The 56,164-nt window shown below is 67.8% G+C and carries 45 protein-coding genes, 1 tRNA gene, 1 pseudogene and 1 riboswitch; of the genes and pseudogenes, 17 read left to right on the forward strand and 30 right to left on the reverse strand.

Annotation, left to right across the window (positions count from 1 at the left end; all coding sequences use genetic code 11):
• The 10 genes and pseudogenes from AC1DXX_RS21270 to AC1DXX_RS21315 form a co-directional block, all read right to left on the reverse strand.
• Nucleotides 1–102, reverse strand: a pseudogene (locus AC1DXX_RS21270) (cob(I)yrinic acid a,c-diamide adenosyltransferase); the annotation flags it as partial.
• 361 nt (nt 103–463) lie between these two features.
• On the reverse strand, nt 464–1,261 hold the full coding sequence (locus tag AC1DXX_RS21275) for an ABC transporter ATP-binding protein (RefSeq protein ID WP_478136199.1): 798 nt from the start codon (nt 1,259–1,261) through the stop codon (nt 464–466).
• The gene (locus AC1DXX_RS21280; RefSeq protein WP_478136240.1) at nt 1,258–2,268 is read right to left on the reverse strand and encodes a FecCD family ABC transporter permease; all 1,011 of its coding nucleotides are present in this window, start codon (nt 2,266–2,268) and stop codon (nt 1,258–1,260) included. Before AC1DXX_RS21280 ends, AC1DXX_RS21275 begins: the two co-directional genes overlap by 4 nt.
• Nucleotides 2,269–2,279: 11 nt before the next feature.
• Nucleotides 2,280–3,149: an ABC transporter substrate-binding protein gene (locus AC1DXX_RS21285; RefSeq protein WP_478136200.1), complete on the reverse strand. Its 870-nt coding sequence runs from the start codon at nt 3,147–3,149 to the stop codon at nt 2,280–2,282.
• On the reverse strand, nt 3,146–3,724 hold the full coding sequence (locus tag AC1DXX_RS21290) for a bifunctional adenosylcobinamide kinase/adenosylcobinamide-phosphate guanylyltransferase (RefSeq protein ID WP_478136201.1): 579 nt from the start codon (nt 3,722–3,724) through the stop codon (nt 3,146–3,148). The genes AC1DXX_RS21285 and AC1DXX_RS21290 overlap by 4 nt, the downstream gene beginning before the upstream one ends.
• Nucleotides 3,714–5,138 (reverse strand): cobyrinate a,c-diamide synthase, encoded by a 1,425-nt coding sequence (locus AC1DXX_RS21295; RefSeq protein WP_478136202.1) that lies wholly within the window; start codon nt 5,136–5,138, stop codon nt 3,714–3,716. Before AC1DXX_RS21295 ends, AC1DXX_RS21290 begins: the two co-directional genes overlap by 11 nt.
• Nucleotides 5,123–7,063: a TonB-dependent receptor domain-containing protein gene (locus tag AC1DXX_RS21300; RefSeq protein WP_478136203.1), complete on the reverse strand. Its 1,941-nt coding sequence runs from the start codon at nt 7,061–7,063 to the stop codon at nt 5,123–5,125. Before AC1DXX_RS21300 ends, AC1DXX_RS21295 begins: the two co-directional genes overlap by 16 nt.
• 100 nt (nt 7,064–7,163) lie before the next feature.
• Nucleotides 7,164–7,426, reverse strand: a riboswitch (cobalamin riboswitch).
• A 55-nt stretch (nt 7,427–7,481) separates the two neighbouring features.
• Nucleotides 7,482–8,003: a RidA family protein gene (locus AC1DXX_RS21305; protein WP_478136204.1), complete on the reverse strand. Its 522-nt coding sequence runs from the start codon at nt 8,001–8,003 to the stop codon at nt 7,482–7,484.
• 55 nt (nt 8,004–8,058) lie between these two features.
• Nucleotides 8,059–8,487 (reverse strand): c-type cytochrome, encoded by a 429-nt coding sequence (locus tag AC1DXX_RS21310; RefSeq protein ID WP_478136205.1) that lies wholly within the window; start codon nt 8,485–8,487, stop codon nt 8,059–8,061.
• A gap of 25 nt (nt 8,488–8,512) precedes the next feature.
• Nucleotides 8,513–10,108: a flavin monoamine oxidase family protein gene (locus tag AC1DXX_RS21315; RefSeq protein ID WP_478136206.1), complete on the reverse strand. Its 1,596-nt coding sequence runs from the start codon at nt 10,106–10,108 to the stop codon at nt 8,513–8,515.
• A 124-nt stretch (nt 10,109–10,232) separates the two neighbouring features.
• Between AC1DXX_RS21315 and AC1DXX_RS21320 the strand changes: the two genes are divergently transcribed.
• From AC1DXX_RS21320 to AC1DXX_RS21335, 4 genes are all read left to right on the forward strand, one after another.
• On the forward strand, nt 10,233–10,457 hold the full coding sequence (locus AC1DXX_RS21320; protein WP_042581495.1) for a hypothetical protein: 225 nt from the start codon (nt 10,233–10,235) through the stop codon (nt 10,455–10,457).
• Nucleotides 10,454–10,789: a cell division protein ZapA gene (locus AC1DXX_RS21325; RefSeq protein ID WP_478136207.1), complete on the forward strand. Its 336-nt coding sequence runs from the start codon at nt 10,454–10,456 to the stop codon at nt 10,787–10,789. Before AC1DXX_RS21320 ends, AC1DXX_RS21325 begins: the two co-directional genes overlap by 4 nt.
• 282 nt (nt 10,790–11,071) lie before the next feature.
• A complete protein-coding gene (locus AC1DXX_RS21330) occupies nt 11,072–11,893 on the forward strand; it encodes a sulfite exporter TauE/SafE family protein (protein ID WP_478136208.1) in 822 nt (273 codons plus the stop codon).
• A 127-nt stretch (nt 11,894–12,020) separates the two neighbouring features.
• Nucleotides 12,021–12,446, forward strand: a complete 426-nt coding sequence (locus AC1DXX_RS21335; protein ID WP_478136209.1) for a universal stress protein — start codon at nt 12,021–12,023, stop codon at nt 12,444–12,446.
• 6 nt (nt 12,447–12,452) lie between these two features.
• Here AC1DXX_RS21335 and AC1DXX_RS21340 read toward each other — a convergent pair whose 3' ends face one another.
• Complete coding sequence (locus AC1DXX_RS21340; protein WP_478136210.1) at nt 12,453–13,415, reverse strand: AraC-like ligand-binding domain-containing protein; 963 nt, start codon at nt 13,413–13,415, stop codon at nt 12,453–12,455.
• A 166-nt stretch (nt 13,416–13,581) separates the two neighbouring features.
• On the opposite strand from AC1DXX_RS21340, the gene AC1DXX_RS21345 reads away from it, so the two are divergent.
• The 3 genes from AC1DXX_RS21345 (at nt 13,582) to AC1DXX_RS21355 (ending at nt 17,469) form a co-directional block, all read left to right on the forward strand.
• Entirely contained in the window at nt 13,582–14,619 is a 1,038-nt protein-coding gene (locus AC1DXX_RS21345; protein ID WP_478136211.1) for a carbon-nitrogen hydrolase family protein, read from the forward strand.
• 17 nt (nt 14,620–14,636) lie between these two features.
• Nucleotides 14,637–15,698 (forward strand): phenylacetaldoxime dehydratase family protein, encoded by a 1,062-nt coding sequence (locus tag AC1DXX_RS21350; protein WP_478136212.1) that lies wholly within the window; start codon nt 14,637–14,639, stop codon nt 15,696–15,698.
• 67 nt (nt 15,699–15,765) lie between these two features.
• Nucleotides 15,766–17,469: a serine hydrolase gene (locus AC1DXX_RS21355; protein WP_478136213.1), complete on the forward strand. Its 1,704-nt coding sequence runs from the start codon at nt 15,766–15,768 to the stop codon at nt 17,467–17,469.
• Here the strand turns inward: AC1DXX_RS21355 and AC1DXX_RS21360 are convergent.
• From AC1DXX_RS21360 to AC1DXX_RS21395, 8 genes are all read right to left on the reverse strand, one after another.
• On the reverse strand, nt 17,466–19,001 hold the full coding sequence (locus AC1DXX_RS21360; RefSeq protein ID WP_478136214.1) for a malonate--CoA ligase: 1,536 nt from the start codon (nt 18,999–19,001) through the stop codon (nt 17,466–17,468). The two genes, AC1DXX_RS21355 and AC1DXX_RS21360, sit on opposite strands and share 4 nt — an antisense overlap.
• A gap of 12 nt (nt 19,002–19,013) precedes the next feature.
• On the reverse strand, nt 19,014–19,796 hold the full coding sequence (locus tag AC1DXX_RS21365; RefSeq protein WP_478136215.1) for an enoyl-CoA hydratase/isomerase family protein: 783 nt from the start codon (nt 19,794–19,796) through the stop codon (nt 19,014–19,016).
• Nucleotides 19,793–20,776 carry a Bug family tripartite tricarboxylate transporter substrate binding protein gene (locus AC1DXX_RS21370; RefSeq protein WP_478136216.1) on the reverse strand — a complete coding sequence of 328 codons (984 nt, stop codon included), beginning with the start codon at nt 20,774–20,776 and terminating at the stop codon, nt 19,793–19,795. The genes AC1DXX_RS21365 and AC1DXX_RS21370 overlap by 4 nt, the downstream gene beginning before the upstream one ends.
• A gap of 78 nt (nt 20,777–20,854) precedes the next feature.
• Entirely contained in the window at nt 20,855–22,321 is a 1,467-nt protein-coding gene (locus AC1DXX_RS21375) for a malonyl-CoA decarboxylase (RefSeq protein ID WP_478136217.1), read from the reverse strand.
• 46 nt (nt 22,322–22,367) lie between these two features.
• Nucleotides 22,368–23,036, reverse strand: a complete 669-nt coding sequence (locus AC1DXX_RS21380) for a GntR family transcriptional regulator (protein ID WP_478136218.1) — start codon at nt 23,034–23,036, stop codon at nt 22,368–22,370.
• A gap of 134 nt (nt 23,037–23,170) precedes the next feature.
• On the reverse strand, nt 23,171–23,995 hold the full coding sequence (gene lgt / locus AC1DXX_RS21385) for a prolipoprotein diacylglyceryl transferase (RefSeq protein ID WP_478136219.1): 825 nt from the start codon (nt 23,993–23,995) through the stop codon (nt 23,171–23,173).
• 57 nt (nt 23,996–24,052) lie between these two features.
• On the reverse strand, nt 24,053–24,322 hold the full coding sequence (locus AC1DXX_RS21390; protein WP_478136220.1) for a hypothetical protein: 270 nt from the start codon (nt 24,320–24,322) through the stop codon (nt 24,053–24,055).
• Nucleotides 24,323–24,354: 32 nt separating this feature from the next.
• Nucleotides 24,355–25,347: a LysR family transcriptional regulator gene (locus tag AC1DXX_RS21395; protein ID WP_478136221.1), complete on the reverse strand. Its 993-nt coding sequence runs from the start codon at nt 25,345–25,347 to the stop codon at nt 24,355–24,357.
• Between the two features lie 108 nt (nt 25,348–25,455).
• On the opposite strand from AC1DXX_RS21395, the gene ilvD reads away from it, so the two are divergent.
• Nucleotides 25,456–27,150: a dihydroxy-acid dehydratase gene (ilvD, locus tag AC1DXX_RS21400; protein WP_478136222.1), complete on the forward strand. Its 1,695-nt coding sequence runs from the start codon at nt 25,456–25,458 to the stop codon at nt 27,148–27,150.
• 10 nt (nt 27,151–27,160) lie between these two features.
• Here the strand turns inward: ilvD and AC1DXX_RS21405 are convergent, their stop codons facing one another.
• Both AC1DXX_RS21405 and AC1DXX_RS21410 read right to left on the reverse strand, forming a co-directional pair.
• A complete protein-coding gene (locus tag AC1DXX_RS21405; RefSeq protein ID WP_478136223.1) occupies nt 27,161–27,982 on the reverse strand; it encodes a DUF3592 domain-containing protein in 822 nt (273 codons plus the stop codon).
• A gap of 50 nt (nt 27,983–28,032) precedes the next feature.
• Nucleotides 28,033–28,287, reverse strand: coding sequence for a TIGR04438 family Trp-rich protein (locus tag AC1DXX_RS21410; protein ID WP_354353927.1), 255 nt, complete (start codon nt 28,285–28,287; stop codon nt 28,033–28,035).
• A 110-nt stretch (nt 28,288–28,397) separates the two neighbouring features.
• On the opposite strand from AC1DXX_RS21410, the gene AC1DXX_RS21415 reads away from it, so the two are divergent.
• Complete coding sequence (locus AC1DXX_RS21415) at nt 28,398–28,706, forward strand: c-type cytochrome (RefSeq protein WP_478136224.1); 309 nt, start codon at nt 28,398–28,400, stop codon at nt 28,704–28,706.
• 9 nt (nt 28,707–28,715) lie between these two features.
• On the opposite strand, the gene AC1DXX_RS21420 is transcribed toward AC1DXX_RS21415, so the two are convergent.
• Nucleotides 28,716–29,216, reverse strand: a complete 501-nt coding sequence (locus tag AC1DXX_RS21420; RefSeq protein WP_478136225.1) for a LapA family protein — start codon at nt 29,214–29,216, stop codon at nt 28,716–28,718.
• 130 nt (nt 29,217–29,346) lie between these two features.
• Nucleotides 29,347–31,344, reverse strand: coding sequence for an acetate--CoA ligase (gene acs, locus AC1DXX_RS21425; RefSeq protein ID WP_478136226.1), 1,998 nt, complete (start codon nt 31,342–31,344; stop codon nt 29,347–29,349).
• Nucleotides 31,345–31,489: 145 nt separating this feature from the next.
• On the opposite strand from acs, the gene AC1DXX_RS21430 reads away from it, so the two are divergent.
• The gene (locus AC1DXX_RS21430; RefSeq protein WP_478136227.1) at nt 31,490–32,128 is read left to right on the forward strand and encodes a YqhA family protein; all 639 of its coding nucleotides are present in this window, start codon (nt 31,490–31,492) and stop codon (nt 32,126–32,128) included.
• A 19-nt stretch (nt 32,129–32,147) separates the two neighbouring features.
• On the opposite strand, the gene AC1DXX_RS21435 is transcribed toward AC1DXX_RS21430, so the two are convergent.
• The gene (locus tag AC1DXX_RS21435; RefSeq protein ID WP_478136228.1) at nt 32,148–33,065 is read right to left on the reverse strand and encodes a LysR family transcriptional regulator; all 918 of its coding nucleotides are present in this window, start codon (nt 33,063–33,065) and stop codon (nt 32,148–32,150) included.
• A 101-nt stretch (nt 33,066–33,166) separates the two neighbouring features.
• Here AC1DXX_RS21435 and AC1DXX_RS21440 point away from each other — a divergent pair, with 101 nt between their 5' ends.
• Nucleotides 33,167–33,784: an NAD(P)-dependent oxidoreductase gene (locus AC1DXX_RS21440; protein WP_478136229.1), complete on the forward strand. Its 618-nt coding sequence runs from the start codon at nt 33,167–33,169 to the stop codon at nt 33,782–33,784.
• A gap of 53 nt (nt 33,785–33,837) precedes the next feature.
• On the opposite strand, the gene fumC is transcribed toward AC1DXX_RS21440, so the two are convergent.
• Nucleotides 33,838–35,235 carry a class II fumarate hydratase gene (gene fumC, locus AC1DXX_RS21445; protein ID WP_478136230.1) on the reverse strand — a complete coding sequence of 466 codons (1,398 nt, stop codon included), beginning with the start codon at nt 35,233–35,235 and terminating at the stop codon, nt 33,838–33,840.
• A gap of 499 nt (nt 35,236–35,734) precedes the next feature.
• On the opposite strand from fumC, the gene proV reads away from it, so the two are divergent.
• The 6 genes from proV (at nt 35,735) to AC1DXX_RS21475 (ending at nt 42,435) form a co-directional block, all read left to right on the forward strand.
• Nucleotides 35,735–36,988, forward strand: coding sequence for a glycine betaine/L-proline ABC transporter ATP-binding protein ProV (gene proV, locus AC1DXX_RS21450; protein ID WP_478136231.1), 1,254 nt, complete (start codon nt 35,735–35,737; stop codon nt 36,986–36,988).
• A 21-nt stretch (nt 36,989–37,009) separates the two neighbouring features.
• Complete coding sequence (gene proW, locus AC1DXX_RS21455; protein ID WP_478136232.1) at nt 37,010–38,182, forward strand: glycine betaine/L-proline ABC transporter permease ProW; 1,173 nt, start codon at nt 37,010–37,012, stop codon at nt 38,180–38,182.
• Between the two features lie 23 nt (nt 38,183–38,205).
• A complete protein-coding gene (proX, locus tag AC1DXX_RS21460; RefSeq protein ID WP_478136233.1) occupies nt 38,206–39,210 on the forward strand; it encodes a glycine betaine/L-proline ABC transporter substrate-binding protein ProX in 1,005 nt (334 codons plus the stop codon).
• Between the two features lie 68 nt (nt 39,211–39,278).
• Nucleotides 39,279–40,832, forward strand: a complete 1,554-nt coding sequence (locus AC1DXX_RS21465) for a fumarate hydratase (protein WP_478136234.1) — start codon at nt 39,279–39,281, stop codon at nt 40,830–40,832.
• On the forward strand, nt 40,829–41,638 hold the full coding sequence (murI, locus tag AC1DXX_RS21470; RefSeq protein ID WP_478136235.1) for a glutamate racemase: 810 nt from the start codon (nt 40,829–40,831) through the stop codon (nt 41,636–41,638). The genes AC1DXX_RS21465 and murI overlap by 4 nt, the downstream gene beginning before the upstream one ends.
• Nucleotides 41,639–41,655: 17 nt before the next feature.
• Nucleotides 41,656–42,435, forward strand: a complete 780-nt coding sequence (locus AC1DXX_RS21475) for a PA3715 family protein (protein ID WP_478136236.1) — start codon at nt 41,656–41,658, stop codon at nt 42,433–42,435.
• Here the strand turns inward: AC1DXX_RS21475 and AC1DXX_RS21480 are convergent, their stop codons facing one another.
• The 5 genes from AC1DXX_RS21480 to AC1DXX_RS21500 all read right to left on the reverse strand — a co-directional run bounded on the left by AC1DXX_RS21480 (nt 42,436) and on the right by AC1DXX_RS21500 (nt 56,160).
• Nucleotides 42,436–43,737 carry an MFS transporter gene (locus AC1DXX_RS21480; protein ID WP_478136237.1) on the reverse strand — a complete coding sequence of 434 codons (1,302 nt, stop codon included), beginning with the start codon at nt 43,735–43,737 and terminating at the stop codon, nt 42,436–42,438.
• A gap of 31 nt (nt 43,738–43,768) precedes the next feature.
• Nucleotides 43,769–44,410, reverse strand: a complete 642-nt coding sequence (locus AC1DXX_RS21485) for a DUF6806 family protein (RefSeq protein WP_478136238.1) — start codon at nt 44,408–44,410, stop codon at nt 43,769–43,771.
• A gap of 21 nt (nt 44,411–44,431) precedes the next feature.
• Nucleotides 44,432–44,523: transfer RNA gene (locus tag AC1DXX_RS21490), tRNA-Leu, on the reverse strand.
• A 346-nt stretch (nt 44,524–44,869) separates the two neighbouring features.
• The gene (locus AC1DXX_RS21495) at nt 44,870–47,260 is read right to left on the reverse strand and encodes a penicillin acylase family protein (RefSeq protein ID WP_478136239.1); all 2,391 of its coding nucleotides are present in this window, start codon (nt 47,258–47,260) and stop codon (nt 44,870–44,872) included.
• Nucleotides 47,257–56,160, reverse strand: a complete 8,904-nt coding sequence (locus AC1DXX_RS21500; RefSeq protein ID WP_478136241.1) for a non-ribosomal peptide synthetase — start codon at nt 56,158–56,160, stop codon at nt 47,257–47,259. Before AC1DXX_RS21500 ends, AC1DXX_RS21495 begins: the two co-directional genes overlap by 4 nt.
• Between the last annotated feature and the right edge of the window lie 4 nt (nt 56,161–56,164).

Below are 56,164 nucleotides of genomic sequence, written 5' to 3' on the forward strand. Positions count from 1 at the left end.
GCTCTTGCCCTTGCCGTCGCCGGTGTTGACGATGACGATGCCGCGGCGCTCGCCCTCGGGCTTTTCGTAGGGCTTTTCGCTGGGAGGGGTTTCTATTTGCATGGGGTCTCCAATTTCGGGGGATTTTGTTCGGGGCGCGTGCACAGGACACCGGGTACTCCCCTCCGCGAATGTCCCCCGCTTCGCTCCTCCTTTATTTCGCTGCGGGGAGCACCCGGTGCCCTGTGCACGAGGGCACGCTGCTGGTTTGCGGCCGATCAACCAGTGCTCTGAGCGATCACGCCGATGGTGTGCTCTGCGCAGCGAAATAAAGGAGGAGGCCTGCGGCCCTAGGCCGCGCCGGGGGACATTCGCGGAGCAGAGCACACCGTCGGCGTGAGCGCGCCCTGAACAGCGCACATCAAACACAACGCGACGAATAGAAAAGCAGGGCTTCATATGCAAGCCTGACAAACCTCGTAAGTCATAGCGGCAATGCAATCCACTGCTCTGCCACCCGATGCACCCGGATGCGGTGGTCGAACACCTGCTCCAGCGCCGCATGGGTGACGGGGTCGTCGCAGCCGCCATGGTGCACCACGCGGCCCTTGTCCATCACCACCATCTCGTCGGCGGCCAGCGCCATCGGGAGTTCGTGCAGCACGCTGACCACGGTGCGGCCCTGGGCCACGAGGGCGCGTGCGGTCTGCATCCAGTCGGCCTGGTGCGGCGGGTCGAGGTTGGCGAGCGGCTCGTCCATCAGCAGCACCTCGGCTTCGACCGCGAGCGCGCGGCCCRGCAGCACGCGCTGGCGTTCGCCGCCCGAGAGCTGGCCCAGCGGGCGGTCGCGCCAGTCCCAGGCCTGGGTGCTGCGCAGTGCGCGCTCCACGGCTTCGCGATCGGCCGCGCTCGGGGCGGCCAGCCAGCGCTGGTGCGGCAGGCGGCCGAGCATGGCGACGTCGTAGACCATCAGGTCGTCGGCGCTGGCCTCGCCCGTGCCGCTCTGGCCGAGCCACGAGAGGCGCTGGGCGCGGATGCGGGCCGGGATCTTTCCCTGCGCCTCGCCGAGCAGCCGCACCTCGCCGCGGTGCGCGAGCAGGCCAGCGAGCGCCTTGAGCAGCGTCGACTTGCCCGCGCCGTTTGGCCCGACGATGCTGGTCCAGCGGGCGGACGACAGCTTCAGGTCGATGCCGTGCAGCACCTCGGTCATGCCGAGCGTGGCGCTCACGCGGTGCGCTTCGAGCGCGGGAACGGCGTTGTTGTTGTTGTTGTTGTCGCTCATGCCACGCCGCTCCGCGCGCTGCGCCGATGCATCAGCCACAGCAGGTAGCTGCCGCCGAGCACTGCGGTGAGCACGCCCACCGGCAGCTCCTGCGGCGCAATCAGCCAGCGCGCCAGCAGGTCGGCCGCCATCAGCAGGAGGCCGCCCATCAGCGCCGACAGCAGGATCAGCCGCGCGTGCGTGGTCTTGACGACCGAGCGCACGAGGTGCGGCGCCGCCAGGCCGACGAAGGCAATGAGGCCGGTCTGTGCCACGGCCGCGCCGGTGGCCAGTGCAAGCACCACCACCAGGGCGGCGCGCATGGCGCCCAACGGCAGGCCCAGGCTGCGGGCCGTCGCCTCGCCGAGCGCGAGGCCGTCGAGCACCGGTGCCAGCGCCCATGCCGACAGCAGGCAGACGGCGCACACGGCCGCCATCACGACGCAGGCGCTCCAGCCGACAAGGCCGGTGCTGCCGAGGATGAAGCCCTGGATGGCCTGCAGGATGTCGGCCGAGGCGATGGTGATCAGGTCTTTCGCGGCGCCAAGCACCACGCCGACGATCACGCCCGCGAGCAGGAGGCGCAGCGTCTGCTGCACCCCACGCGCCAGCGTCAGCGTGAGCAGCACCGCGAGCACCGCACCGATGAAGGCCGCGCCCGTGAGCCCGATGCGCATCACCCACTGCGTGCTGGCCACCGAGCCGCCGAACAGCATCAGCGCCACCGCCACGCCCAGCGATGCACCCGAGGCGCTGCCCAGCAGATAAGGGTCGGCCAGCGGATTGCGGAACAGCCCCTGCGCCACCGCCCCGCCAAGCCCGAGCAGCGCGCCCGCGAGCCAGGCGCCGAGCGTGCGCGGCAGCCGGATGTCCCAGACGATCTGCAGCGCCACCGGGTCGTGCCGCGCGGCCAGCAGGCTCTCGAAGCCGGTGCTGCCGATGCCGAGGCCGAACACGAGCAGCGCGGCGCCCAGCACCAGCAGGGCCGCGCCGAGCAGGACGACGCGGCGCAGGTGGACCGTGTGCATGCGGGCGGCGTTCACTGGCCCTTGTCCGTCAGGCACTGCGCCATCAGGCGCGCGGCTTCGTCCATGCGCGGACCGGGCCGAACCAGCACGTCGGACTGCAGGGCGTCGAAGCGGCAGACGCGGCCCTCGCGCACCGCGCGGATGCCGCCCCAGCCGGGGCGCTGTTCCAACCCTTGCGCGCTGCGCACGCTGACCATGATCAGGTCGGGGTTCGCGCGCACCACGTACTCCGGGTTGAGCCTGGGAAACGGCCCGAGCCTGGCCGGCACGATGTTCTTCATGCCGAGGCGCGCGAGCGTTTCACCGATGAACGACGACTCGCCGGCCGCATAGGGTGTGCTGTTGATCTCGAAGTACACGCGCTTTCCCTTTGCGCGCGCCGGCACCGACTGCGCCGCGGCCGAGACGCTGGCATCGATCACGCGCCAAACGCGCGGCGCTTCTTGCGTGCCGAGCACCTGGTCGAGTTTGCCGAGCACGCGCTGCACGTCGGCATGGCTCTTGGGTTCGAGCACCAGCACCTTGAGGCCCAGTGCTTCGAGCCGCTGCGTCACGCGCGACGACTTGGCGAGCAGCACCGCGTCGGGCTTGAGCGCGACGATGGCTTCCACATTGGGGTCGAGCCCGCCGCCCAGCTGCGGCAAGGCGCGCACGATGGCTGGCGAGTTGGAATAGTTGTCGACACCCACCAGCCGTTCGCAGGCACCGAGCGCGCAGACGGATTCGGTCAGCGAGGGCAGCAGCGTGACGATGCGCTGCGGCGGCTGCGGCAGGCTCACGGTCACACCACGCTCGTCGACCACGTCGAGGGCGTGCGCAGCCCATGCGAAGCCGGTCAGGCCGATGGCGGCCAGCAGGGATGGAATCCAGCGCTTCTTCATCCGGCGGGTGCTTTCAGGCTCAGCGGCAGGCCGGCCACCATGAGCGTCACGCGGCCGCAGGCGGCGGCCACGTCCTGGTTCAACCGACCCAGTGCATCGACGAAGGCGCGCGTCTCGCGGCCGAGCGGAATCACGCCGAGGCCGATTTCGTTGCCGACCAGCACCACCGGCCCCCTCGCCTCGCGCAATGCGATCAGCAGCATGGTGGCATGCGCCGATGGCGTGCGCGTCACGGGCCGTGCAACCTCCGAACGCACCGGCATCAGCAGGTTGGTGAGCCAGAGCGTGAGGCAGTCGATCACCACCAGCGTGTCGGGCGCGCTCTGCGTGACGACGGCGCGCGCGAGCTCGATCGGCTCCTCGATGGTCCGCATGCCGGGCACGCGCTGGGCGCGGTCGGCCTGGTGGCGCACGATGCGCTCCTGCATCTCGTCGTCATAAGCCTGGGCCGTGGCGATCAGCACGGCGCGGTGCGTACCGGGCGCGGCCGCCAGCCAGTCGATGGCGCGCTGCTCGGCGCGGCGCGACTTGCCGCTCTTCTGGCCACCGAGGATGAGTTCGTGCTCAACGGTCATCGTCAAACTCCTTTGCTGCGTCGTTGCCCAGTTCGATCGGCATGGCGCCGAAAAGCCGCGCCGTCGCTTCCGGGCTGGAGGCGAACCAGGCATGGAAATAGCTGGCGCGCACCGGGCCATGCACGTAGAAGGCCTCGCCGCCGCGCGCGCCGATGGCCTGCGCGGCGTCAGGGCGGCCGGTGTGGGCCGCGGGCACGAGCGGCGTCTCGCAGCTCGAATAGTGAAAGGTGTGGCCGCGCAAGGCATGGCGTCCCAGCTGGAGCTGTTGCGGCCCGAGGCCGGCCAGGCGCTTCTGCATCGTCACGCGGCCCGGGAGCAGGCCCCAGAGGCGATGCACGCCCTGCTGTTCCGTGTCGCCGTTCGTGGCCAGTTCGTCGAACAAGGCCATCATGCCGCCGCATTCGGCCCAGACGGGCTTGCCTGCGGCGACATGCGCGGCCAGCGAGGCGCGCATCGGCTCGCTGGCCGACAGGGTTTCGGCATGCAGCTCGGGGTAGCCGCCCGGGAGCCAGACCGCATCGCAGGCCGGCAAGGCATCGCCCGCCAGCGGCGAGAAGAACGCAAGCTGCGCACCGAGTGCCGAGAGCACATCGAGGTTGGCGGGATAGATGAAGGAGAAAGCCGCATCGCGCGCAATGGCGACGGTGCGGCCTGCCAGCAGCAGCGGTGCGGGTGCTTCCTCTGCGGTGACGGCTTCGAAGCGCACCTGCGGCAGCTGCAGGATCGGCAGCTGGCCCAGCGGTGTCGCGGCCAGCACATCGGCCGCCGCATCGAGCCGCACCATCGCGTCGTCGAGTTCACCGGCGCCGACGAGGCCCAGGTGCCGCTCGGGCAACGCGAACCCCGGATCGCGCGGCAAGGCGCCCAGCCATTGCGAGGGCTCGCGCAGCGCGTCCTTCAGCATGCCCGCATGGCGCTCGCTGGCCACCCGGTTGGCGAGCACGCCGGCCCACGGCAGGCCGGGCCGGAAGTTCTGCAGGCCATAGGCCAGCGCCCCGAAGGTGCCGGCCATCGCCTGCGCATCGATCACCGCCAGCACCGGCAGGCCGAAGCGCTCGGCCAGGTCCGCCGCGCTCGGCGTGCCGTCGAACAGGCCCATCACGCCTTCGACGATCACCAGATCAGCCTCGGCCGCCGCGGCCCGCAGGCGCGCCTTGCAATCGGCCTCGCCCGTCATCCAGAGATCGAGCGAATGCACCGGCGCGCCGGTGGCCAGCGCGAGCCAATGCGGATCGAGAAAATCGGGCCCGCACTTGAAGGCCCGCACCCGCCGGCCCTGGCGCGCATGCAGCCGCGCCAGCGCGGCCGCGACCGTGGTCTTGCCCTGCCCGGAGGCCGGCGCGGCGATCAGCACCGCGGCACAGGTGGCGGCAGTGTCGCGTCGTGATGAAAGGCTGTTTACTGCGGTGTCCACTTGAGTCCGAGGTACGCGGTGCGGCCCCCGTTGGCGTAGAGCCGCGCGTACTGGTAGTCCTTGTTGCCCACATTGTCGACGCGGGCCACGAGATTGATGTCGCGCGTGATCTGCGTGCTGGCCGACAGGTTCAGCACGGTGTAGCCGCCGAGCTTGACGGTGTTGGCCGCGTCGTCGTAGCGCTTGCTCGAGGTCTGCACCTCGGCGCCCAGCGTCCAGTTGGCGACACGCCAGTCGGCGCCGAAGGTGGCGTGGCGCTGCGCGCGGCGGGCCAGCAGGTGGTCGGTGGCGAGATCGCGCGGGTCCTGGTAGTCGAGCGATGTGCGCAAGGTGACATCGCCGAAGCGGTGGCCGGCCGAGAGCGTCACGCCCTGGTAGCGGGCGCGGGCCGTGCTGGAGTAGCAGCCGAACGACGACGCGCAGCCCTTGAGGGTGCCGTCGAACACGATCAGGTTCTGCACGCGGCTGCGGTAGACGACGATGCCCGCGTGCGTGGCGCCCTGCGAATACTGCAGGCCCAGCTCGACATTGCGGCTCGATTCGGGCTTCAAGCTCGCGAGACCGTATTCGCTGAAGCGCTGGTACAGCGTGGGCACGCGGAAGGCCGTGCCGGCCGATGCGGTGAAGCGCAGCGAGGGCGTGATGGCAAAGCCGTAGGCCGCGCTGCCGGTGGTCTTGCCGCCGAACTCGCTGTCCCTGTCGCGGCGCACATGCAGCTGCAGCGAATGCGGGCCCTGCACGTAGCCGTAGCCGAGCGCAATGGCGTTCTGCGAGCGGTCGCGCGAGAAGAGCTTGGCGGAGGTGGTGGGTGCGTTTTCAAGTGCGTCTTCGCGCCGCTCCAGCGCGGCGGTCACCAGGTGCGGGCCGAAGCGGAATTCGTTCTGGAACAGGTAGCCGCGCAGGTTGGTTTCGGTGCGGTAGAACGAAGGCTGCGTCTTGTAGACCGATTGCGAGTCGCTCACTTGCACGCGGGTGCTGTAGATGTCGTTCCACTTGGCCGACCATGTGAGGCCGGCGGTGCGCAGGGTGTTGTTCGCGATGTCGTTCCTGAACAGGATGGGCGGCTTGGTCCTGAAGCCGACCGTGGCGTCGTAGCCTGCCTCGATGTCGCTCTGGAGCAGCGTGGCATCGAGGCGCTGGTCCGGCGTGATCTGGAAGCCCAGCCTCAGGTTGCCCGAGGTGCTGCGGTAGCCGTCGCGGTCGGGGCTGGTGAAGCCGTCCTTCGAGGGCGTGCGCTTGTTCGCGGGCTGCACGTTGAAGCCCTTGCTTTCCTCGTGCGCGACGCCGAACGAATAATCGAACAGGCCGGACTTGCCGCTGACGCCGCCTTCGATCTTGCGAAGCCCGCGGCTGCCGAAGCCGATGCCTGCATAAGGCGCCACGCCCTCTTCGCCACGCTTGGTGAAGAGCTGGATCACGCCGCCGATGGCATCGGAGCCGTACACCGCGGCGGCCGGGCCGCGCAGCACTTCGATGCGATCGATCTGCGACAGCGGAATGCCTTCCCAGCCGGCACCGCCGGTCGACTGCGAGTCGATGCGCACGCCGTCGAGGTAGACCGCGGTGAAGCGCGTTTCCGCGCCGCGGATGAACAGGCTGGTGGCGTTGCCGACGCCGCCGCTGCGGCTGATCTCGATGCCCGGCAGGCGCGCCAGCACGTCGGCCACGCCGGTGGCGCCGCTGCGCTCGATGGTCTGGCGGTCGATGATGGACACGTCGCCCACCAGGTCGGACAGGGCTTGTGGGGTGCGGTTGGCCGTCACCACCGTTGCGGGCAGCGCCGCCGCTTCCTGCGCATGCGCCAGCGTGGGCAGTTGGATCAATGCAAGGCCGCCGAAGGCCGAAGCCAGCGCGAGCGGCAGGCAGGCGAGACGGCTGCGGCGCGCAGGGGCGCGGCCGCGGGAAAAGGAAACGCAGGAAATCATGGATGAGCCGAACGAACGTCAATGCCCCTTGCCGGCCTCCCCGCCAGCATCTGGGCGCAATGACCGCCCCAGGCAAGAACCGATTCGTTCGTTCGTGCATGCGGCAGCCGCCTTGTTGGCCGGTATCCGGGCTGGCAGCGCGCCCCTGCCGCCTTCCCAGGCACCTGTTTCAGGGCGCCCAGTGGCTGGATGGAGAGGGGTGACGCCTTGCGGCGTCGTCTGCTTGACCGTTGCGGGGGCAGCGCAGGCGGCTTCGGCCTTGTTCCGAATCCCGTCTTCCGGGTTCGGGGGGCGTCCACTCCTGCTTCCCGTTGAACTGCGCCGTGTGAACCACGACGCGAGCACCAACGGGCGGGATTTTAGGCCCTGATGCAACCTCGCTAAGCCGAAAGTTGTGGCCGCCGCGCTACTTGGCGGGTCACTTGGCGGGGCGGACCGCCATCACCTCGATCTCGACCAGGTAGGCCGGATTGGCGAGCGCCGCCACCTGCATCGCCGAGCGCACCGGCAGCTTCGGCTGCGCGGTGGTGCCGAAGAACTGGGTGTAGCCCTCCATGAAGCCGGCGAAGTCCATCTTGTTGTCCTTGGCCGGATCGCCCACCAGGAACACCTGCATCTTCACCACGTCGCCCATCGTCAGGCCCAGGCCGGTGAGGCTTTTCTCGATGGCCTTGAGCACGCCGACGGTCTGTCCCTTGGTGTCGCCGCCATAGGCTGCGGCCGTGTTCTTGGGCGCGGTCGCGTCCTGCAGCGGCGGCACCTGGCCCGAGAGGTACACGTTGGTGAACGAAGACGGAATCTCCACCGCCGCCGAGATCGGGAAGGTGGAGTTCGGAATGCGGTGGCGAATGATTTCATCGGCTGCATTGGCAGCACCGGTGCCGGCTGCGAACAGTGCGGCGACGAGGGCCAGCTTCTTCGTGAGGGAGGTCATGGTCATGGGTGTTGTCTCGGTACAGGGAGGGATGAAGGATCTACCGGATCGCGCAGAGAGGTCAAGGCCGCAGCTTCTTGACGCTTTCCGCGGGAATGGCATCGGGGTACTGGTTGCCGAAATGGGTGCGCGCATAGCCGACCACCGCGGCGATCTGCTCGTCGCTCATCATCTTGCCGAAGGCGGGCATGCCCTTCTGGCCGTTGAGCACCACATAGAGTGCGTACTCCGGGCTCGCGAGCCTCGGGTTCGATGCGAGCGCAGGATAGGCGCCGGCCCCCTTCGCGCCCTGCCCCTGCGCCATGTGGCAGCCCTGGCAGGTGGCACGGTAGATCGATTCGCCCGAGCTCTCCTGGAACCTGGGGCCGACGGAAAACACGGGCTCGGGCGATGGCGACTGCGCGAACGCGTGCCCGCCCATCGAGGCCAGCGCACCGAGCGAAAGGCCGAGCAGTGCGTGCTTGATGAAGGTCGTGATGCTGTTGTTCATGGTGGGTATGTCCTTCGCTCGGCTCTCAGGCGACGGCGCGGGCGTGCAGCCGCTGGATGGCGTCGAGCGACGAGAGCAAGGCGCCCTCCTGCCAGGCCGGAATGTAGGAAGCGTGTTCGCCGGCCAGCGCAATGCGGCCGTCGACCTGGCACAGGTTCTTGTAGTGCTTCTGGCGTGTGTCGTCGGTCCATATGCCATAGCAGCCGTGCGAGCCCGGCACGCGGTGCCAGCCCACGGAGATGCCGTTGTCGAACTCGCTCGCGTACTGCGGGTGCAGCTGCGTGCCGAACTCGACCGCGCGGCGCACGCGCTCTTCGGGCGCCATGGCGGTGAATTCGTAGGAGTTGGGGCCGTCGAACACATAGGCGCCGAGCACCACCGACTTGCCCTTGGCGCCATAGCGCGTCGAGGGGTACGAGATGCGCGAGATCGGCAGGTCGGTGTAGCTGATGCCGCCGTAGATGTGCTCGTCCTCTTCCCAGAAGCGGYGCTTGAACTGCAGGCCCACCTTGACCGATGCGCCATAAGGCACCGCATTGATGGCCTCCTGCATCGCCGAGCCGACCTGGATGTCGATCTGGCTCAGCACCGACAGCGGGATCGTGCACAGGCACCAGTCGGCCTTGGCCTGCGTGACCGCGCCGCCCTTGGCCTCGTCGGTGTAGGTGACGGTGACGCCGCGGTCGTTCTGCTCGATCTTCGTGACCTTGGCGCCGTAGCGGATCAGGCTGCCGACTTCTTTCGCGAAAGCCTTGGCGATCATGTCCATGCCGCCCACGGGCTGGAAGATCGCACTCTGGAATTCGTAGTCCTGCCCGCTCGCGATGTAGCGCCAAAGGTTCGATTGCAGCAGCTCGCTCATGTCGAGCGGCTTCGATGGCCTGGCCAGCGGCATCAGGCCGCCGCCTGCGTCCACCTCGTAGCCGCGGCGATCGCTGCTGACCGTGCCCTCGCGATAACGGAACTGCGTATCGAGCGCGCCCCAGCGGCGCAGGCCTTCGAGCAGCTTCTCCTTGTCTTCCTTGGTCAGCGCGGCATCGAGGTTGCCCTGCGTCGCGGCCTTGCCGAGCAGCTCGGCCACATAGCCCTGGTAGTCGGCCTGCACGTGGCGATAGCGCTGCGGCTTGCCGCCATAGGCCTTGCTCGAATGCACGAGCGCGTTGTAGTTGACCTGGATGAAAGGCTCGAGCGCAACGCCCAGGCGCTTGCAGTAGCCGAGCACCGCGTGGTGATGAAAAGGTATGCGCCACGGGCCCGGATTGAAGTACTCGCCCTTGGCAAAGCCGCATTGCTGCACGGCGCCGCCGAGCTCGGTGAAGGTGTCGCCACCGCGCAGCGTCCAGCAGCGGCCGCCCGCACGATGGCTGAACTCGAGGACCTTGACCGAGTAGCCCGCGTTGCGCAGCTCGAGCGCGGCGGCCATGCCGGCCAGGCCCGCACCAAGAATCAGCACCGAGGCGCCCTTCTTTGCGCCATCGAGTTTCGGAGGGCCGTTGTAGTTGGACTCGGCTGCGAAGCCCAGCGAAGTCATCGCCTGGTACATCGCACCGCCTCCTGCCGTCTTGCCGATGAGCGTGAGCAGATCACGCCGACTGAATAAAGTGTTGTTCTTCGTGGTCATGGGCTGGCTGTAAATGTTTGAAAGGCCGCTGCGAAGGCAGCAGAATCCATGCCAGACAAAGCACCGCGCGCACCGTCGGCGGGACCTTTTTGCCCGGATTCCCGGGAAACTACAATCGCCAACCATGCCCGCCTCCAGCCCCATCGATCAGATCGCCGAGCGTGTGGAACGCTTGCTCGTGCGTCACGAAGAGGTACAGCGCACCAATGCGCTGCTACAGGAACAGGTCGATGCGCTCACGCGCGAACGCGACGGGCTGAAGTCGCGGCTCGCCGCGGCACGCACGCGCCTCGACGCCTTGCTCGAGCGGCTGCCGGCTGAACCACCTCCCGAAGATTCCACCGCATGAAGCAGATAGAAGTACAGATCATGGGCCAGAGCTATCTGCTCGGCTGCCCCGATGGCGGTGAGCCGCAGTTGCGCGATGCCGTCGAACGCGTGGATGCCGCCATGTGCAAGATCCGCGATGCGGGCAAGGTCAAGGCGCGCGATCGCATCGCGGTGCTGGCTTCGCTGAACCTGGCGTTCGACCTCGCAGCGCAGCAGGCGGCTGCAGCAGCGGCCCCTGCCGCAGCACCCGCAACCACCACGGCTGCGGAGCCTGGCGAAGCCGATCCGAAGGCCGCCCAACTGATTCAAAAGCTCGATCAGGCACTGGCCGGCGATGATCATTTGCTCTGAATGAGCCCCGCGGACCCGGACGGAGCGTAAAATCCGAACTGTCTGCGGTGCGCGTCGGGCTTAATATTTCCTTGTTCCAATGCTCTCCGGAGCCGGGCTTGGTACATTGCTTGACGGGCGTGATCATCTCGCGTCAGATGAACCCGAAGTCTTGCTGCCCTCGCCCACCTGAACCCTGGTTCAGGATGCGGGTTCGGCGCCCACTTGCAGACACCTTTTCCATCGGCACGGCCCCCAGCACACCCTGCTCGGGGCCGTTGCTTTGTCCGAAGACCCCGCAGCGTGACCGATCTCCTCGACCCCCTCCTGATCCTCGAACTGGCCACGCTCGGCCTGGGCACCGGCTTCCTCGCAGGCCTGCTCGGCATCGGCGGCGGCATGCTGATGGTGCCGTTCATCACGATCATCATGGGCCACCGCGGCGTGTCGTCGGACCTGGCGGTGAAGATGGCCATCGCCACCTCGATGGCCACGATCATCTTCACCTCGGTGTCGAGCGTGCGCGCGCACCACAAGCGCGGCGCGGTGCGCTGGGACATCGTGCGGCGCCTTGCGCCCGGCATCGTCATCGGCAGCCTGGCGGGCAGCCTGGGCGTCTTCGCATTGCTCAAGGGCACGGCGCTCGCCATCTTCTTCGCGCTGTTCGTGGGCTTCTCGGCCACGCAGATGTTCCTCGACAAGAAACCCAAGCCCACGCGGCAGATGCCGGGCACCGGCGGCCAGCTCGCGGGCGGCGGCGCGATCGGCTTCATCTCGGGCCTGGTGGGCGCGGGCGGCGGCTTCATCAGCGTGCCCTTCATGACCTGGTGCAACGTGTCGATCCACAACGCGGTGGCAACAAGCGCGGCGCTGGGCTTCCCGATCGCGGTGGCCAATGTGCTCGGCTATGCCATCAGCGGCCAGTCGGTGCAGGGCCTGCCGGACGGCTCCTTCGGCTACATCTGGCTGCCCGCGCTGGTGGTGATTGCCTTGTGCAGCGTGTTCACCGCGCCGCTGGGCGCGAAGGCCGCGCACAGCCTGCCGGTGAAGAAGCTCAAGCGCGTGTTCGCGAGCATCCTGTACCTGCTCGCGGCCTACATGCTCTGGAAGGGCTTGAAGGGCTGACCCCATCACCCCGGCTTCGGCAAAGCCGGCTCCGCGGTGTTCCACGCGAGGATGCACGAGCAATAGCCCTTCGGCTCTGGGGTGAGACCCGTTGCGACGGACGGGTCGGGGCCGTATAACGGTTTTCATGAAAATCCTCATCGCCGTCGACGGAAGCGCCTACACGCAAAAGGCCCTCAACTACCTGATCGCCAACCGCGCCATGTTCGTGGACGGGCATGAACTGGTGGTGGTGCACGTGTGCACCGGCGTCTCCGGCCATGTGGCCCGGCACCTCAGCAAGGAGGTGGTGACCGACTACTACGCCGAGGAAAACGCCAAGGTGCTCGAACCCGTGAAGGCCTTCTTCGCCGAGAAGGGCGTGAGCAACTTCAAGGCCGATGCGCGCCATGGCCACGCGGCCGAGGAAATCCTCAAGTCGGCCACGGCAGTGCACGCCGAGCTGATCGTGCTCGGCACCCACGGCCACGGCATCTTCGGACGTGCGTTGATGGGCTCGGTCGCCACCAAGGTGGTGGCCGAAACCGATATCTCGGTGCTGCTGGTTCAGTAGCAGGCGCTATTGCACGCGCTGCTGCCGCCACTCGCGCGGCGAGCAGCCGAAGCGCTCGCGGAACGCGCGGCTGAAATGGGCCGCATCGTTGAAGYCGCGCCCATACGYGATCTCCCCCACCGGCCGGCCCGCGAGACGCGGCTCCAGCAGGTCGCGGCTGCAGGCCTCGAGCCGGCGCTCCCAGATGTACTGCGAGGGTGTCAGCGGCTCGCTCTTGAAGACGCGGTGGATGTGGCTCGCCGACACCCCCAGTTCCGCCGCGAGACTGCCTACCGACAACGACGGATCGGCCAGCTGCTCGTCGATGCGCCGCTTCACGCGCGCGAGGTGGTAGGCCGTGAGGTTGCTGAGCGACGGTGCGCGCGCTGCGGGCAGGGTCTGCAGGCCGGCCACCAGGATGCTCTGCACACCGTTGGCCACCGCCAGGGCCGACGCGGGCTGCAGCGTGTCGATGTCTTCGCGCAGCGTACGGATCATGCCGAGCAGCAGGTGGCCCGCGCCTTCCCTGCCCGACACGGTGGTGGCTGTCAGCGCCTCGGTGTCGCGCAGCTCGCTGCGCAGGCGCTCGCCGGGCAGCTTGAGCACGATCTGCTCGAAGGTATCGTCGAACAGCAGCTGGTAGGGCCGCGTGCTGTCGTACAGCGCGAAGTCGCCGGCCGACAGCACGGCGTCTCGCCCGTCCTGCCGCACCACCCCATGTCCCTGGGCCTGGATGCTCACGAGGAAGCAGTCATCGCTCGAACGCGAGATATGACCGCTCGTGCGCATGACCTTCTGCGGCCCTGACCTGACCACCGACACGTCAAGGCTGGGCAGCGAGTGCTGGCGGATGCTGCCCTCGAAGCTGCCCGTATCGGCTTCGCGCACCGGGTCGCACCCGAGCTGCACGTAGACGTTGCAGATCATGTCGGTCCAGTAGGCAAGCCGCTGGTTTCGCGCCACGGCATCCGTGCTGAGCAACTGGTTCATGGAGTTTCCCGGAAAGCGCATGCAACGCTGGAACAAGAACGCCGCAAGTTCGGGTCAAGGCGTTCCGCGGCGGCGAATTTACGCTTCAAGCAACCCGCATGCCACAGCGCAAACCCGGTGCGCAAGTGTGCGAAGTTGTTTCATCCACCGTTCCTGGAGGCCCACCATGCCCACCACCGCTCACCCCAAGCTCCGCGTCGCCGCCGTGCAGGCCGCGCCCGTGTTCCTCGACCTCGCCGGCACCATCGACAAGACCATCGACCTCATGGCCCAGGCGGCCGGCCAGGGCGTGAAGCTGATCGCCTTTCCCGAAACCTGGGTGCCCGGCTACCCCTGGTGGATCTGGCTCGATTCGCCCGCCTGGGGCATGCAGTTCGTGCAGCGCTACCACGACAACGCGCTGGTCGTCGGCTCGGCCGAGTTCGACCGCATCAGGGACGCTGCGCGCAAGCACGGGATCTGGGTCTCGCTCGGCTACAGCGAAAAGGCCGCGGGCAGCCTCTACATCGCGCAGGCGCTGATCGACGACCAGGGCAACACCGTGCAGACGCGCCGCAAGCTCAAGCCCACGCATGTGGAGCGCACCGTGTTCGGCGAAGGCGACGGCTCCGACCTCGCCGTGGTCGAGACGCCCCTGGGCAACATCGGATCGCTCTCGTGCTGGGAGCACCTGCAGCCGCTCAGCAAGTACGCGATGTATTCGCAGAACGAGCAGATCCATTGCGGCGCGTGGCCCAGCTTCTCGCTCTACCGCGGCGCGGCCTACGCGCTCGGCCCCGAGGTGAACAACGCCGCGAGCCAGATCTACGCGGCGGAGGGACAGTGCTTCGTGGTCGCGCCGTGCGCCACCGTGTCCCAGGCGATGAGCGACCTGCTGTGCACCGATCCGGCCAAGCAGCAGATGCTGCGCACCGGCGGCGGCTATGCGCGCATCTACGCGCCCGACGGCTCGCCGCTCGGCACGCCGCTGGCCGAAGACCAGGAAGGGCTGGTGATCGCCGACATCGACCTCGGCATGATCTCGCTCGCCAAGGCGGCGGCCGATCCGAGCGGCCACTACGCGCGGCCCGACGTCACGCAACTGCTGCTGAACAAGACGCGCCGCGAGCCCGTGGTGGTGGTGCAGCGCGCGCCCGAGCCCGAGAGCAGCGTGCCGGAAGCGATCGCCGCCAACACCGAGCCGCGCCTGCCGGTCGCGGCCTGAGCGCACGGAGCCGCGCCATGGAATCCGCCATTGCCGAGCATCTGAAATGCCCCCGCACCCGGCACCGCCGCGTCGAGGACGACTACACGCCGCCCTACCCCGTCTGGTCGGCCCGCGCGCCGGCCTCGGTGAAGCAGGTGGCGATGGGCTATTTCGGCGTGCAGTCGCGCGGGGCCGGGATGCAGGGCCGCGCCTGCGCCGCCCTGATGAAGATCGCGCGCGACTTCGCGCTGCCCGATGGTCCGGGCCACCACGACCTCGCACACTTCGTCGACGCCGATGGCTGCGACAACATGATCGCCATCGCGTACTGGAGCGATGCGGCCGCCTACGCGCGTTGGTGCGCAACACCCGCCATCGACGCATGGTGGCGCTCCGAAGAGCGGCTGGCGGAAGGCCTCGGCTACTTCCGCGAGATCGCATCGCCGCGCGTCGAGCACTTCGAGACCATGTTCAACACGCCGGACCGCTTCGAGGGCGTGGGCGTCGTCATGGGCGAAGTCAGCGGCGAGCTGCAGGAGCATGGCTACTGGGGTTCGATGCGCGACCGCATCCCGCTCTCGCAGACCGACGCGATGGCGCCCTCGGGCACACGCGCCGTGATCGCGGGCACGCCGGCACTGGGCCAGCGCGTGCGCATCGCGGGCCACGAGAACATCGCGATGATCCGCTCCGGCCAGGAATGGGCCGACACCACCGGCCAGGAGCGCACGCTCTACCTCGAGGACATGGAGCCGGTGCTGCGCGAAGGCATGGACTTCCTGCGCGACCAGGGACTGGGCATCGGCTGCTACAGCAACCGCTACATGCACCACCTCGACGCCCATGGCGCGCCGCTGCAGAAGTCTTTCGGCCTGAGCTACTGGCGCTCGCTCGCCGACATGGAGCGCTGGGCCGAATCGCACCCCACGCACGTCGCGATCTTCGGCAGCTTCATGCGTTATGTGCAGGCGCTGAACTTCCAGCTGCAGCTGCGCGTGTACCACGAGGTCTCGGTGCTGAAGGCCGACGAGCAGAGCTACGAGTACATCAACTGCCACCCGCGCAGCGGGCTCATGAACGGATTGGGCACGGCGTAGAAAAAGAGAGGCCCCTTCGGGATTGCTTTAGGATGCGCGGCCCTATCCAAGGCAAGGACCCCCGACCATGTGGAACGATCTCGACAGCCTCGTCGAAGCCTCGATGCAGGAATGGAAAGTGCCCGGGCTCGCGCTGGCCGTCATCCAGGACGGCGAGATCGCCGTGCTCAAGGGCTACGGCGTGCGCGATACCGACACGGGCCGGCCCGTCACCATCGACACGCAATTTCTGCTCTGCTCGATCACCAAGTCGTTCACCGCGGCCGGGCTCGGCCTGCTGGTCGACGAACGCAAGCTCGACTGGGACCGACCGGTGCGCGAAGTGATTCCGGAGTTCCGCCTGCACGACCCGGCGGCCACCGAGCGACTCACGGTGCGCGACCTGCTGTGCCACCACAGCGGGCTGCCGCGCCACGACTGGATCCACATGCCCGGCGACCTGAGCAACGCGCAGATGCTGGCCGCGCTCCGGCACCTCGCCCCGAACAAGGACCTGCGCGACACCTTCCAATACTCGAACCTCGGCTACCTGGTCGCGGGAATGGTCACCGAGCGGATCAGCGGCCAGACCTACCAGGACTTCACCACGCAGCGCCTGATGAAGCCGCTGGGCTTCAGCCACTTCGGCTTCTCCATCGAGGCGCTCGCGGCCGCCGAAGACGCCGCCCGCCCGCATGCGATGGACGGCGATGAGCGGTATCGCACGCCGCTGTCGCCGATCCGCGCGATGCCGGCCGGCGGCATCAACGCCTCGGTGGCCGACCTTGCGAAATGGGCGCGCTTTCTCCTCGATGGCAAGGCGCACGGACAGCAGCTGCTTTCGACGCAGGCGCTGCGCGAGATGACGACGCCGCGCGTACACATGGGACGCTCCCCGTACGCAGAGATCGGCGACTCCCACTACGGTCTCGGCCTCTTCTGCGAGCAATACCGCGGCGAACGCACCGTCGCGCACTCGGGCTCGTGGACCGGCTGGAGCACGCTCATGACGATGCTGCCGGAGCACCGCGCGGGCGTCGTGGTCCTCACGAACCGCACGCCGGGCGGCGCCCCCCCGATCCTCACCTACGCGGTACTCGACCGCATCTGCGGCCGCGAGCCGGTCGACTGGTTCGGGCGTCTGGCGCCCAAGCGCAAGCAGGCACTCGAACAGCAGAAGCTCGACAAGAAGGCGAGCGGGGAAGTTCGCAAGAGCGGAACCCGGCCGAGCCACCCGCTCGGCGACTATGTCGGCGACTACGAGCACCCGGCCTACGGGCGCCTGCGCATCGACAAGGAAGCCGACGGGCTCGGCTGGCGCTGGCGCGGTATCGAGGAGAAGCTCGCGCACCGCCACTACGACGTGTTCATCACCCCCGACAGGCCGACGGTGCTGCACCCCAGCGAACGGACGCTCACCTTCCGCTACGACCGGCAGGGCCGTATCGATCGGGTCGAGATCCCGTTCGAGGAGATGGTGGACGACATCGTGTTCCGCCGCGTCGCGGCCGGCGACGTGCTGGACCCGGCGTTCCGCCGGCTGTGCGCCGGCGACTACCTGCACAGCGGCCGCGTGATCGAGATCAGGCTCGACGCCCAGGGCGAACTCAGCATGACGATCCCGGGCCAGCCGACCCACCGCCTGCTGCCGGCCGACGGACGCAGCTTCAGCGTCGGCACGCTCGAGGGCTTCGGCGTGGAATTCCGCCGGCCTTCATCCGACGTGGTCGACGCGCTGATCTTTCACGAGCCGCGCATCACCGCCCTCGCGCCGAGGATGGAAAAGGCCTAGGCGAACAGCCCCTTGTGCTCGGCGCGCAGCAGCGCCTTCTGCACCTTGCCCATCGTGTTGCGCGGCAGTTCGGGCACGACGAAACAGCGCTTCGGAATCTTGAAGTTCGCGAGCTTCGACTTGAGCTCCGCAACGACCGCATCGGCATCGACCGCCGCGCCCGCCTTGGCGATCACGATGGCCACGCCCACCTCGCCGAAGTCGGGGTGCGGCACGCCGATCACCGCGCTCTCGGCCACGCCGGCCATCTCGTTGATGTAGCCCTCGATCTCGGCCGGGTAGACGTTGTAGCCGCCGCTGATGATCAGGTCCTTGCTGCGGCCGACGATGGTGATGTAGCCCCGGCCGTCGATCTTGCCCACGTCGCCTGTCTTGAAGAAACCGTCGGCGGTGAATTCTTCCTTCGTCTTCTCGGGCATGCGCCAGTAGCCGGCGAACACGTTGGGACCGCGGACCTCGATGCCGCCGATTTCGTCGATGGCACAGTCCTGCCCGCGCTCGTCGCGCACGCGCAGCTGCACGCCCGGCAACGCAAATCCGACGGTGCCGCCGCGGCGCTCGCCCTGCTCGGCCTTGTAGGGGTTGGAGGTGAGCATGACCGTCTCGCTCATGCCGTAGCGTTCGAGAATGGTGTGGCCGGTGCGCTCGCGCCATTCGTCGAAGGTCTCGATCAGGAGCGGCGCCGAGCCTGCGACGAAGAGCCGCATGTTGCGCACCGCCTCGCGCGTGAGGCCAGCCTCGGCCAGCAGCCGCACATAGAGCGTGGGCACGCCCATGAACACCGTGGCTTCAGGCAGCTTCGCGACGATGCGCTTCGGATCGAACTTCGAGAACCAGAGCATCTTGCTGCCGTTGAGCAGCGCACCGTGCAGCGCGACGAAGAGTCCGTGCACGTGGAAGATCGGCAGCGTATGGATCAGCACGTCGCCCGGGGTCCACCCCCAGTAGTCCTTGAGCACCTCGGCGTTCGACAGCAGGTTGCCGTGCGTGAGCATCGCGCCCTTGCTGCGGCCGGTGGTGCCGCTGGTGTAGAGGATTGCTGCAAGATCGCCGGGACCTTTCTTCGCCACCGTGTGCTTGTCGCTGCACCGCGCCGCCGCTTCGAGCAGCGTGCCGGTGCGGTTGTCGTCGAGCGTGAACACATGCCGGGTGCCCGCCGCGTTGGCGATGGGTCCGACCCACGCGGCATTGCGGCTGGTGCACACCACGACCGCGGGCTCGGCATTGCCGATGAAGTATTCGATCTCGGCGCTCTGGTAGGCGGTGTTGAGCGGCAGGAACACATAGCCCGCGCGCAGCGTGGCCAGGTACAGCAGCATCGCCTCGACCGATTTCTCGACCTGCACCGCGATGCGCGCACCCGCCTCCAGTCCGAGCGCATCGAGCAGGTTGGCGATCATCGCGCTCGCGCGTTCGAGGTCGCGCCACGAATAGAAAAGGCCGTTGTCGGTTTCGACCGCGATGCCGTCGAGGTCGGCGGGAAAGGCCGCGCGCAGGGCGGCGAACAGGTTGGAGTTGGCTGTCTTCTTCATCGGACTGGTACTTCAGAAATTCGGTGTGCGCTTGGCAAGGAAGGCCGCGATGCCTTCGCGGTGCTCGGCGGAATCGGCGTAGTCGTAGGCCGTGGCCAGCAGGCTCTGCGTCGAATGCGCGCCGGCCTTCAGCATGGCGAAGGTGCGCTTGTGCAGGCGCGCGGCCTGCGGCGCCAGCGCGGCGATGCGGTCGGCATGCGCCTGCACGGCGGCTGCCACCTCGTTGTCGGGCAGCACCTGCAGCAGAAAGCCCGCGTCGTACAGGCGCTGTGCGCCATGCACACCGGCAGCCAGCAGCATGTCGCGCGCGAGCACGTCGCCGATGGCGCCATGCACCAGCGCCGCTTCGCGCGGCGCCATGGGAAAGCCGAGCCTGGCAATGGGCGCGCCGAACCGGGCGGAGGCGCCGGCGAGCCGGATGTCGCAGCAGCTCGCGATCTCGATGCCGGCGCCCATGCAGGCGCCCTCGATCTGCGCGACCAGCGGCGACGGGCAATCGAGCAGGGCCTGCAGCGCGGCCCACACCTCGTTCTCGTGGAATTCGCGCAGGCTCGGTTCCTCGAAGCGGAAGGAGGGGTACTCGGAAATGTCGCCACCCGCGCAGAACGCCCCGTCCTCCCCGCGGACCACGATGCAGCGCAAGCCTGCGTCATCGGTGCCGGCGATGCCTTCGAACACGGCGCGCAGCTCGCGCCACATCGCGCGTGTCATCGCATTGAGGCGGCCCGCATTCGACAGCGTGACGACGGCCGTCGCGCCTTCGCGGCGCAGCGAAACGGTGCCGGAGGCGGTCATTCGAGCTTGGCGCCCGATGCCTTCACCACCGCCGCCCAGCGCTTGATTTCCGAGCTGACGAAGCCGCCGTAGGCCGCCATGGTGAGGGTCGGGATTTCGGAGCCGTTCTGGGCCCAGATGGCCTTGAGCTCGTCGGTGGCGAGCGCCTTCTTCATGTCGTCGACCGCGCGCGCCTGTGCATCGGCCGGCGTGCCCTTGGGCGCCCAGAGGCCGTACCAGGTGGTCACGGTGTAGTCGGGCAGGCCCACCTCGGCGGCGCATGGCACGTCGGGGAAGGCCGGGTTGCGCTTGCTGCCCGCGACCATCAGCGCCTTGATGCGGCCGCTCTTGATGTGCTGGGCCGAGGAACCGAGGCCGTCGAACATGAGGTCGACGTTGCCCGAGATCAGGTCCGACAGCGCCGGGCCCGCGCCGCGGTACGGGATGTGGGTGATGAAGGTGCCGGTCTGCAGCTTGAACAGCTCGCCCGCGAGGTGGTGCGAGGTGCCCGAACCGGCCGAGCCGTAGTTGAACTTGCCCGGGTTGCGCTTGACCAGCGCAATGAACTCCTGGATGGTGCTGGCCTGGACGCGCTTCGGGTTGATCACCACCACCTGCGGCACGTTGGCCAGCAGCATCAGCGGGATGAAGTCTTTCTCGATGTCGTAGTCGAGCTTGGGATATACCGAGGGCGCGATCGCGTGGTGCACCGCGCCCATGAAGAGCGTGTAGCCGTCGGCCGGCGCCTTGGCCGCGATGCTCGCGCCCAGCGTGCCGCCGGCGCCGCCGCGGTTGTCGATCACCAGCGTCTGGCCCGCGATCTTGCTGAACTGGCCCGAGAGCGGCCGTGCGAAGGCGTCGGTGCCGCCACCGGCCGGGAACGGCACGATCATGGTCACCGGCTTGGTCGGCCAGTTCTGGGCACGCGCGGCGCCGCAAAGGACGGCCGCACCGGCGGCGGCCACGCGCAAGACGTCACGGCGTTGAAAACTTGGGTTCATTTGTCTCTTCTCCAGTCGTTGTGGATTTTGCCGCCCGATGCGGCGGTGGGCGCTTTTTCTGCGCCCGGTTTTTCGGACTCAGCCTTTTTTGAAGAACAGGCTTTCGATGTCTCCCGATACCGCGACCTTGCCGTCGGCCAGCCAGGCGCGATGCTTGTCGAGGCGCTTGAGGTCGTAGAGGTAATTGACCATGAGCCCGTAGGACTGCTTCTGTCCCTTGGGCGACGGGTCGCCGGCCCAGTTCAGGCGTTCCACGCGCGCACCGTTGCCGAGGTGGAAGCGCGCCACGGGGTCGGCCGGCGTGCCGTCGACCAGCGCATGGCCCAGGTATTCGGCGGCGGCCTGCAGCAGCCATTGGCGCAGCGGCGACCTGGCGTCGAGCGTGGCGGCCGCCTCCGCAGCGGCGAGCAGGCGGTCGGCCGTGGGCGGCACGGAGCCGACGAGGCGGCCGAGTTCAGCCTCGCGCTTCTCGTCGAGCCGCGGCACCAGGTCGGCCGCATTCCTGGCGAGCCAGGTGCGGAAACCGGGAATCGGCGAGAGCGTGGCAAAGGTCTTCAGCCGCGGCAGCTCGTCCTGCAGCGTCTCGACCACGCGCTTGATGAGCGAGTCGCCGAAGCTCACGCCGCGCAGGCCGGTCTGGGTGTTGCTGATCGAATAGAAGATCGCGGTGGTGGCCTTGGCGGGCAGCACCGGCACGGCGGCTTCGTCGAGCAGCGGCATGATGCCGTCGCTGATGCGGTCGACCAGCGCCACCTCGACAAAGATCAGCGGTTCGTTGGGCAGCCGCGGATGGAAGAAGCCGTAGCAGCGGCGGTCGCTGTCGTCGAGCCGGTTCTTCACGTCGGACCAGCTCTTGATGTCGTGCACCGCTTCGTAGCGGATGAGCTTCTCGATCAGCGAGGCCGGCGAATCCCAATCGATGCGGCGCAGCTCGAGGAAAGCGACGTCGAACCAGGTGGAGAACAGGTGTTCGAGTTCGGCATCAAGCGCGAGCAGGCGCTTGTCGGCCTTCAGGCACGGCAGCAGGTCGGCGCGCAGGTCGACCAGGAAGCGCATGCCCTCGGGTTCGACGGCAAAGCGCTGCAGCAGGCGCATGCGCGGCGACACGAGCGCGCGCCGCAGGCGCAGCTCGGCCTGTCCTTCGTCGGGCGTGCCGACCGCGGTCTGGTGCTGGTCGCGCGCGGTCTTGAGCTTCTGCGCGTCGGCGGCGAAATGCTCGCTCATCAAGGCCCAGTAGTCGCGGCGCTCCTCGGGCGTGGCCACTGCATAGGCCTGTGCGATGGCATGGGCCCGGCGGCCGCCCTCGACCTCGCTCACGCGCGGATCGATCACCGCCTGCAGATCGGCGAGCACGCGGCGCAATGCGCGCGGCGACAGGGCCTCGTCGGCCTTGCGCAGCGTGACCTGCAGGCGCTCGGCGGTCGAGCGCCCGCTGGGCTTGAACGCGTTCTTCAGCGCATTCTTCGCGGCGCCTTCGGGCGCCACGGGCACCTTGGACTTTTCACCAGAGCGCAATCGCGCCTGGAACCATTCGGTGGCACTCATCGATGGACTCCAATGTGGATGGGTTCGGGCGCACTGCGGCGGATCGTCACGGCATCACCCTGGATTTCTGCTGCCGCATGACCTCGCGCAGCGCCTCGCGCTGTCTTGTCATGTGCGTGCGCATGGCGGCATCGGCGCCTTCGCTGTCGCGCGCCTTGAGCGCCGCGAACACGGCCAGGTGCTCCGACAGGCTCTGGTCGAGCCGGCCCGGCGCATGCAGCTGCTGGAGCCGGGCGAGCTTGAGGATCTTGCGCAGGTCGCCGATCACCTGTGCCAGCCACTTGTTGTCGGCGAGCTTGATGATCGCCTCGTGGATGACGTGGTTGGTGGCGTAATAGTCGTTGATGCGCCGCGCCCTGGCGTGCCGCACCAGGCGCTCGTGCAGCGCGTCGAGCTCCTGCAGCTCGGCATCGCTGGCGTTGCGGGCCGCCTCGTAGGCGCAGCGGCCTTCGAGCAGCGCGATCACCGGGAAGATGTCGTCGAGATCGCGCTCCGTGACCTCGTTGACGAAGCAGCCGCGCCGCGGCTCGTGCCGCAGCAGGCCTTCGGCGGTGAGCACCTTGAGCGCCTCGCGCAGCGGCGTGCGGGAGATCGAGAGCCTTTCGCACAAGGCCGCTTCGTCCAGGAAACTGCCCGGCGCCAGCGCGCCCTCGAAGATCTGCTCGCGCAAGGTGGCGGCGACTTCGTCATGCAGGGAGTTGGGGACCAGGCGCATACGGATTTGGAGCGGTGGACGCGGGTGGCTGGGCGTAATTTCCTGTAATTACGAATAATTGTGAGCGCCCGAACGAAACAGCACAAGGCCGCGCATGACATGCGCGACCCGGAATTACCCTGAGAACTTCCGGCTCAGGCGCGTGCGGTGGCCGTCTTTGCGCGGCCGAACCAGAACCACAGCGCGATGCCGACGATCACCATCGGCACGCTGAGCCACTGCCCCTGGCTCAGGCTCAGGGCGCGCAGGCCGAGGAAGTCGTCGGGCTCGCGGAAGTACTCGGCAAAGAAGCGCAGCGCGCCGTAGCCGATCAGGAAGACGGCTGCCACCTGGCCCTGCTTGCGTTCCTTGCGCGCATAGAGCCACATGATCACGAACAGCAGCAGGCCTTCGAGCAGGAATTGGTAGACCTGCGAAGGATGGCGCGGCAGCATCGAGCCGCTTTGCGGGAACACCATGCCCCAGGGCAGGTCGGGGCTGCTGAAGCGGCCCCAGAGTTCGCCGTTGATGAAGTTGCCCACGCGGCCCGCAGCCAGGCCGGTCGGCACGCAGGGCGCGACGAAATCCATCACCTGCCAGAACGGCCGCGCACGCGAACGCGCGAACCAGACCATCGCGCCGATCACGCCCAGCATGCCGCCATGAAAGCTCATGCCGCCCTGCCATACGTACAGAATCTCGAGCGGGTGCGTGAGGTAGAACTCCGGCTTGTAGAAGAGGCAATAGCCCAGCCGCCCCCCGACGATCACGCCCATCACGCCGAGAAAAAGGATGTCCTCGATGTCCTTGCGCTGCCAGGCGCCCTGACCGACCAGCGAGCGATACGGCTCATGGTGCAGTCGGCGCGTGCCGAGAAAGTAGAACAGCGCGAAGGCCGCCAGGTAGGTCAGGCCGTACCAGTGAATGGCAACGGGCCCGAGCTGCAAGGCGATGGGATTGATCTGCGGATACATGAGCATCCGCGGATTGTGCCCGGCCGGAATGTCGCGGCCGGCACGGGGATATTCAGGGCAACGTCAGCGCCCGAACTTCCACCACAGGAGCCCCGCCACGATGGCCGGCACCGCGAAGATCAGCAGGAAGATCGGCAGTTCCTCGGCCACCGAGTACCCCGCCTTGAGCACGCCCACCGCCATGTTGATGCCGGCGCCGATGAACCAGGCCGGGATGAACCACTTGGCGGCCGTGGCCAGCGCCAGCGAAGAGCCGTCGCCGACGAAGCGGCTGGCCAGCAGGAACACCACCAGCAGCAAGAAGCCGCCGCCCATCACCATGATCGTGTGCATTTGCGTTTTCCTCCAGGCGCGATCTTGCCGGATCAGCGGGTTGTGCGGCCACCGTCGGCAAGAATCGCCGGGTGCAGCCCCGCACCCTGCCTGGCCCGCGCCGTACGCTCCCGCACGAACTCCACGAAGCGCGCCAGCGCCGGGTGCGCCGCCTGCGCAGGCCACACCAGGCTGGTCTCGCAAGCCGGCAACGCCACGCGGCGGCGCCCCACGCCCTTGAACTCGTCGGCCTGCCGGTAGACCACGCCCGCGCGCCGGAACTGCATCACGCTGTGCGGCACCCAGGCCACGCCGATGCCGCCCGAGACGAGATTGACGATGGTCTGCATCTGGATCGCCTCCTGTGCGACCTGCGGCGTGCGGCCGGCGGCGTGATAGAGGCCGAAGACGGCGTCGTGCAGCGAAGGCACGATGCGGCGCGGAAAGATCACCAGCGGCTCGGCCAGCACCTCTGCCAACGGCACCGGCTGCGCGCGTGCGAGTCGGTGCTGCGCCGGCAGGGCCAGCACCAATGCTTCGTCTTCCACCGGAAGCCGCGCGAGCCCCGGCGGCGCGGCGCCCGGCGAATGGAGCATCAGCCCGGCGTCGATCTCGCCGCGCGCAAAGGCTTCGAGCTGGACGTCGCCCGTGGCCTCGACCAGTTCGAGCGCCACCTCGGGGCAGAGCACGCGGAACTCGCGCACCCAGGCCGGCAACTGCTCGAAACCGACGGTCGAGACGAAGGCGATGCGCACCCGCCCCACCTGTCCCGCCGCCGCGGCGCGCGCCCGTGCCGGAAGCGCCTGGGCGCGGGCCAGCAACTCGCGCACATCGGGCAGCAGCGCCTCGCCGGCGGGCGTGAGCGCCACGCGCCTTCGGGTGCGGTCGAACAGCACCACGCCCAGCGTCTTTTCGAGCTGGGCAATGGCCTGGGTCACCGGCGGCTGCGTCATGTGCAGCCGCAGGGCGGCGCGGCCGAAGTGCAGTTCTTCGGCCACGGCGACGAACTGGCGCCAGGCACGCAGGTCGATCAGGCTTTCTTTCATATGTGGAGCATATCAATCCGTATCAAAAATCGGATTGGAACCAATCAATCAGAAGTCCGATACTCGGTGCTTCCCGCGATTTCCATACCCCACGACAGAAGAGACACCATGGACACCAAGCCAATCCAGATCAATCGCCGCAGCGCCAACATCGTCGAAGGCAAGAGCCGTGCGCCCAACCGCTCGATGTTCTATGCCATGGGCTACGAGGAAAGCGACTTCAAGAAGCCGATGGTCGGCGTGGCCAACGGCCACAGCACCATCACGCCCTGCAACTCGGGCCTGCAGAAGCTGGCCGACGCGGCCATCGCCGGCATCGAGGAAGCCGGCGGCAACGCCCAGGTGTTCGGCACGCCCACCATCTCGGACGGCATGGCGATGGGCACCGAGGGCATGAAGTACTCGCTGGTGAGCCGCGAAGTCATTTCGGACTGCATCGAGACCTGCGTGGGCGGCCAGTGGATGGACGGTGTGCTGGTGGTCGGCGGATGCGACAAGAACATGCCCGGCGGCCTGATGGGCATGCTGCGCGCCAACGTGCCCGCGATCTATGTCTACGGCGGCACCATCCTGCCGGGCCGCTACAAGGGCCAGGACCTGAACATCGTGAGCGTGTTCGAAGCCGTGGGCCAGAACGCCGCCGGCAACCTGAGCGACGAAGACCTGCACGAAATCGAGAAGCGCGCCATTCCCGGCACGGGCTCGTGCGGCGGCATGTACACGGCCAATACCATGTCCAGCGCCTTCGAGGCGCTCGGCATCTCGCTGCCCTACTCCTCGACCATGGCGAACCCGCACGACGAGAAGGTCAACTCGGCCAAGGAATCGGCCAAGGTGCTGATCGAGGCGATCAAGAAGGACTTGAAGCCGCGCGACATCGTGACCAAGAAAGCCATCGAGAACGCGGTGGCCGTGATCATGGCCACGGGCGGTTCGACCAATGCGGTGCTGCACTTCCTGGCGATTGCGCACGCGGCCGATGTCGAGTGGTCCATCGACGACTTCGAACGCATGCGCAAGAAGGTGCCGGTGCTGTGCGACCTGAAGCCCTCGGGCAAGTACCTCGCGGTCGACCTGCACCAGGCCGGCGGCATTCCGCAGGTCATGAAGGTGTTGCTGAACGCGGGCCTGCTGCACGGCGACTGCATCACCATCTCGGGCCAGACGATTGCCGAAGTGCTGAAGGACGTGCCCGACGTGCCGCGTGCCGACCAGGACGTGATCCGCCCGATCGACAAGCCCATGTACAGCGAGGGCCACCTCGCAATCCTGAAGGGCAACCTGTCGCCCGAAGGCGCGGTCGCCAAGATCACCGGCCTGAAGAACCCGGTCATCACCGGTCCGGCGCGCGTGTTCGATGACGAGCAGTCGGCGCTGCAGGCCATCCTGGCCGGCAAGATCGTGGCCGGCGACGTGATGGTGCTGCGCTACCTCGGCCCCAAGGGCGGCCCGGGCATGCCCGAGATGCTGGCACCGACCGGTGCGCTGATCGGCGCAGGCCTCGGCGAAAGCGTGGGCCTGATCACCGACGGCCGCTTCTCGGGCGGCACCTGGGGCATGGTGGTCGGCCACGTCGCGCCTGAAGCGGCGGCCGGCGGCACCATCGCGTTCGTGAACGAGGGCGACTCGATCACCATCGACGCGCACAAGCTGGTGCTCGAACTCAACGTGCCCGAAGCCGAACTCGCCAAGCGCCGCGAAGGCTGGAAGGCCCCGGCCCCGCGCTACACGCGCGGCGTGCAGGCCAAGTTCGCGTTCAACGCCTCCAGCGCGAGCTCGGGGGCGGTGCTCGACAAGTTCTGAGGCCTGTCGGTCAGGCCATCATCCACGCGCCGTAGCCGAAGGCGATAAACCCGAGGCCGACGATCGCGAGGATGCTGCGGGCCTGGAACTCCAACGCCGGCGGCAGGCTCTGCACGATGAAATGCAGCAAGGCACCGGCGCCGATGCTCATGAAGCCCGCGCCGAACTGCTTCATCGGGCTCGGGTCGGGATAGAGGAACACGAGCGCAAAGCCGGCCAGGAAAACCACGTTGGCGACCACCGTGCCGCGCGTGCGCCAGCGCTGCTGCCCCGGCGTGGGCTCGCGCACCATCCGCCGGCCGTTGCGATGACGGCCTTCGTCGATCGCCATGCCGGCGAAGAACAAGCCGAACATCGTCGGGAACGCACCGAAGATGCCGAGCCCCCAGACCGGGCCCCACATGTTCTGGAAGTCGGCCACCAGGGCCTGCGCAGGATCGGCCACGCTGTAGCGCACCTCCACCGGGTCGCCCCACTCCTTGTCGGAGAGTCCGCCACCGAGCCCCTTGACGCGGCGCTTCTGGCCATCGGAGGCGGTGTATTCGACGATCGGTGCGCGCGATGTCGTAGTGCGGCCCCGGCCGTCCTTGCTGCGTTCTTCGACGAACTCGACCAGGCTGCCCTGCACGCTGGTCGTTCCGGCAATCGACTGGTAGCGGTGCCAGCCGATCGTGGCCGCGCCATACAGGCCCGCACAGCCGATCAGCAGTGCGCCAACGCCGATGCCCCAGAAAAAGGTCTTGAGCCACCCGACGAGCCCGCCGATGGCTGGCCCGACCAGGAGCGACAGCCCGAAAACGAGCAGCGCGTGGAGGGTGGCTTCTTCGTCCAAGGCGTGCTTGCGTTCGGCATGCAGCGATGGACTTTTGGGCTATGCGCTGATCAGCGGCGCGGTCGCTGCCCGTTGCTGGTCGGCAGGCCCATGTTGGCTTTTTGCCGGTCGATGCGCGCCTGCTTGCGCCGGTCTTCGCGCTCGACGACCTTGCGCTTGGTATAGCCCGACGAATCGGCCCAGGCCCACCATGCCACGGCCAGTGCGAACGGCGACAGCACGATCCACCAGCTCCAGCCGGCAACCATGCCGACTTCGAAATATTTCAGACCCAAGCCCAGCAGGCCCAACAGCAGAAACAACATCGCGAATACCTCCGGGTTTTGTTGGCAACGCATCCGGACGCCGGTGCACGGCGCTACCTACAATCGCGTTGCATCGAATGTAACCCAGCCCTTACGAAATACATCCCCCCATGAAAAGAGTTCTGTTCGCCGCCGCCCTGGGTCTTGGCCTGGCAGCACCCGCCTTTGCCGACCTGGCCCTGGCCACGTCGAAGAACTGCATGAGCTGTCACGCGGTCGACCGCAAGGTGCTTGGCCCGTCCTTCAAGGACATCGCCACAAAGTACAAGGACGACAAGGCCGCGGCCGACACGCTTGCGGCCAAGATCGTCAAGGGTGGTTCGGGCGTCTGGGGCCCGGTGCCGATGCCGGCGAACAACCAGGTCAGCGAAGCCGATGCGAAGAAGCTGGCCGCCTGGGTGCTGGCGACGCCGCGCTGAGCAACAAGCTCAACCCTGAGGGTTGATGTCGGCCGGAACCGGCCGGCGCTCGATGCGATCCTCGAGCTGGCCGAGGTGCGCGGCCACCGTGTTGTCGGTCTGGTCCGAACGCAGCCGGATCGCCGTTTCCAGCTGGGCCATGCGCGCCAGCACGGCCGTGTGACGGTCGGCGTTGTGCGCCATGTGCTTGTTCTCCTGGGCCTCCAGGAAATTGCGCAGCTCGGTGAAGCGCGAGGCCTCGGCCTTGTCGGCCAGGTCGCGCTGGACCTGCATTTCCTTGGTGTGGCGCTTGGTGTCGAGCAGCACCGAGCTGTGCAGGTACAGCACATAGACCAGGAAGAAGGCGGCAAGCACGACCGTGAGGCCCAGCATGATCAGCCCGAGCGGTGCCGAGACGGTCATGAAGCCCAGCCAGACCGGCGTGGGCGCCGACAGCGCCCCCCAGTTCAATGCGGCGAGTGCTGCGATCAGCAGCACGATGACGAACAGGAAAGCGGATCTCACGCCCATTTTGGCGCCTCCTTCGAAAAGATCGAACACAACGGCAGACGCCGCGCGCGTCGAGGCGCGCGGCAACGGGTTGGTTTTACCTCAGGCGGAGGGTCCGTCCGGCACTGCCGGACGGATAAACGGCCACGTCCTACAGGCGTTCTGACAACTGTTCCAGGATCGCCGGATTTTCGAGCGTCGAGGTGTCCTGCGTGATCGCCTCGCCCTTGGCGATGCTGCGCAGCAGGCGCCGCATGATCTTGCCGCTGCGCGTCTTGGGCAGGTTGTCGCCGAAGCGGATGTCCTTGGGCTTGGCGATGGGGCCGATTTCCTTGGCGACCCAGGCGCGCAGCTCGTTGGCAATCTGCCTGGCCTCCTCGCCGGTCGGGCGTGCGCGCTTGAGCACGACGAAGGCGCACACGGCCTCGCCGGTCACGTCGTCGGGGCGGCCCACCACCGCGGCTTCCGCCACGAGGTCGGTCTTGGACACCAGCGCCGATTCGATTTCCATCGTGCCCAGGCGGTGGCCCGACACGTTCAGCACGTCGTCGATGCGGCCCGTGATGCGGAAATAGCCGCGGTCGGCGCTGCGCACCGCACCGTCGCCGGCGAGGTAGATCGCGCCGCCCATTTCCTCGGGGAAGTAGCTCTTCTTGAAGCGCTCGGGGTCGTTCCAGATGGTGCGGATCATCGAGGGCCAGGGCCGCTTGATGACCAGCATGCCGCCGGCGCCGTTGGGCAGGTCCTTGCCGGTCTCGTCGACGATAGCGGCCATGATGCCCGGCAGCGGCAGGGTGCAGGAGCCCGGCACCAGCGGCGTGGCGCCCGGCAGCGGCGTGATCACGTGGCCGCCGGTTTCGGTCTGCCAGAAAGTATCGACAATCGGACAACGCTCCTGGCCGATATTGCGGTGGTACCACATCCACGCCTCGGGATTGATCGGCTCGCCGACCGAGCCGAGGATGCGCAGGCTCGACAGATCCCAGTTCTTCGGATGCACTTTCTCGTCGCCCTCGGCCGCCTTGATGAGCGAGCGGATGGCGGTCGGCGCCGTGTAGAACACCGACACCTTGTGCTTCTCGAGCATCTGCCAGAAGCGGCCGGCATGCGGGAAGGTCGGGATGCCCTCGAACACCACCTGCGTGGCGCCAGCCGCCAGCGGGCCATAGGCGACGTAGGTGTGGCCGGTGATCCAGCCGATGTCGGCGGTGCACCAGAACACGTCTTCGGGCCGGATGTCGAAGGTCCAGTCCATCGTGAGCTTGGCCCACAGCAGGTAGCCGCCGGTGGCGTGCTGCACGCCCTTGGGCTTGCCGGTGGAGCCCGAGGTGTAGAGGATGAAGAGCGGGTGCTCGGCATTGACCGGCACGGGAGCGCATTCGGTGCTCTGCCCTTTCAGCGCTTCGGCGAAAGTCTTGTCGCGGCCTTCGACGCGGCTCCACGCGGTGGGCRTGCGTTCGTACACGAACACTGTCTTGATCGATTCGCAGCCGCCCAGCCCGATGCCGTCGTCGACGATGGCCTTGAGCGGCAGTTCCTTGCCGCCGCGCAGCTGGTAGTTGGCGGTGATGACGGCCACCGCGCCCGCGTCGATGATCCGCTCCTGCAGCGCCTTGGCCGAGAAGCCGCCGAACACCACGCTGTGGGTGGCGCCGATGCGCGCGCAGGCCTGCATGGCGATCACGCCTTCGATCGTCATCGGCATGTAGATGATGACGCGGTCGCCCTTCTGGATGCCATCGGCCTTGAGCGCATTGGCGAACTGGCTCACGCGGGCGAGCAGTTCCTTGTAGGTGACGTGGGTGACGGTGCCGTCGTCGGCCTCGAACACGATGGCCGTCTTGTTCTCGACAGGGGTGCCGATGTGCTTGTCGAGGCAATTCGCACTGGCATTGAGTTCGCCGTCGCCGAACCACTCGTAAAAAGGCGCCTTCGACTCGTCGAGCGTCTTCGTGAAGGGCTTGGTCCACTGCAGGTTGCCCTTGGCCAGGCGGGTCCAGAAACCCTCGAAGTCCTGCTCGGCTTCCTTGCACAGGGCCTCGTAGGCGGCCATGCCGGAAATTCGGGCGCCTTCGGTGGCGCGGGCGTCGGGCGGGAACACACGGTTCTCGACCAGCACGGATTCAATGTTCTTGGATGCGCTGCTCATGCTTTATGTCTCCAGGGTGGATGCGGCGTAATGTCGACGGGGCCACTTACGGGTCACTGACGGTCCGATGTTAGTTCGCAGGGTTATCACGGGTCCGTCACGGGGACACCCCTAGAATCGCCGGTCTTTCACGACCACCCTCCCGATGTCCGCTACCGACCCTTTCGATAACCGCAACCCGCTCGTGCCAGTGAAGGGCTCCCCGCTTCGGCCGCTGCCCAAGCTGATCTTCGCGAGCCGCTGGCTGCAATTGCCCCTGTACCTCGGCCTGATCGTGGCACAGGCGGTGTACGTGGTGCACTTCCTGGTCGAGCTGCTGCACCTGGTCGAAGCCGCGTTCGGCAGCAAGGAAGCGCTGCAGTCGCTGATCACCAGCATCGGCTACAAGACCGCCGCGCCGGTAGGCACGCTCAACGAGACGGTGATCATGCTGGTGGTGCTGGCACTGATCGACGTGGTGATGATCTCCAACCTGCTGATCATGGTGATCGTGGGCGGCTACGAGACCTTCGTGAGCCGCATGGACCTCGAAGGCCACCGCGACCAGCCCGAATGGCTGAGCCATGTGAACGCCTCGGTGCTCAAGGTCAAGCTGGCCACTGCGATCATCGGCATCAGCTCGATCCACCTGCTGAAGACCTTCATCAACGCGGACAACTACACAGACCGCGTGCTGATTGCGCAGACGGCGATCCACATCACCTTCCTGCTGTCGGCCATCGCCATCGCCTACACCGACAAGCTGATGACCGCGAACGCGGCCCAGGCCGGCACGCCTCACTGACAGAACAGGCCCGCGCGCCCTACCCGGCGCGCGGCGCATCCCACGCAGGCACATCGGTGAAGCGCTCGGCCAGAAAGTCGAGCATCGTGCGCAACGTGGCCGGCATGTGCTTGCGCGAGGCGTACACCGCGTACATGCCGACGACCTGYGGCTCGCAGTCGGGAAAGAGCGGCACCAGTTCGCCGGCCTGCAGCAGCCCTGCGGTCAGGTAGGTCGGCAACATCGCAATGCCCGCACCCGCGCGGGCGAGGTACATCAGGCTCGCGGCGTCGTTGGTCGATACGTTGCCGCCCACGGCCACGGACACCGGCTCCCCATCGTCCTTGCGCGTGAAATTCCAGAGGCTGCGCCCGAAGTAGGAATGCGTGAGGCAGTTGCGCTGGGCCAGCTCCTCCACGCGCACCGGCTTGCCGTGCTCCTTCAGGTAGGCCGGCGAGGCGCAGACCACCGAGCGGCACACCGTGAGCCGGCGCGCGATCAGGTTGGGGTCGATCTCCACCGCCACGCGGATCGCGAGGTCGATGCGCTCGTCCACCAGGTTCACCGCCCGGTCCAGCAGCACGAGGTCGACCGCCACGCCCGGGTAGAGCCGCACGTAGTCGGCCACCGCTTCGGCCAGCTGCGCCTGCGCGAACGAAGTGCTGGCGGTGATGCGCAGCTGGCCGCGCGGCGCCTCGGCCGGATGCCGCACCGCGGCCTGCATGTCGCCCGTGAGTTCGAGCACCTGGCGGCAGCGCGGCAGCAGTTCCTCGCCGGCCGCAGTCAGGCTCAGGCGCCGTGTCGTCCGGTGCAGCAGCCGCGCGCCGGTCCACTGCTCCAGCTCGGCGACGTAGCGCGTGACCACCGGGCGGGACAGGTCCAGCTTGTCGGCCGCGGCCGAAAGGCTGCCCGAATCCACCACGTTCACGAACACCCGCATTGCGTTCAATCGATCCATTCGACCGATTTTAGAAATAAAGAAGCGCGGAAATCGAGGTATTTCTTTCGAAACCAGAAACCTAAGATGCGGTTCATCCCATTCATTTTCTGGAGTCACTCATGAGCCACATCGCCATCATCGGCGCCACCGGACGCGCCGGCGGCCGCCTTCTCGAAGAGGCCCTCCGCCGCGGCCATACCGTCACGGCCATCTCGCGCAAGGCCAGCGAAAAGCTGTCGGGCCGCGCGAATGTGAAGGCCGTCGACCTCGACGTGCTCGACGGCTCCGCGCTCGAAAAGGCACTGGCCGGCCATGACGCCGTGTTCAGCGCCGCGCACTTCTCCACCGTGCCGCCTGCGGCCATCATCGACCCGGTCAAGCGCGCGGGCGTGAAGCGCCTGCTGGTGGTCGGCGGCGCCGGCAGCCTGTTCGCGGCGCCGGGCCTGAAGGTGATCGAGACGCCGAACTTCCCCGACGCGTACCGCGCAGAAGCCACGGCCGGTGGCGTGTTCCTGGACGCGCTGCGCAACGAGAAGGAACTCGACTGGACCTTCCTCTCGCCCTCCGCGGAATTCGTCGAAGGCGAACGCACCGGCAAGTTCCGCCTGGGCAAGGACGACCTGCTCGTGAGCGCCGAAGGCCGCAGCTGGATCAGCTTCGAGGACTACGCGATCGCGTTCATCGACGAGCTGGAAAAGCCCGTGCACTCGCGCCAGCGCTACACGATCGGGTACTGATCGGCCGGCAACAAAAAAGGACCCTGGGGTCCTTTTTTCATGGGCGATCCGGATTACCGGCCGGTCATGTTTTCAGGAATCACCCACTGGTCGAACTGCTCGGCCGTGAGGTGCCCCGAAGCAATCGCCGCCTCGCGCAGGCTCGTGCCCTCCTTGTGCGCCTTCTTCGCGATGTAGGCCGACTTGTCGTAGCCGATGTGCGTGTTGAGCGCCGTCACCAGCATCAGCGAGCGCTGCACCAGCTCCGTGATGCGCTCGCGGTTCGGCTCGATGCCCACGGCGCAGTGGTCGTTGAAGCTCACCATGCCGTCGGCCAGGAGGCGCACGCTCTGCAGGAAGTTGTGCGCCACCATCGGGCGGAACACGTTCAGCTCGAAGTTGCCCGAGGCACCGCCGATGTTGATCGCCACGTCGTTGCCGAACACCTGCGCGGCCAGCATCGTGACGGCTTCGCTCTGGGTCGGGTTGACCTTGCCCGGCATGATCGACGAGCCGGGTTCGTTCTCGGGAATGCTGAGTTCGCCGATGCCGCTGCGCGGGCCGCTCGCGAGCCAGCGCACGTCGTTGGCGATCTTGTTCATGCTGGCCGCCAGAGTCTTCAGCGCGCCGTGCGCGTGCACCAGCGCATCGACGCTGGCCATGGCTTCGAACTTGTTGGGCGCGGTCACGAAAGGCAGGCCCGTGAGCTTCGCCAGTTCGGCTGCGACCTGCTCCGCATAGCCCTTCGGTGCATTGAGACCGGTGCCGACGGCCGTGCCGCCCAGCGCCAGTTCGCTCAGGTGCGGCAGCGCGGCGCGAACATGCGCCTCGCCGTGCGCCAGCTGCGCCACGTAGCCCGAGAACTCCTGGCCCAGCGTGAGGGGCGTGGCGTCCTGCAGGTGGGTGCGGCCGATCTTCACGATGTCGGCGAAGTCCTTCGACTTCTGCTCCAGCGTGCCGCGCAGCTTGGCGATGGCAGGCAGCAGCTTGTGGGTGATGGCCTCGACGGCCGCCACGTGCATGGCGGTCGGAAACACGTCGTTGCTCGACTGGCTGCGGTTCACGTCGTCGTTCGGGTGCACCAGGCGCCCTTCCCCGCGCTCGCCGCCCAGCAACTCGCTGGCGCGGTTGGCCAGCACCTCGTTGACGTTCATGTTGGTCTGCGTGCCCGAGCCGGTCTGCCAGACCACGAGCGGGAACTCGCCCGGGTGCTTGCCGGCGATGACTTCATCGGCCGCGGCCACGATGGCCTGGGTTTTTTTCTCGTCCTGCAGGCCCAGCGCATGGTTGACCACGGCCGACGCGCGCTTCACCTGGGCCAGCGCCTTGATGATCTCGCGCGGCTGCTGCTCGCCGGAGATGTCGAAGTTCTGCAGCGAGCGCTGCGTTTGCGCGCCCCACAGCTTGTCGGCCGGCACGTCGATCGGTCCGAAGGTATCGCGCTCGGCACGGGTCTTGGGGGAAGTCGTCATGAAAAAAGCTCCGCAGTCTTGGATGGTCGCGCCGCCTGGTCGGGCGCGGGCCCGAGTATCGGCCAACAAGAATAGCTCGCATCTGACGGGGCCAATGGGCTGCCGCCGACACCACGTTACGCCTGTTGGCTTGACTCGCGTCATGTCAAAAAGTTATAATCATTGGCTTCAGACGACCAACAAGTCATGTTGGTTGGCCCTGCACTACTCGCGGATCTCCGAATCCCGTCGCGGTGCAAGGTTCTCCCCGCCGGGCCCTGCCCGGCAAACCGGCCGGATCTTTCCGGCCCCACTGCCACGCCACCTTTCGGCGGGCACTGGTTTCGTCGCCACGTCGTCTTCAGTGCCTGTCGGCAGCCTCCAAGGCTCGCCGGGCCATTGCACGCGTTCTCTCGCGCTCTCTGCTCGGACGGCCCATCGGCTGATGGCGTGACCGTTGCCGCCCCGTACTTTTGGGGGGCGGTGCTGTGTCCAACCTTTCAACAAGGAGCCCCGGCATATGGCCAAAGGAATTCTCATCGACCATGTTTTCAAGGTGTTCGGCGATTCGCCCGACGAAGCCCTCGAACTCGTGCGGCAAGGTTTTTCGAAGAAGGAAATCCTCGCGCAGACGGGCCAGTCGATCGGCGTGTTCGATGCCACCTTCGAGATCCAGGCCGGCGAGATCTTCGTCATCATGGGCCTTTCGGGGTCGGGCAAGTCGACGCTGGTGCGCCTCTTGAACCGGCTGATCGAGCCGACCGCGGGCCGCATCGTGATCGATGGCGCGGACATCAACGAACATTCCGACGCCAAGCTGCGCGCACTGCGCCGCAAGGACATCAGCATGGTGTTCCAGTCCTTCGCGTTGATGCCGCACATGACGGTGCGCGAGAACACCGCCTTCGGCCTCGAACTGTCGGGCACCAGCAAGAAGGAGCGCCTCGCGCAGGCCGACCTGGCGCTCGCGCAGGTGGGTCTTGCGGGCTGGGGCGACAGCTATCCCGACGAGCTCTCGGGCGGCATGCAGCAGCGTGTGGGCCTGGCGCGCGCTCTGGCCTCGGACCCGTCGATCCTGCTGATGGACGAGGCCTTCTCAGCCCTCGACCCGATCATCCGCACCGAGATGCAGTCGGAACTGCTGCGGCTGCAGCAGGCGCAGCGCCGCACCATCGTCTTCATCTCGCACGACCTCGACGAGGCCATGCGCATCGGCGACCGCATCGCAATCATGAAAGACGGCCAGGTGATCCAGGTCGGCACGCCCGACGAGATCCTGCGCAGCCCCGCCGACGACTATGTGCGCAGCTTCGTGCGCGGGGTGGATGCGGCGGCCGTCTTCAAGGCCGCGGACATCGCGCGCAAATCGCTCACGGTGGTGTGCGAGCACCCCGAGCGCGGTGCGCGCGCGGCGCTCAAGGTCCTGGAAGACCAGGACCGCGACTTCGCCTACGTGACGAGCCCCACCAAGCGCTACCTGGGCACCGTGTCGGCCGACACGCTGCGCGCGGCGCTCGACGGGCACTCGGGCCCGCTCGGCCTGCGCCACGCGTACCTGAACGACCTCGGCGTGATCGAGGCCGACGCGCCCGTGGCCGGACTGATCGGCCAGGTGGGCCAGGCGCCCTGCGCGGTGCCGGTGGTGGCCGGGGACGGCCGCTTCTGCGGTGCGATCAGCAAGACGACGCTGCTGAAGTTCCTCGACCGCGACACGCCGCCGATCGACCCGGCGCATCAGCCCCAGCAACCCGCAGCCGTCGTGGCCGTTGCCTGACCGACTTCGAAGGAACCATTGATGAACGACACCGCACTGCCCTCCGAATTCACGCCCCTGAACGACGCGGCCGCCGCCGTGGCCCCACAGGCGCCCGCACCGGTCGACCCTTGGGCCGCACTGTCCGCCGCGCCCGACGCCTCCGCGACCAGCGCATGGCTCGATGCCCCTGTCGACGCCGCCCACCAGTTGGCCGGATCGGCCGACGCCACCACCAGCGGCTTCCAATTGCACCGCCTCTGGGACGGCTCTCTCCCCGTCGAATCCTGGATCAACCAGGGCCTCGGCTGGGTGGTCGAGCATTTCCGCCCCTTCTTCCAGACCGTGCGCCTGCCCATCGACAGCACGCTGAACTGGGTACAGGGCCTGCTGACGGGCCTGCCGACGCTGGCCATGATCGCCCTCATCGGCCTGTTCGCCTGGCAGTTCGCCGGCCGCGCGCTCGCCATCGGCACCACGGTGGCGCTGCTGCTCGTGGCCATGCTGGGCATCTGGCCCGAAGCGATGGTGACGCTGTCGCTGGTGCTGACCTCGCTCGTGTTCTGCATGGTGATCGGCCTGCCGCTGGGCGTGCTGCTGGCCAGCAGCGACCGGGCCCAGCGCCTGATGCGCCCCGTGCTCGACGCGATGCAGACCACGCCCGCCTTCGTCTACCTGGTACCGGTGGTGATGCTGTTCGGCATCGGCAACGTGCCGGGCGTGATCGTGACCATCATCTTCGCGCTGGCCCCGCTGGTGCGCCTGACCAACCTGGGCCTGCGCCAGGTGCGGCCCGACCTGATCGAGGCCGCGCGTGCCTACGGCGCCTCGCCCTGGCAGATGCTCGTGAAGGTGCAGCTGCCGCTGGCCATGCCGTCGATCATGGCGGGCATCAACCAGGCGCTGATGCTGTCGCTCTCGATGGTGGTGATCGCCTCGATGATCGCCGTGGGCGGCCTGGGCCAGATGGTGCTGCGCGGCATCGGCCGGCTCGACATGGGCCTTGCGACCGTGGGCGGCCTGGGCATCGTGCTGCTGGCGATCTCGCTCGACCGGCTGACGCAGGCCATGGGCAAGTCGCGCCGCAGCGCCGGGCGCCGCTGGTGGCACACCGGGCCGGCCGGTTTTGCGCTGCGCCTGCTGCAGCGTCTCGTGGGTACGCCGTCGCACGGAGCGAATGAGCCCGTTCCCGCACTGTCCACGCAAGCGCAATGACCTGCCACGGAGGAATTCAACGCATGAAGAAAACCAGTCTCATCGCCCGCGGCCTCGTGGCGCTTGGCCTCGTTGCCATCGGCATCGCAGCGCAAGCCGCGAACGACCTGCCCGGCAAGGGCGTCACCGTGCAGCCGCTCAAGAGCTCGCTCGCCGAAGAGGCGTTCCAGACGCTGCTCGTCTCCCGCGCGCTCGAAAAGCTCGGCTACACGGTCGAGCCCATGAAAGACCTCGAACCCGCCACCGAGCACCTGGCCATCGCCAACGGCGACGCCACCTTCATGGCCAACCACTGGAGCCTGCTGCACGCCGACTTCTACAGGAACAGCGGCGGCGACGCCAAGCTGTGGCGCAAGGGCGTGTACTCGGACGGCGCCGTGCAGGGCTACCTGATCGACCGCAAGACGGCCGAGCAATACAACATCACCAACATCGCGCAGCTGAAGGACCCGGCCATTGCGAAGCTGTTCGACGCTGACGGCGACGGCAAGGCCGACCTCACGGGCTGCAACCCCGGCTGGGGCTGCGAACTGGCCATCGAGAACCACCTGACGGCCTACCGGCTGCGCGACACCGTCACCCACAAGCAAGGCAGCTACGCCGCGCTGATGGCCGACACCATCGCCCGCTTCAAGCAGGACAAGCCGGTGCTGTACTACACCTGGACGCCCTACTGGGTCAGCGCCGTGCTGCGGCCGGGCGCGGACGTGGTCTGGCTGCAGGTGCCCTTCTCTTCCTCCCAGGGCGAGAACGCGGACACGCAGTTGCCGAACGGCAAGAACTACGGCTTCCAGGCCAACCAGGAGCAGATCGTCGCCAACAGGGCCTTCGTCGAGAAGAATCCGGCCGCAGCCAGGCTGTTCGAGGTGATGAAGCTGCCCATCGGCGACATCAACGCCCAGAACCTGCGCATGAGCCAGGGCGCCAACACCCAGCAGGATGTGGCGCGCCACACCGACGGCTGGATCCGGGTGCATCAGCAGCTGTTCGACGGCTGGATCGCCGAAGCTCGGGCTGCTGCGAGGTAGCACTGCGGGTCGCGGGCGGCGGCTGAGATAATCGGGGGGCGTTTCCCACTCCAAAAAAGCCCCCCACCATGACGACCACCATCCAGCAGGCCGACCTGATCGAATCGGTCAGCGCCGCACTGCAGTACATCAGCTACTACCACCCCGCCGACTACATCGCCCACCTGGCCCGCGCCTACGAGCGCGAGCAGAGCCCCGCCGCCAAGGACGCCATTGCGCAGATCCTGACCAACAGCAAGATGAGCGCCACGGGCCACCGCCCGATCTGCCAGGACACCGGCATCGTCAACGTGTTCCTCAAGGTGGGCATGGACGTGCGCTGGGGCGGCTTCACCGGCAGCCTGGACGACGCCATCAACGAAGGCGTGCGCCGCGGCTACAACCACCCCGACAACACGCTGCGCGCCTCGGTCGTGGCCGACCCGCAGTTCGACCGCAAGAACACCAAGGACAACACGCCCGCAGTGATCTTCACCGAGATCGTGCCGGGCAATACCGTTGAAGTGACCGTGGCGGCCAAGGGCGGCGGCAGCGAGAACAAGAGCAAGCTGGTCATGCTGAACCCCGGCGACAGCGTGGTCGACTGGGTGCTCAAGACCGTGCCCACCATGGGCGCCGGCTGGTGCCCGCCGGGCATGCTGGGCATCGGCATCGGCGGCACCGCCGAGAAGGCCGCGCTGATGGCCAAGGAAAGCCTGATGGACGACCTCGACATGCACGAGCTGCAGGCCAAGAAGGCCTCGGGCGCGGAGCTGAGCAAGGTCGAGGCGCTGCGCATCGAGCTGTACGAGAAGGTCAACGCGCTCGGCATCGGCGCGCAGGGCCTGGGCGGCCTGGCCACCGTGCTCGACATCAAGATCAAGATGTACCCCACGCACGCGGCGAGCAAGCCCGTGGCGATGATCCCCAACTGCGCGGCCACGCGGCATGCGCACTTCGTGATGGACGGCAGCGGCGCGGTGTACCTCGATCCGCCCTCGCTCGACCTGTGGCCCGACGTGAACTGGGCGCCGGACGAAAAGAAGAGCAAGCGCGTCGACCTGAACAAGCTCACACCCGCCGAAGTGGCGAGCTGGAAGCCGGGCGACACGATCCTGCTGAACGGCAAGATGCTCACCGGCCGCGACGCCGCGCACAAGCGCATCCAGGACATGCTGGCCAAGGGCGAGAAGCTGCCGGTGGACTTCACCAACCGCGTCATCTACTACGTCGGTCCGGTCGATCCGGTCGGCGACGAAGCCGTGGGCCCCGCCGGCCCGACCACCGCCACGCGCATGGACGGCTTCACCGAAATGATGCTGGCCCAGACCGGCCTGATCGCGATGATCGGCAAGGCCGAGCGCGGCCCGGTCGCCATCGAGGCCATCAAGAAGCACAAGAGCGCCTACCTCATGGCCGTGGGCGGCGCCGCCTACCTCGTGAGCAAGGCCATCAAGACCGCCAAGGTCGTGGGCTTCGCGGACCTGGGCATGGAAGCGATCTATGAATTCGACGTGGTCGACATGCCCGTGACGGTGGCGGTCGATGCCGGCGGCACCAGCGCGCACATCACCGGTCCGGCCGAGTGGCAGAAGCGCATCGCCAGCGGCGAGTTCAAGACCATCATGATGGAAGAAGCTTGAGCCCTGTAGGCGTCTTCGACAGTGGGGTCGGCGGGCTCAGCGTGCTGGCCGCGCTGCGCGCCGCGCTGCCGCATGAACGCTTCGTCTATTTCGCCGACACCGCCTTCGCGCCATATGGCGAACGGGGCGATGCCTATGTGATCGACCGCTCGCGCAAGGTGGTCGAGCAGTTGATCGGCGAGCATGGCATCAAGGCGCTGGTGGTGGCCTGCAACACGGCCACGACGGCAGCCATCCACCTGCTGCGTACCGAACACCCGACGCTGCCCATCGTGGGGCTGGAGCCGGCGCTCAAGCCGGCCGTGGCGGCGAGCCGCACCGGGCACATCTCGGTGATGGCCACGCGGGGAACGCTGGCCAGCGCCAAATATGCGGCCCTGCGCGACTCTTTCGCTGGGTCTGCCAATGTTCGCGCCGTGCCATGCGACGGACTCGTGAAAGCGATCGAGGGCTTCGATACCACGGCCATCGCGGAACTCTGCGCACGCTACATGGCCGAGGCCGGCCCTTTCGGCAACGCCCCCGGCGAAGTCGATACCGTGGTGCTCGGCTGCACGCACTACCCGCTCGTGAAGGACGAACTGCAGCACCATGCACCGCCCGCGCTGCGCTTCATCGACACCGGCGCACCGGTCGCGCAGCAGACCCGGCGCGTGCTGGCGTCGCTTGGCCGCCTCGCGGACGGTGGCGAGGGAGGACTGATCCTGCAAGGCAGCGGCAACCTTGCCGTGCTCGAAGCTGCGGCCGCGCACTGGCTGCAACGGCCGCAGCAGGCGACAACGCCGTCTGCTTCAACTGCCGTCTGATTTCACCACCACCCGCCATGCGTCTCCTGCGCCACGCCCTCCTCCTGCTGTGCCTCTCGGCCGCAGGCCTGAGCCACGCCGCCTGCGAAAGCGGCCTCGCCGAGCGCATGCACGCCAAGCTGTATCCCAAGCGCCCGCTCGACGAGCGGCTCGCGGCCTGCAAGGTCTGGCCCGCCTTTCCGGGGCGCAGCATCGTGGTGCTGCCGCTGCCGCGCGAAACGACCGACAAGGGCGCCAAGGTCTACGACCTCGAGCTGCTGCTCATCCAGCGGCCCGACAACGGCAACACCGAGCGCGACACGGTGATCGGCCGCCTCTTCCAGCCCGAGGCGCTCGACGAAGACGCCACCACCGCGATCCAGGACATCCGCATCGACACCTCGCGCTATGTGCTTTCGCCCGACGCCCGCGCCTTCGGCCTGCGCGTGCGCTACCGCGGCAGCAGCGCCCCGGCCAGTCCGCTGGCCAGCGAGACCGTGCGCCTCTACGTGCAGCACGGCAGCAAGCTGCGCCAGGTACTGCAGGAGATCGAGCTCGACCACGACAACGGCGGATGGGACGCGACCTGCACCGGCCACTTCGAGAAGCTGCGCACCATGGTGTCGGTCGGGAAGTCGACCGGCAACGGCTACGCCGACCTGCAGCTGTCGCGCACGCTCGTGCAGAGCCACGCGCAGGCGCAGGAAGACCAGAGCTGCATCGAAAAGACGCTGCCCGCCAAGTTCAGCACCGTGACGCTGCACTACGACGGCGAACGATACAAGGTGCCGAAGTCGCTGCAGCAGCAAACACCCTGATCAACTGCGCAGCGCGGCCTCCCGGCCGCGCCGCATGTCGATCGGCAGCAGCAACAGCAACCCCGCCACGAACAGCACCGCGGTCGACAGGATCGCGATGCGCTGGTTGCCGCCCGTGGCCCAGGTGATCGCGCCGAAGCTCAGCGGACCGATGATGCTGGCCAGCCGCGTCGCGAAGGTCCAGAGCCCGAAGAACTCCGCGAGCTGCAGGGGCGGTGCGAGGTAGCCCGTCATCGCGCGGCCGGCCGATTGGCTCGAGCCCATCGCCAGCCCCGCGATAGCGGCGGCCCACCAGAAGCCCCCCTTGGTGGTCACCAGCGCCGCGATCACGCAGACCGCAATCCACGCCACCAGCGTGCCCGCCAGCGAGATCTTGTGGCCGATGCGGTCCTGGATGTAGCCGAAGCCGAAGGCACCGAGCGCGGCGGCGATGTTGAGAACGAAGATCAGCACCATCGTCTCGCTCGCCACGAAGCCGATCACCTGCTCGGCATAGATCGCCGCGAGCGTGATGGCGACGGCCACGCCGCCCTGGTAGCAGACCGTGCAGACCAGCAGCCACATGAAATCGCGGTAGGCGCGCGCCTGCCGGTAGGTGGCGCGCAGCTGCTGCCAGGCGCCGAGTTCTCCGCCAGACGTCCGCGGTCGGGCGCGCTCGGGCAGCAGCGCAAAGGTGGCGCACGCCGCCGTGCCATAGATCGCGGCCGTGATCAGCATCGTGACCGGCACGAAATGCGCGGCCGGCAGGCCCCTCGCCTGCGACCACAGCACGTAGGCGAGGCAGATGCCGAGCGCCAGCATGCCGCCGACGTAGCCGAAACTCCAGCCCCATCCGCTCACCTTGCCCATGCCTTCCGGCGTCGCGAGTTCGGGCAGGAAGGCGCCCGTCAGGGACTCGCCGTAGGAATAGAAGGCGTTGGAGACGATCACCAGCAGCATCGCCAGCGCGACGCCTCCCGAGGCCCCGGCGAAGCGCGGCGTGAGCGCCAGCGCGGCAGTGGCCAGCACGCAGCCGGTCGTCGCGACGATCAGCACGCGCTTCTTGGCAGCGCGCAGATCGGCCCAGGCGCCGATGGCGGGCATCGTCAGCATCACGATGGCATACGACACGCTCAGCGCCGCGGTCCAGGCGAAGGCGGCCCACGGCGCACCCTTGGCGATGCCGCCCACGAAATAGGCGGCGAACACCGCCGTGATCACGACCGTGGTGTAGCCGGAGTTGGCGAAGTCGTACATCGCCCAGCCGAACACCTCGCGCTTGCGCACGCCCGGGCGCAGCGCGGAGGCGGGAAACAGGGCCATGCGGCCTTGGATCGCGAGGTTTCGAGGCTGGTTAGTGCAGGTGCCGCGGACGGCGGCCGCCGCCGTGGCCRCCGCCACTGCCTCCGCTGCCGGGCCCCCCCGTGCCGCGCGGACGCTTGCCGATCTCGAGCGAGTTCACGAGTGCATCGAAGCGATCGCTGAAGAGGCGGTCGATCTCGGAGACGACGCCCCCCAGTTCGGCGCCGTCGAAGTGGCGCTCCATGAGATTGACGACGTCTTCCACCAGCAGGTCGCGCTGCACCTGCATGATCGCGGCCGGATTGGGGCCGACGAACAGCATCAGGAAGTCGTCGCGCGATTCTTCGTCGGGGTCGCCCTCTTCCTCGTCGAAGTCGGTGTCGTAGAAGGTGACTTCGATCGCGGCACCGCGCTCCGACAGCTCGTTCAGGGCCATGCACATCTCGTCGAGCGCCTGGCGGAAGTCTTCGTCGCCCGGCACGGTCCAGCAGATCTGCAGCGTGTGATCCTTCTGCTCGAAACGGATGCCCGGTTCTTCTTCGTAGGTGCTGGTGGCGCCGTCGGCCAGCGACTTGGCGCCTGCGTACTTCCAGRGCGGCTTCAGCGCTTCCTGGATCTGCTCGAAGTTCACGTCCGGGCGCAATGGCACGTCGCCATGCACATGGATTTCAAATGGAGCGTTGTAGCGAGGCATCGAGTGCTCCTTTTTTAAGTGTGGTACCCGGAACGGGGGTCGAACCCGTATGCCCCGATTAAGGAAGCGGCGGATTTTAAGTCCGATGTGTCTACCAATTTCACCATCCGGGCGTCAGGTTGAACATCGACGATAACCCAAACAAAACAAGCCCCGGCAACGTGGGTTGGCGGGGCTTGCGGATCGGGTCGAATCGTGTCTAACGAAAAGGTGGAGGCGCGACCCGGAGTCGAACCGGGCTAGACGGATTTGCAATCCGAATCATCTCAATGAAATCAATAGCTTAAGAGGCAGTTGCCAATTTTATCACTCAGTTCGCTTGCAAGACCTCTACTTGCGACATCGTCGAAAGGCTTGATTGTCGCTGAAGCGGATACAGAGTCGTCGCGTGAGGCCGCCGATCGAAGTCGACCCGCGCGGGTGATGCGCGCCGTTGTTGACGCGACGCGATGACGATCGCTACTGCGGCAACAAACCGAAAGTGTGCGCCGGCGGCCCGGGCAGAAAGGGCGTGAGCTTGCCCTCGACCCAGTCCGAGTGGCCCGCGAGAAAGAAAGGACTCAGCGGATGCCCGCTCTGCCCGCCCGGCATGTTCAGGATCCCGTCCTGCTCGCGCCCCGGCGTCACGACCATCCGCTCGGAGGCGCCGAAGTTGGGGGCGCTGACGCGCGGCATCTGGTCGTCGCCGGGCAACAGGTCCGGCGGCGCCGACAGGAACCGGCCCAGACCCTGCAAGGACCCCGCCATCGGATGCCGGATGCCGGCGGTGTTGCGCGCGCCCCATGTGGCCTTGTCGAGCGAGCCCGCGTCCTTCTTGGCCCACTGGATGGCGCGGTCGACCGCGGCCAGCTCCACGTCGTGCCAGCTTTTCGAGGCGGGCAGCCAGTGCGGCGGCTTGTCATCGAGCAGTTGTCCCAGCACGACGGGCCAGCGCCTGTTGGCGGCGGCGTAGCTGGCGCGCGGATCGAGCTTCTGAAGCTCGGCGTCCACGGCGGCGAACAGCTCGGCGTAGCCCGCGTGCAGGAAGAGCCGCGCCAGCCGGTAGCCCTGCGAGTCGACGCTGGCCCGGCCGGTCCAGCTCTGGACCAGCAATTCCCGAAAGCGTTGCCGCTCGGGGTGGTTGGCCAGGGCGGCCTCGTCCAGCGCCCGCAAGGCGCGATCGCGCCAGGGAGTCAGGAACACGGCCCGGTCGTCCAGCTGAACGCCGTACGACGCCTTTTCGTCCGATTTGGCGTCGAGCGCCATGAGATCATCGCGGATCTGTTGCGCGCGGGCCCCCAGGTCGGCACCGCCGTCGCCGATGGCCCGGTAGCCCTCGCCACCGAGCTGCCGGTTGTTGGCCGTCCACAGCAGGCCCCCTGCCGGATCGACCAGGCGCGGATGGTCACGCGGCGCGCGCAGGCTCTTCCATGCCTTCCCGTCCCCGCCGGCGGAGACCGGGAACGTGCTCGACACATCCACGTCGCGGTTGGGCATGGCGCCGCCGACGGTCCAGCCGATGCGCCCGGTGCTGTCGCCGGCGGTGAAGTTCTGCGCCGGAATGCCGGCGCGGCTGGCAACGTCCAGCGCCTCGTCGACCGTGCGCACCGACTCCAGGCCATGCAGCGACAGATCGACGGCGCCGGCACTCTGGGCAATCCATTGCTCGATGTAGAAGGTGTCGCCCACCTGCACGACCGGCGCGTTGCCGATCTGCCGCACGGTCAGTGTCTGGGGCGCAGCGCCGTGCACCTTCAGCACCTCCTGGTATTCATCGGCCGCCTGCGACACGCCCGCGACCATGAACCGCGACGGATTCGCCGGATCGCGTTCGATACGCTCGAGGTCGAGGTAGTCGCCCGCGCTGTTCGTGAACCCCCAGGCGACACGGCCGTTGCTGCCGGCAATGACCAGCGGCGTGCCGGGCAGCGTCACGCCGGTGATGCGCTTCACCTCGTCGTCCTTGCCGCCCTCGCCCGGAAAACGCAACTGCGCCCGATACCAGATGTTGGGCAGGCGCAGGCCCAGGTGCATGTCGTCCGCGACGATGGCGCCGCCGCTGCGCGTGCGGCTGCCGGCAATCGCCCAGTTGTTGCTGCCGGGCAGCGCGGCCGCGCTCAGCGCCGCCGTCGTCATCGGAACGGGCTTCGCCAGCCAGACCGGGGCCTCGGCCGGAATGGCTTCGCGCCGCGAAGGCCCGCGTCCGTCGAGCGGCGCGTCGTAGTCCGTCATCTCGGGCAGCAGGAACGCCAGCGCTTCGGGCGTCGAATGCGCCTTCAGCCAGCCGCGCGCGATCTCGCGTTCCCGAAGCTGCCCTTGCAGGTCGAGGTACATCGCACACACGACCAGCAGCGTGTCCTGCATTTCCCAGCGCACCGGTGCCGTGTGCAGGACCGTGTACTCGAAAGGCGGACTCGACAGCGCCGAGAGCCCGGCGTTGACGCCGTCGGCGTAGCGCTGAAGCAGCGCCCGGTCGGCTGCCGGCATCGCCTGCAGCGCCGTTGCGGCGCGCGCGCGAAAGCGGTGCAGGCGGTTGCGCCGGTCCATGTCCAGCGCCAGGGTCCCGAACAGTTCGGACAGCTCACCGGCCCCCGTGCGGCGCAGCAGGTCCATCTGGAAATACCGGTCCTGCGCGTGCGCGAAGCCGGTGGCGAAGGCCACGTCGGCACGGTTGGTGCCGGTGATCGTCGGCACGCCCAGCGCATCGCGCGCAATCTCGACCGGCGCCGCAAGTCCCGCCACAGCGAGCCGCCCGTCGATGGCCGGCACGCTGCTTCGCAGATACAGCCATGCCGCAGCAACCAACACCACCAGCAGCAAGCCGATGGACAATGCGACCCGCAGGGGCCATTTCAGGAATCCGGATTTCACTGTCTTGTTTCCACTTCTGTTTCGTCATGGCGAATGCCAGCGGCGGAGCGCGCGGGCACAACCGTCTCGCTCCCGCGCAACACGGCCGCGACAAGCGCCACCTTGTGCGCATCGAGAACCGAGTAATGGTCGGCGGCGATGACAGTCACTGTGCTGGCCGCAGGGTGCATCGTGGCGGCGAGCCAGTCCGGGCGCTCCCACGCGTCGCCTTCGTCTGGCGGCACAGCCCAGAACACATGCAGCGGTGCGGCAACGACCACCGACTCGAACTGCTGCATGGCCGCCATCTGGTCGCGCGTGATGCCGATCTGCGTGCGCAGGTAGTCCAGCGTGTCCTCCTGCGCCAGCGCCTCGAAAGGCGCGCCCGTTCCGAGTAGCCGCATGAGCCCTTCGATCCCCAGGCGCTGCCCGGACGCCTTCAGCGCGGGCAAGCTGCGGCGCACGGCAGCGCTCCTGACGGCCAGGCCTTGCAGAACGCCCCAGGCCGCCGCGTCGGCGATGGCTTCCCCGGAGCGGTCGGGCTCCGGCGGATAGGTGTCGATGAGGCCCACCAGGCGCACGGCGTGCCCGCGGCTTTCGAGCCGCTGCGCCACCATGAGCGCCAGCAGCCCGCCCATCGACCAGCCAGCCAGGGCGTAGGGCCCTGCGCGGCACCCTTCGATCCATGCCGCGTGGCAGTTCGCGAGGGCCGCCAGCGACGGGGCCTCGGCATCCTTTGCATCGTTTGCCAGCGACGTGGACTGGATGCCGAACACCTCGAACATCGGCTCGAGTTCCGCGGCGAGACGGTCGAAGCCCGACATCTGGTTGCCGGCGCCGTGGATGAGAAAGAACGCCGGCCGCGGCGCGCCCCCCGCGCGTGTGCCGAACCGGACGATCCCGCTGTTCGCCCGATGCTTGCGATCCAGCTCGCGCGCCAGCGCGGCCACCGTCGGCAGGGCCAGCAGCGTCGATACCGCGACCTGCAGGCCGCGCTGCTGCGCGCGGGCCGCCACGCGCACCGCGCGCAGCGAATCTCCGCCGAGGACGAAGAAATCGTCGTCGATGCCCACCGGCGACACGCCCAGAACCTCGGCCCACACCGCGGCGAGCGTGGCTTCGGTCGGCGTGCGCGGCGCCCCTGCGCCATGCGCTTGCGGTGCGCCTCGCCACGCTTGGAGCGCGCGCCGGTCGAGCTTGCCTTGTGGCGTCATCGGCAGGTGCTCCAGCGCGACGATGTGGGCCGGCAAGAGGTGCGCCGGCAGATGGCGCGCCAGCGCGGAACGCAGCGCAACGGTGTCGAGCGACGCCTCCGCGCGCGGGGTCACGTACGCCACCAGTTGCCGGTCGCCCTGCGCGTTCTGCTGCACCGCCACGGCCGCATTGGCGACGCCCCGCAAAGCGATCAAGCCGGCTTCGACTTCGCCGGGCTCGACGCGGAAGCCCCGGATCTTGAGTTGCCTGTCGCAGCGGCCGAGGTAGTCGAGCACGCCATCGGCGCCGTACCGCGCAAGGTCACCCGTTCGATATAGGCGCGCACCCGGTGTCGCGCAGAACGGGTCGGGAACGAAGCGCTCCGCCGTCAGGTCCGGGCGGCGCAGGTAACCGCGTGCCAGGCCGTCTCCACCGATGTACAGCTCGCCCGGAACGCCCGGTGGCACCGGCTGCATCGCCGGGTCGAGCACATGGACGCGCACGTTGCCGATCGGCCGGCCAATGGGCGGTCCATGCACCTGACCCTCGGCGCAGGCGTGCACCGTCGCGTAGACCGTCGCCTCCGTCGGGCCATAGGCGTTGCAGAACCGCCGGCCGGGGGCCCAGCGCTCGACGACGGCGGCGGCACAGGCCTCGCCGCCGACCAGCAGCGTGTGCAGGGCTGGCAACGGGGTTTCCTGCAGGGCGTGCAGCACGGCTGTGGGGAGCAGTGCCACGTTGATGTCGAGGTGACGCAGGCTTTCTTCGAGTTCGCCGCCGGGCAGCAGCCGATCGGCCGGAGCGAGGCACAGGCGCGCCCCGCTGGCGAATGCCATGCCGATTTCCCACGCCGAGGCATCGAAGCCGAGCGAGGCGAACTGAAGGACGCGGTCCGCCGGGCCGGCGAGCATGGCGGATGTGCCCGCGTGCAGCAGATTGCGCCACGCGCCGTGCGACACCATCACGGCCTTGGGTGCGCCCGTGGAGCCGGAGGTGTAGATGACGTAGGCGAGGTGATCGGGGTGAGTGAGATCGGGCAGGTTGTTGTCGGCGAGGTGGGCGATGCTTTGCCAATCGCTGTCCAGGCTGACGCTTGGGATGCCGCGCTGCGTGAGCGGCAATTGCGCGAGCAGTTGCGCGTGGCCGATCACCAGTGCGGGTCGTGCGTCGTCGAGCATGAAGGCCAGGCGCTCCAGCGGATACGCCGGGTCYAGCGGTACATARGCGCCGCCTGCCTTCAGGATTGCCAGCAGGCCGATCACCATCTCCAGGCTTCGTTCTGCGCACAGGCCCACCAGCRCATCGGGACCGACGCCCTGCCCGCGCAGATGACGCGCCAGCCGGTTGGCTTGGCGGTTGAGTTCYGCGTAGCTCAGTTGYTGGTCTTCGAACTGCAATGCCACTGCCTGTGGCGAGGCAGCCGCCTGCGCCTCGAAACRCTGGTGCAGCGATTGGTCGTGCGGGTACGGGGTTGCCGTGTTGTTCCACTCGCGCAGCTGTTGCCGCTCGTTGYCGGGCAGCAGCTCCAGCGCGCCGATCGATCGCGTGGGCTCGCACTCCAGAGCATCTGCAAGTTGTTCCAACGCGGCTTCGARATAGCCCACGATGCGTTGCGGATCAATCTCCTGAACGCATGCGGCGATGAGACTGAAGCCCTCTTGCCCGCGGTCGTCCACGTCCACGCTCAGCGGGTAGTTCGTGCGTTCCTCGCTCTTGAGCAGGCGCATGCCTTGCCACAGTCCGTCCGGGGACTGATCCTGTGTCGTCGATTCACTGTGGCGGTAGTTCAGCAACGCCGTGAAGAGCGGCAGTGCCGGGTCCACGCCGCTGGCTCGCTGCGCAAGCGCGAGGCTGGCCTGCTCGTGCTGCARCAGCCCGCTCAGGCTGGCCTGCATGCGGCGCAAGGCCTGCTCGACCGTGCTGCTGTCCAGTCGAACGCGCACGGGCAGCGTGTTGATGAACATGCCCAATGCCTTGTCTGCACCGGCCGTACCTTGCGAACGGCCCARCAGCACCGTGCCGAACACGACGTCGCGTTGCCCGCTGCACAGGCCCAGCACTTGCGCCCAGGCCAGGTGGAACAGCACCGCCGCACTCACGCCGTTCGCGCGTGCGGCCTGGCGCAAGCGCTGCGCCAAAACTGTTCGCAGTTCGAGGCGCGCCTGGCTCACGCCTGCGCCTTCGCCGCGCACGTCCAGCACGCCGAAAGCTGCCGTCGGCGTGTCCACGTCGCCCAGCTCCTGGCGGAAGTACCGCTCGTGCTCGCTCGGTGGCACAGAGAGCGCCTGCGCGACRAAGTTTCGGTAAGGCTGTGGCGTGGGCAGATGCTCGCCCTTGCCCTCCAACAGCGCCTGCACCTCGSCCACGATCAAACCGACGCTCAGGTGGTCGGTCACCATGTGATGGTTCAACAGCGCCAGCAGCCAAGGGACATCGTCTGTATCGGCCTGGGCGGTGTAGGCGCCRATCAGCGGTGCGCGCGTCAGGTCCAGYCGCACATGSCGTGGATCGGTTTGCTCCAGCAGTTGGGCCAGCCCYTCGCGCGCCGGATCGAGCGCCAGCTCTTGAATCTGCAACGGCGCCTGCCGGTACACCACCTGCACAGGCCGAGACAGGCCCTGCCAGCGCACGGCACTGCRCAGGATGTCATGGCGCYGGATCACCTGCTGAAGCGCCTGCAAGAAGCGATCGCGCCGTCCTTCGCTGTCGAAGCCGAGCACGGCGCGCAGGATGTAGGCATCGCCATGGCTTTGCAGCAGGTGGTGGAAGAGGATGCCTTCCTGCAGCGGCCCCAGCGGATAGATGTCCTGCACATTGCCCACGCCGCCGGGCACGCTCGCCACGATGGCGTCGAGCTCCGTCTGGCTCAGGTCCACCAGCGKCAGCATCTGCGGCGTGATGCTGGCGCCGTCCGCGCTGATCGTGCTGGCCGGCACCACCACGGCCGGAACCTGTGCATCCACGCGCGCGGCCAGTTCCGCCAGCGTCGTCGCGGCGAACACGCTGCGYGCGTCGGTGGTGATGCCCTGCTGGCGCAACTGCTCGACCATGCCGATCGCCAGCAGCGAGTGACCGCCCAGCGCAAAGAAGTTGTCGTGCCGGCCCACACGCGCCACGCCCAGCAGGCTCGCCCAGACAGCCGCGATCGTGGCTTCGGTACGCCCTTCAGGCGCTTCATAAGCCTGGCTCGCATCGTTCATGTCCGGTGCAGACAGGGCGTTGCGATCGACCTTGCCGTTGGGCGTGAGCGGCAAGCTCTGCAGCATCACGTAGTGCGCCGGCACCATGTATTGCGGCAGCGTGCGCGACAGCTGCCCGCTCAGTTCGCTGCCGGACAGCGGCATCCCTTCCCTGGGCACCACATAGGCGACCAGCCGCTTTTCGCCCAGCGTGGGGCCCACCACGTGGACGACCGCCGCCTGCACCGCGGGGTGCGCGTTCAGGCCGCTTTCGATCTCCCCCAGCTCGATGCGGTAGCCCTGCACCTTCACCTGCGCGTCGCGCCGGCCCAGGAACTCGAGGTTGCCGTCGCCCCGGTAGCGGCCGAAGTCGCCCGTGCGGTACAGCCGCTCGCCCGTGCACGGGTGAACGATGAAGCTGCGCGCGGTCTTCTCGGCATCGCGCCAGTACCCGCGCGCCAGGCCGACGCCGCCGATGTACAGCATTCCGGGCGTGCCGATGGGGCACGGCTGCAGCGCCTCGTCCAGCACGTGAAAGCGCTGGTTGTCCAGCGGCTTGCCGTAGGGAATGCTGCGCCAGGCCGGATCGACCTTGCCCACCGGGAAAAAGTTCGACCAGATCGACGCTTCGGTGGCACCGCCCAGGCTCACGAACTCGACCTGCGGCAGCAACGCACGCGTGCGCGCAGGCAAGGCCAGCGGAATCCAGTCGCCCGACAGCATGACGAGCCGCAGCGAGTCCGGCAACAGCCGGGTCCGGCCGTTGGCGTGCTCGACGAGCATGCCCAGCAGCGCAGGCACCGAGTTCCAGACGGTGACACCGGTGCGCCGCATCAACGCCAGCCATTGCCCGGGATCGCGATGGGCGTCGGCGTCGGGCATGACGATGGTGCCGCCCGCCGCCAGCGTGCCGAAGAGGTCGAACACCGACAGGTCGAAGTTCAGCTCCGACAGCGCGAACACGCGGTCTTCGGTCGTGATGCCGAAGCGGCGATCGATGTCCAGCACCGTGTTGACCGCGCCGCGGTGATCGATCATCACGCCTTTGGGCATGCCGGTGGAGCCCGAGGTGTAGATCACGTAGGCGAGATCGTCGCTGCCGCACAGCCGCTGCCAGGGCGCGCGCGCTGCGGCTTCGTCGACGGGCATGCGGTCGACCGCGATGCAGTCGATGCCCGCCGGCCAGCGAATGGCCTGCAGCAGCGCCGAGTGGGTGAGCACGATGCGCGCGTCGCTGTCCTGCAACAGCTGGTGCAGGCGCTGCTCGGGGAGCGCGGGGTCCAGCGGCAGATAGGCCGCACCCGCATAGAGCACCCCCAGCGCGGCGACGACCTGCTCCCAGCCCTTGCGCAGCACGAGCGCGACCAGCGTGTCGGGCACCATACCCCGCGCCCGCAGTTGCGCGCCGAGCGTGCGCGCCAGCGCGTGCAGCTCGCCATAGCTCAGGCTGCGATCACTCGCGATGACAGCCGTGTGCTGCGGGTGGCTGCGCGCCTGTTGCTCGAAGGGTTCGTGCAGCAGCTCCTGGGGCACGGGCCGTGCGGTGTCGTTCCACTGCCGCAGCAGCGCGTGCTGGGCTTCGCCGAGCAGCGCGATGTCCTGCACGCGCACATCGGGCGCATCCGTGACCGCCACCAGCAGCCGCTCGAAGCCGTCGGCCAGGCGCTCAATGGTGGCAAGGTCGAACAGGTCGGTGTTGTATTCGTAGTGCACCGCCAGCCTGCCCCGAACCACTTCCATCTCCAGCTTGAGCTCGAAGTGGGCGTGCGTGACGGCATGCGGGTTCGCGCCGCGAATCTGCAACCCCTGCCCGGCCGGTAGATCGATGGCCGGCTCATGCGCCTGCGCGTCGTTGTGAAAGTTGATCACGACCTGCGCGTACGGCATGTACGAGGCATCGCGGCTCGTTGCCAGGTACGTCAGCAGCAGCTCGAAAGGCGTCGGGTGCTCGTGCGCCGAGACGATGGTGTCGGCCGCGCGCTCGAGCACATCGGTGAAACGGTCTTCGCCGCTCACCCTGGCCGGCAGCGCGAGGATGTTCACGAAGATGCCGATGAGCGCCTCGGTCTGCGCGGGCCGGTTGGCGGACAGCGCGCCGATGCAGAAATCGCCCTGGCCGGTCCAGCGGTACAGCATCGCGTCGAGCGCGGCGGTCATCACCATGAACAAGGTGGTGTCGTGCTGGCCCGCCAGCGCTTCCAGCGAACGGGTCAGGCCGACCGGCAGCGTGGTCGCGTGGTCGGCACCGCGAAAGGTTTGCGTGGCCGGACGCGGCCGGTCGAGCGGCAAGGCGAGCAGCTCGGGAATGTCGCGCAGTTGCGTGCGCCAATGGGCCAGCTCCTGCGCCAGGAAGTCGCCGCTGAGCACCTGCTGCTCCCAGTGCGAATAGTCCGCGTACTGGATCGGCATCGGTGGCAGGGGCGATGCCTGGCCGGCGAGGAAGGCCGCGTACAGCGCCGACACTTCCTGCATCAGCACGTCCTGCGACCAGCCGTCATAGAGGATGTGGTGCAAGGTCAGCAGCAGCACGAACTCGCTGTCGGCGCGCTTGAGCAAGCGCAGCCGCACCAGGGGCGCGGAGTCCAGCCTGAAGGGCTGGGCCACCTCGGCTTCGATGGCACGCCGAATCGCTTCTTCGGCTTGCGCGGCGGGCAAGGCGCAGAAGTCCTGCACCGGCATGTCGAGTTGCAGCGCGGGCAGGATCTTCTGCCTCGGCCGGCCGCCTTCCAGCACGAAGACGGTGCGCAGCGGCTCGTGGCGCGCGACCATGGCGTTGAAGGCGCGCAGCAGCGCATGCGCATCGACGCGGCCGTCGATGTTCAGCGCCAGCGGCATCGCATACGACGCGCTGTCGGGCTGGAACTGCTGGAGAAACCAGAAGCGGTTCTGCGCGAACGACAAGGCCATCAGGCCCGTGCGCGGCACGCGAACGATGGGCGGGCGCTGCGGCCCGCGCTCACGCAGCGCTTCTTCCACACGCAGGGCCTGCGCGGACAGCGTGGGCGCCTCGAACAGCGAGCGCAACGGCAGGTCCACGCCGAACGCCTCGCGCAGCCTGGCCATCAGCCGCGTGACCAGCAGCGAGTGGCCGCCCAGGGCGAAGAAGTTGTCGTGCGCGCCCACGCGCTCGCACTGCAGGATGTCGGCCCACAGCGCGGCGATCTTCTTTTCGAGCGGCGTGCGCGGTGCGTCGTCTGCATTGGCGGCCGCGCGGCGCAGGTCGGGGGCCGGCAGCGCCTTGTGGTCGATCTTGCGGCTGGGCGTTTGCGGCAGCGCATCGAGCACCACGAAGTGCACCGGCACCATGTATTCGGGCAGATGGCGCAGCAGGTGCGCGCGCAGGCTGGCCGTGTCGAAGTCTTGGGTGGCGTCGCGCGCCGACGGATCGAGCACCAGATAGGCCACCAACTGCTTGTTGCCGGGCTGGTCTTCGCGCGCCAGCACCACGGCTTCGCGCACCGGGGGCGACGTGAGGAGCGCGGCCTCGATCTCGCCCAGCTCGATGCGGTAGCCGCGGATCTTGACCTGGTTGTCCAGGCGGCCCAGGTATTCGAGCTGGCCGTCGGCGCGAAAGCGCGCCAGGTCGCCGGTGCGGTACATGCGCGAACCGTCGCTGGCGAATGGATCTGGCACGAACTTCTCCGCCGTGAGGTCCGGCCGGTTCAGGTAGCCACGCGCGAGCGCGACACCGGCAATGCACAGCTCGCCTGCCACGCCAATGGGAACGGGCGCCAGCCGCGCATCGAGCAGATGGACGCGGGTGTTCTCGATGGGTCGGCCGATCGACAGGTCGGTTTCATCGGCATCGAGCTGCGCGGGCGCGCGAAACAGCGTGGAGCCGATGGTGGTCTCGGTCGGGCCGTAGAGGTTGAGCCATTGCACGTCCCTCGGCTTGGGCAGCCGCGCCCAGTTGCGGTACGCGTCGAGCTGCACTTTCTCGCCACCCACGATGACGAGCCGCACGGACACGGGCAGCTGCGCTTCGCCGGATTCGAGCGAGCGCGTCCACTCGTTCCAGTACGTGGTGGTCATGTCGACGATGGAAACCGCCTGGCTGGCCAGCCAGGCGGAAAACTCCTTGCCGGCACCGAGCGTCGCGCGCGGGCGCAGCATCACGCGCGCGCCGGCGATCAGGGTGGGAAAGATTTCTTCCACGCTCAGGTCGAAGCTGATCGACGCCAGCTGCGACACGCGGTCTTCGGCGTCGAGTTCGCAGGTGCCGATGTGCGAAGCGGCGTAGTGCACCACGTTGCGGTGGGTGTTGAGCACCCCCTTGGATAAGCCCGTGGAGCCGGAGGTGTAGATGACGTAGGCGAGGTGATCGGGGTGTATGAGATTGGGCAGGTTGTTGTCGGCGAGGTGGGCGATGCTTTGCCAATCGCTGTCCAGGCTGACGCTTGGGATGCCGCGCTGCGTGAGCGGCAATTGCGCGAGCAGTTGCGCGTGGCCGATCACCAGTGCGGGTCGTGCGTCGTCGAGCATGAAGGCCAGGCGCTCCAGCGGATACGCCGGGTCTAGCGGTACATAAGCGCCGCCTGCCTTCAGGATTGCC

The sequence above is a fragment of the Variovorax sp. P4_B10 genome (assembly GCF_056402375.1).

Excerpts from the sequence above, each read along its gene's own strand:
- AC1DXX_RS21280 (WP_478136240.1), bottom strand. The coding sequence starts at position 2,268 with ATGCACACGGTCCACCTGCGCCGCGTCGTCCTGCTCGGCGCGGCCCTG.
- AC1DXX_RS21285 (WP_478136200.1), bottom strand. The coding sequence starts at position 3,149 with ATGAAGAAGCGCTGGATTCCATCCCTGCTGGCCGCCATCGGCCTGACC.
- AC1DXX_RS21290 (WP_478136201.1), bottom strand. The coding sequence starts at position 3,724 with ATGACCGTTGAGCACGAACTCATCCTCGGTGGCCAGAAGAGCGGCAAG.
- AC1DXX_RS21300 (WP_478136203.1), bottom strand. The coding sequence starts at position 7,063 with ATGATTTCCTGCGTTTCCTTTTCCCGCGGCCGCGCCCCTGCGCGCCGC.
- AC1DXX_RS21305 (WP_478136204.1), bottom strand. The coding sequence starts at position 8,003 with ATGACCATGACCTCCCTCACGAAGAAGCTGGCCCTCGTCGCCGCACTG.
- AC1DXX_RS21310 (WP_478136205.1), bottom strand. The coding sequence starts at position 8,487 with ATGAACAACAGCATCACGACCTTCATCAAGCACGCACTGCTCGGCCTT.
- AC1DXX_RS21320 (WP_042581495.1), top strand. The coding sequence starts at position 10,233 with ATGCCCGCCTCCAGCCCCATCGATCAGATCGCCGAGCGTGTGGAACGC.
- AC1DXX_RS21325 (WP_478136207.1), top strand. The coding sequence starts at position 10,454 with ATGAAGCAGATAGAAGTACAGATCATGGGCCAGAGCTATCTGCTCGGC.
- AC1DXX_RS21335 (WP_478136209.1), top strand. The coding sequence starts at position 12,021 with ATGAAAATCCTCATCGCCGTCGACGGAAGCGCCTACACGCAAAAGGCC.
- AC1DXX_RS21345 (WP_478136211.1), top strand. The coding sequence starts at position 13,582 with ATGCCCACCACCGCTCACCCCAAGCTCCGCGTCGCCGCCGTGCAGGCC.
- AC1DXX_RS21350 (WP_478136212.1), top strand. The coding sequence starts at position 14,637 with ATGGAATCCGCCATTGCCGAGCATCTGAAATGCCCCCGCACCCGGCAC.
- AC1DXX_RS21355 (WP_478136213.1), top strand. The coding sequence starts at position 15,766 with ATGTGGAACGATCTCGACAGCCTCGTCGAAGCCTCGATGCAGGAATGG.
- AC1DXX_RS21360 (WP_478136214.1), bottom strand. The coding sequence starts at position 19,001 with ATGAAGAAGACAGCCAACTCCAACCTGTTCGCCGCCCTGCGCGCGGCC.
- AC1DXX_RS21365 (WP_478136215.1), bottom strand. The coding sequence starts at position 19,796 with ATGACCGCCTCCGGCACCGTTTCGCTGCGCCGCGAAGGCGCGACGGCC.
- AC1DXX_RS21370 (WP_478136216.1), bottom strand. The coding sequence starts at position 20,776 with ATGAACCCAAGTTTTCAACGCCGTGACGTCTTGCGCGTGGCCGCCGCC.
- AC1DXX_RS21375 (WP_478136217.1), bottom strand. The coding sequence starts at position 22,321 with ATGAGTGCCACCGAATGGTTCCAGGCGCGATTGCGCTCTGGTGAAAAG.
- AC1DXX_RS21380 (WP_478136218.1), bottom strand. The coding sequence starts at position 23,036 with ATGCGCCTGGTCCCCAACTCCCTGCATGACGAAGTCGCCGCCACCTTG.
- lgt (WP_478136219.1), bottom strand. The coding sequence starts at position 23,995 with ATGCTCATGTATCCGCAGATCAATCCCATCGCCTTGCAGCTCGGGCCC.
- AC1DXX_RS21390 (WP_478136220.1), bottom strand. The coding sequence starts at position 24,322 with ATGCACACGATCATGGTGATGGGCGGCGGCTTCTTGCTGCTGGTGGTG.
- AC1DXX_RS21395 (WP_478136221.1), bottom strand. The coding sequence starts at position 25,347 with ATGAAAGAAAGCCTGATCGACCTGCGTGCCTGGCGCCAGTTCGTCGCC.
- ilvD (WP_478136222.1), top strand. The coding sequence starts at position 25,456 with ATGGACACCAAGCCAATCCAGATCAATCGCCGCAGCGCCAACATCGTC.
- AC1DXX_RS21410 (WP_354353927.1), bottom strand. The coding sequence starts at position 28,287 with ATGTTGTTTCTGCTGTTGGGCCTGCTGGGCTTGGGTCTGAAATATTTC.
- AC1DXX_RS21415 (WP_478136224.1), top strand. The coding sequence starts at position 28,398 with ATGAAAAGAGTTCTGTTCGCCGCCGCCCTGGGTCTTGGCCTGGCAGCA.
- AC1DXX_RS21420 (WP_478136225.1), bottom strand. The coding sequence starts at position 29,216 with ATGGGCGTGAGATCCGCTTTCCTGTTCGTCATCGTGCTGCTGATCGCA.
- AC1DXX_RS21430 (WP_478136227.1), top strand. The coding sequence starts at position 31,490 with ATGTCCGCTACCGACCCTTTCGATAACCGCAACCCGCTCGTGCCAGTG.
- AC1DXX_RS21440 (WP_478136229.1), top strand. The coding sequence starts at position 33,167 with ATGAGCCACATCGCCATCATCGGCGCCACCGGACGCGCCGGCGGCCGC.
- fumC (WP_478136230.1), bottom strand. The coding sequence starts at position 35,235 with ATGACGACTTCCCCCAAGACCCGTGCCGAGCGCGATACCTTCGGACCG.
- proV (WP_478136231.1), top strand. The coding sequence starts at position 35,735 with ATGGCCAAAGGAATTCTCATCGACCATGTTTTCAAGGTGTTCGGCGAT.
- proW (WP_478136232.1), top strand. The coding sequence starts at position 37,010 with ATGAACGACACCGCACTGCCCTCCGAATTCACGCCCCTGAACGACGCG.
- proX (WP_478136233.1), top strand. The coding sequence starts at position 38,206 with ATGAAGAAAACCAGTCTCATCGCCCGCGGCCTCGTGGCGCTTGGCCTC.
- AC1DXX_RS21465 (WP_478136234.1), top strand. The coding sequence starts at position 39,279 with ATGACGACCACCATCCAGCAGGCCGACCTGATCGAATCGGTCAGCGCC.
- AC1DXX_RS21475 (WP_478136236.1), top strand. The coding sequence starts at position 41,656 with ATGCGTCTCCTGCGCCACGCCCTCCTCCTGCTGTGCCTCTCGGCCGCA.
- AC1DXX_RS21480 (WP_478136237.1), bottom strand. The coding sequence starts at position 43,737 with ATGGCCCTGTTTCCCGCCTCCGCGCTGCGCCCGGGCGTGCGCAAGCGC.